General features: G+C 43.4%; 26 protein-coding genes (2 of these 26 running past the window's edge). 7 read left to right on the forward strand and 19 right to left on the reverse strand.

What is annotated here, in order from left to right; all coding sequences use genetic code 11:
- On the forward strand, positions 1-291 hold the end of the coding sequence (locus E2P86_RS13180) for a cation:proton antiporter (protein ID WP_134433474.1). The gene continues 1986 nt to the left of window position 1, outside the view; 291 of the gene's 2277 nt are visible here — the last part of the coding sequence; its start codon lies beyond the left edge, outside the window; the stop codon is at positions 289-291.
- Positions 292-795: 504 nt separating this feature from the next.
- Here E2P86_RS13180 and E2P86_RS13185 read toward each other — a convergent pair.
- The 8 genes from E2P86_RS13185 to E2P86_RS13220 form a co-directional block, all read right to left on the reverse strand.
- Entirely contained in the window at positions 796-1305 is a 510-nt protein-coding gene (locus tag E2P86_RS13185) for a hypothetical protein (RefSeq protein WP_134433475.1), read from the reverse strand.
- 588 nt (positions 1306-1893) lie between these two features.
- Entirely contained in the window at positions 1894-9243 is a 7350-nt protein-coding gene (locus E2P86_RS13190) for a GEVED domain-containing protein (RefSeq protein ID WP_134433476.1), read from the reverse strand.
- Between the two features lie 135 nt (positions 9244-9378).
- Complete coding sequence (locus E2P86_RS13195) at positions 9379-10965, reverse strand: T9SS type B sorting domain-containing protein (protein ID WP_134433477.1); 1587 nt, start codon at positions 10963-10965, stop codon at positions 9379-9381.
- Positions 10966-11069: 104 nt separating this feature from the next.
- Entirely contained in the window at positions 11070-13565 is a 2496-nt protein-coding gene (locus E2P86_RS13200) for a hypothetical protein (protein WP_134433478.1), read from the reverse strand.
- Positions 13566-14033: 468 nt separating this feature from the next.
- Positions 14034-16442 (reverse strand): hypothetical protein, encoded by a 2409-nt coding sequence (locus tag E2P86_RS13205; protein WP_134433479.1) that lies wholly within the window; start codon positions 16440-16442, stop codon positions 14034-14036.
- 163 nt (positions 16443-16605) lie between these two features.
- Positions 16606-18162 carry a T9SS type B sorting domain-containing protein gene (locus tag E2P86_RS13210; protein ID WP_134433480.1) on the reverse strand — a complete coding sequence of 519 codons (1557 nt, stop codon included), beginning with the start codon at positions 18160-18162 and terminating at the stop codon, positions 16606-16608.
- A gap of 89 nt (positions 18163-18251) precedes the next feature.
- Positions 18252-20648, reverse strand: a complete 2397-nt coding sequence (locus E2P86_RS13215; protein ID WP_134433481.1) for a hypothetical protein — start codon at positions 20646-20648, stop codon at positions 18252-18254.
- A gap of 40 nt (positions 20649-20688) precedes the next feature.
- Positions 20689-27213, reverse strand: coding sequence for a beta strand repeat-containing protein (locus tag E2P86_RS13220; RefSeq protein WP_134433482.1), 6525 nt, complete (start codon positions 27211-27213; stop codon positions 20689-20691).
- A gap of 1011 nt (positions 27214-28224) precedes the next feature.
- Between E2P86_RS13220 and E2P86_RS13225 the strand changes: the two genes are divergently transcribed.
- The 4 genes from E2P86_RS13225 to odhB all read left to right on the forward strand — a co-directional run bounded on the left by E2P86_RS13225 (position 28225) and on the right by odhB (position 34426).
- Positions 28225-28575, forward strand: coding sequence for a DUF2200 domain-containing protein (locus tag E2P86_RS13225; protein WP_085471199.1), 351 nt, complete (start codon positions 28225-28227; stop codon positions 28573-28575).
- A gap of 374 nt (positions 28576-28949) precedes the next feature.
- The gene (locus E2P86_RS13230) at positions 28950-30194 is read left to right on the forward strand and encodes a deoxyribodipyrimidine photo-lyase (RefSeq protein WP_134433483.1); all 1245 of its coding nucleotides are present in this window, start codon (positions 28950-28952) and stop codon (positions 30192-30194) included.
- 172 nt (positions 30195-30366) lie between these two features.
- Positions 30367-33093, forward strand: a complete 2727-nt coding sequence (locus tag E2P86_RS13235; RefSeq protein WP_134433484.1) for a 2-oxoglutarate dehydrogenase E1 component — start codon at positions 30367-30369, stop codon at positions 33091-33093.
- A gap of 94 nt (positions 33094-33187) precedes the next feature.
- Positions 33188-34426, forward strand: coding sequence for a 2-oxoglutarate dehydrogenase complex dihydrolipoyllysine-residue succinyltransferase (gene odhB / locus E2P86_RS13240; RefSeq protein ID WP_134433485.1), 1239 nt, complete (start codon positions 33188-33190; stop codon positions 34424-34426).
- Between the two features lie 69 nt (positions 34427-34495).
- Here odhB and E2P86_RS13245 read toward each other — a convergent pair whose 3' ends face one another.
- Positions 34496-35074: an HdeD family acid-resistance protein gene (locus tag E2P86_RS13245; RefSeq protein ID WP_134433486.1), complete on the reverse strand. Its 579-nt coding sequence runs from the start codon at positions 35072-35074 to the stop codon at positions 34496-34498.
- A 205-nt stretch (positions 35075-35279) separates the two neighbouring features.
- Between E2P86_RS13245 and E2P86_RS13250 the strand changes: the two genes are divergently transcribed.
- Positions 35280-36296, forward strand: coding sequence for a hypothetical protein (locus E2P86_RS13250; RefSeq protein WP_134433487.1), 1017 nt, complete (start codon positions 35280-35282; stop codon positions 36294-36296).
- 572 nt (positions 36297-36868) lie between these two features.
- Here the strand turns inward: E2P86_RS13250 and E2P86_RS13255 are convergent.
- The gene (locus tag E2P86_RS13255) at positions 36869-38800 is read right to left on the reverse strand and encodes an LTA synthase family protein (RefSeq protein ID WP_134433488.1); all 1932 of its coding nucleotides are present in this window, start codon (positions 38798-38800) and stop codon (positions 36869-36871) included.
- 2 nt (positions 38801-38802) lie between these two features.
- Positions 38803-40677, reverse strand: coding sequence for an LTA synthase family protein (locus tag E2P86_RS13260; RefSeq protein ID WP_085471191.1), 1875 nt, complete (start codon positions 40675-40677; stop codon positions 38803-38805).
- A 171-nt stretch (positions 40678-40848) separates the two neighbouring features.
- Here E2P86_RS13260 and E2P86_RS13265 point away from each other — a divergent pair, with 171 nt between their 5' ends.
- Positions 40849-43464 (forward strand): valine--tRNA ligase, encoded by a 2616-nt coding sequence (locus E2P86_RS13265; RefSeq protein ID WP_134433489.1) that lies wholly within the window; start codon positions 40849-40851, stop codon positions 43462-43464.
- Between the two features lie 1485 nt (positions 43465-44949).
- Here the strand turns inward: E2P86_RS13265 and E2P86_RS13270 are convergent.
- From E2P86_RS13270 to E2P86_RS13305, 8 genes are all read right to left on the reverse strand, one after another.
- On the reverse strand, positions 44950-47025 hold the full coding sequence (locus E2P86_RS13270) for a TonB-dependent receptor (RefSeq protein ID WP_134433490.1): 2076 nt from the start codon (positions 47023-47025) through the stop codon (positions 44950-44952).
- 41 nt (positions 47026-47066) lie between these two features.
- Complete coding sequence (locus E2P86_RS13275) at positions 47067-48353, reverse strand: BamA/TamA family outer membrane protein (protein WP_085471115.1); 1287 nt, start codon at positions 48351-48353, stop codon at positions 47067-47069.
- Positions 48354-48501: 148 nt separating this feature from the next.
- Positions 48502-49464: a DUF4377 domain-containing protein gene (locus E2P86_RS13280; RefSeq protein ID WP_085471114.1), complete on the reverse strand. Its 963-nt coding sequence runs from the start codon at positions 49462-49464 to the stop codon at positions 48502-48504.
- 62 nt (positions 49465-49526) lie between these two features.
- Complete coding sequence (locus tag E2P86_RS13285; RefSeq protein ID WP_134433491.1) at positions 49527-50996, reverse strand: TlpA disulfide reductase family protein; 1470 nt, start codon at positions 50994-50996, stop codon at positions 49527-49529.
- Positions 50997-50999: 3 nt separating this feature from the next.
- Complete coding sequence (locus tag E2P86_RS13290; RefSeq protein WP_134433492.1) at positions 51000-52505, reverse strand: PKD-like family lipoprotein; 1506 nt, start codon at positions 52503-52505, stop codon at positions 51000-51002.
- A 13-nt stretch (positions 52506-52518) separates the two neighbouring features.
- Positions 52519-53244 carry a DUF4843 domain-containing protein gene (locus E2P86_RS13295; protein WP_134433493.1) on the reverse strand — a complete coding sequence of 242 codons (726 nt, stop codon included), beginning with the start codon at positions 53242-53244 and terminating at the stop codon, positions 52519-52521.
- Between the two features lie 7 nt (positions 53245-53251).
- Entirely contained in the window at positions 53252-54751 is a 1500-nt protein-coding gene (locus tag E2P86_RS13300; RefSeq protein WP_134433494.1) for a RagB/SusD family nutrient uptake outer membrane protein, read from the reverse strand.
- Between the two features lie 10 nt (positions 54752-54761).
- Positions 54762-57671, reverse strand: partial view of a SusC/RagA family TonB-linked outer membrane protein gene (locus E2P86_RS13305; protein ID WP_166785205.1) — the 3' portion only. Its footprint extends 525 nt past the window's final position; only the last 2910 of its 3435 coding nucleotides appear in the window; the start codon falls outside the window, past its right edge — the gene reads right to left on this strand; the stop codon is at positions 54762-54764.

Here is a 57671-nt window from a genome sequence, read left to right on the forward strand (position 1 = left end):
CTGGTCAAGTATGCACAGAAGTTTATCCATAATGCACAGTCGCAAGTAATTATACTTGACCCGCACAGCTTGGTTCCAAAGAGTACCGCGACGATGGAGCTGATTCGTGCGGTGGAGCAAGTGGCACCGAACCACATTTCGAGGTATGAGAACCGTGAAATTGACAACGAACTATTGGCGTCGCAGGATTTGGTGTTGTTAAGTATGGAGAGCTGGCGTCAGCTGTTTGATGAGAAGAATATATGGCTTTCGCATATTCCGTCTACGCTCTTGATTAAGGAACGGGAGTAGGTTGGTTGGTAGTTTGTAGAGGGTAGTTGGTAGAGGGTAGTTGGTAGTTTTGGTATATAGTACCAAAAATCAACTCAAATGCGAATACAGTGTGTTCGCATTTGAAAAGCTCATTTGACTTTCGCTAGTTCGAGTCTGCCTAACGCAGGCAGGCTTGTAGTTCGGACTTATCTTGTAATAACCAGAACGGGAAACGAGCCGAAGGCTCGCGCCAGCAACGGTAGTTTGTAGAAGGTAGATGATAGTTGGTTGTAAAAAACAAAACGCGGCAATCTATCATTGGATAAAGATTGCCGCGTCGTATCTCCTCGCAAGGACGAGAAGGTTTGGACGGTGTATAGTCCGTAGATACCTCCTGTCGTCGGTATGACGATGAGGCGGGATCATGGTAAGGCGACATCATGGTGAGTCTTTTATGTAAAAGATAGTTAACCCCATGTTTCTACCCGCCTGACTACCCTAGAAAGGCTCAACTTAACAGTAAAAAAACTAACAGTCCTGAGACTATTTTGCGCCCCAGAACGTCCATACCGTGCCGTTATAAACACAAAGTAGTTTGTTTTTCGTATCGTAAACCATCATGCCAGGACTCGGATTGATGATGTTAAGGTGTGGTTCCGCTACTTTAGGCAAGACCATTGCTTTGTCGGATTCTTCGAGGACTAAGACACCATCGGTCGCTGTAGCTTCTCCAACACTCACTTTGGATCCGGCCACTTCGGTCTTTGCCGTTTGGATAGAAACATCCACCACGCCGGTATCATCCATGGTCAAATCGAACCAGCTGTTTTCTTTCAGGTACTTTACTTTCTTGTCTGTGGCATCGAAGATGATTGTTCCATTTTCGGTAATACCGCTTTTGTTTTCTACGTAAGGCAATACAAGGCCTTTGTTTTCGGTATTTCCAAAAGAAAGGGATACCGATGCATTCTCGGCTTTATCCTTACTGATCAATACCTGTGCTTTTAAGCTTACTCCTGCCGATAGCAGGACGAATAAAAGTATGTTTTTCATTATTCTATTGTTTGTATCGGCAAGCCGATATGTTTATTTTTTTCTACTAGATTGCCGCGTCATGCCTCTTCGTCGTGACGAGAAGGTGTTCTAGACAATTAAGGACACGAGCTGAAAGCTCGCGCCAGCGAAGTGACCAACAAAAGACAAAGTAAGGGCGACCACAAGGGTAGCCCCTACAGTATAGCGACTAAAGTCAGTTACAGCAGCACAAGTACACACCGTCAGTAGTCCCCCAAAAGACTCAGCCACAAAACTTAGCCGCGCTGAGCCCTTCGGGGTTTGTGGCTCTACTACTCACTACTTCACACTCTCTACTAGCAACTTCGTATACCCCCTACTAACCACCAACTACGAACCACTATCTACCAACTACTCCCTACTAGCAACTTCGTATACCCCCTACTAACCACCAACTACGAACCACTATCTACTAACTACTCCCTACTAACTACTTCGTATACCCCCTACTAACCACCAACTACGAACCACTATCTACTAACTACTCCTTACTAGCAACTTCGTATACTCCCTATTAACCACCAACTACAATCTACGAACCACCAACTACGAACCACTATCTACTAACTACTCTGGACAACCTTGTACGCCCATTTCGAACCATTTATAGGTAACCCCTGCATCTGCTGACGTATATACCTTCAAACAATTGTTTGTCGTATCATATACCATCATCCCTTCCACGAAGTGTGCTTCCGGAATGCCGATTGGATTACCATCGTCATCAAAAGGAAGACGATTCAATACAAATCCTTTCGTTTTTGATTCCAGGACCAACCATGCACCCGTACGTACCATCGGCCAATTATCGCCATCGATAGCTCCGGCACGCCCTAGTGTGGTATATCCCACATAGCTACCCAATGCCGTACCTGTTACGATCCCCGGAAGGTAACAAGGTGCGGATCCCACCACCATATCAAATGTCGATGAACATCCTTCGGCATTCGTATATGTTATCGTTATTTCACCGTACTTATGTCCCGTTACCAATCCATGATCAGAAATGGTTGCAATCGTAGGATCTGAAGAAACCCAAGGCGTTACATCGGCCGGATTGCCACTTCCTGTAAGCTGTGTCTTCCTTCCGACACCCACTTCCGCTTCACCGGTAATGGTTGGTGCATCTACAATGACCGTCACCACTTCCGAGAAGGTTGTACAATATGTATTGCTAAGCCCCAAATAATAGTAAAATGTTCCGCGCACGTTACTCGACGGTGTAAATATAAGCTGTGTTGCACCGGCAATAGCTACACCTCCTTCATTACTTTTGGTTGTATTTGCATACCACTGATAGGTCAGTTCTCCACCTGTTACCGTCGGCACCAAACTACTTACATCACCAAATAGACAAACCACTTGAGACAATGGTGTGATTTCCTGAATATCCGGTGTCGTTTTGATTACGGTGGCCGTTGTCCGCGGTGAGGTACAATTGTTTACTGTATCCAGATACTCCACCTCATATGTACCTACAGGCGCTTCAAGCGGATTAATTTCTTCACCAGTAGTCTTATCGAACCACCTGAGCACCACATTCTTTGGTAAAGTACCGGTAAAGAGTTTCGTTAAATCAGCCGTATATTTTCCACAATCGATATTAACGGTTCTTGGCGATAATGTCGGTGCACTCGTTGGTGCATCACAACGAAATATCAGCTCATTGATGCTTGAATAAGTACCTGGCACCTTACCAAAGTCGATCGATATGCCAATACCATTGTCTGTCGTTGCATCCGGATTGATATGTTTTGTAAATGTCGCGTTACTACCTAGATTCGTGCTTAAGTCAAGGTATTTGCCGGAATAATAGCCCGACCAAGGCACCCCTGATTTATAACGAAACGCTTCAAAAGCATCTGTTTTTACGACACCCATCGTATAATAGGGCGCTTTACCCTGGACAAACCCAGGGCCTGTGTCTCCGCCCGACAAATAGGTATCCCAGCCATGTGCTAACTTCACGGTCTCCCGATTTCCCTCCGGAATTTCCACTTCATAGGTAACGCCCATTAACCACTCTGGAGCCGTATAGGTATAGGTAACATTCAGGAAATAGTCCAAACCATTATGCGGAACTTTCATCCGAATGGTATTTTTTTGCGTTCCACCATCTGGTCCCATTTCATCCCGGCAGGTATTCGATAATACCAATGGGTTACCTCCGAATGTTTTACCCGATGCTACCAAGGTAGCTGTCGAATAAGTACTATTTCCAATAGAAAGGGCAAGACCATGTTGCGTACCGGGATGATTGTACAAGCCTAACGTTGCATCCAAGCTACTTGCATAGATCTGTTGTCTGTTTTCACGGTATATCTGTAAATTTCCGGCACCCGACATCTGTATCTTCAAGCCATCGGTTGCTGTTAAGCCCCCATTTTTATTAAAGACTTTTAAGCCGGTACAATTTACACTTAAACTGTAGTCTTCGATCTCTCCAATAGATGGCGCTAAACCATACGCACCTGTTGTAAGTCCGTCCGCGTAGGCTCGTTCATCGTACGTAGTGGCAGTATTGTCACTGAGCACTAGACCTGATAAACGCAAGCGTAGATACACATTGTCCGACCGATCTAAAGCACCGGTTACCGCTGCCGGCCAGGTTAGATCTATGATACCATTCACCATTCCTGTTGGTACGGCGAAGCCTTTCACCTCTCCTATATCAAAGACTCCATTTCGGTTAAAGTCTATCCAACCATATAAATTTTTTATTGCCCCTGTCGTGTTTGTCACCTTAACTGGAAGCACAAAATCTGTACTTGCTTGAATAATATGATCCGCTGGATTAATCCCATCTTCATCAATTCCATCCCCATTAAGTCCATTATTATCCGATCCTTTTATCACATTTTGTGCCGAAGGTTCATCATCTACCGATAGTCCCATACGGAGTGTCGGACTTAGCGCGTGCCGAGCCGGCAAGAAAGTTCCTCCAGGTTGATCATAACTAATCGGCGCATCACCGTAATCTAAATTATTCGTCACCGCAATAAAATGATCCTCTACCTCTCCAATAACTGTCGTACCATACAGCCCAGTGCTTAAGCCATCACCAATAGCCCGTTCGTCTACTAGTGCCCCTGTTGGCGCTGTTGTATAGTCTGCCAAGGCCGTATTGGACAAACGCAAACGTAAGGCCAACTGACTCGGTGTACCCACAATTTTAGCTTGTGCCGCAGTCCAGCTTAATGCTACCAACGTTGCATTAGCTGGAACCGAGGTCCATGCAAATTCACCTGCCTCAAACCGTCCGTTGCCATTAAAATCAATCCATGCATACAGGATTTTTGCCCCCCCCGTTTTATTAGTTACTTTTACAGACAGTGAGTATCCGGCTCCTCCACCAGCAAGAATCGGAAGGATCTCCATTCCCCCTTCATCATCTATACCTGTAATATTGTCCCCATTAGCGGTACCTTCCTCCACTTGCTTTTTACCTTCCCCATCTGGGTAAGAATCTCCAATAAATAAACCGACACTTGGTATATGTTGAGCCGGCACAGTCGCGCCATCTCGATTTATTTCATAACTATTCGCTAGATCGCCATAATCATACATCCATCCCACATTTACCCTATAGTCTTCAATCTCGCCAGGTTGAATTGCCCCATAGACACCGGTACTAAATCCATCAGCAATAGCCCGTTCATCGACTACCGCAGCATTGGCACCAGAGGTCAGATCCGTAAGCGTACCTTCCGATATACGCAAACGCATATACAGGTTTTCTGCATCAATAGGAATTGCATTAGTAGTCCCCGATCCAGCGGTCCACTTCAATGTGACCCGTTGCTGTGTATCAGCAGAAGGCACGGAAAATATAGCCACCTCAGAGGCCTCAAAACGTTTGTTATTATTAAAATCAATCCAACCATATAAGGTTCGTGCAGCGCCTGTTTTATTAAAAACATTAACATTGGCATAATAATCGCTACCGCGGTAAACAGGTACAAGCTCTTCGATTCCATCTTCATCTGCACCATCGCCCAATAGACCGTTGTTATCGGCACCATCCATTACATAGGCCTGATTCTCCTCTATATCAATTGTTTTACCAAGGCGTAATGCCGTGGAAATCGTTTGTCGCGCAGCGACCACTTCCCCATCCTTATTCCGATCAAAATTCATGGGTGCATCGCCAAAATCGTACAAATTTGTTGTCACCAAAAATTGATAGTCCTCTACTTCGCCCAACGTATTATTTCCAGCCCCATAACTTCTTGAATCAATTAATGATGGAAACAAATTATTGCTATTTGCCGGTAATGCCACATCGCTTAATCGCAAGCGGGCATATACTTTCCCTGCATCAATTACTTCAGGAGCGAGCAATGCTGTTGCTGCGGCCACCCAAGTCAGGGTAAAATCTGTCGTCGCATTCGCAACAGCCGCAGTCTGAATATAAGCAGCTTCATTTCCGTTAAAGATGCCATCACCATTAAAATCGATCCAACCATACAAATGTTTGGTTCCAGCCGTCTGTGATGTCACCGGCACTTTAAGAGAGAATTGCAGCCCACTATATACGGTTGGAATAAGCGCTAAACCATCCTCATCGACGCCGTCCCCATTTAAGCCATTATTATCGGCACCTGCATTTACCGGGGTATTGGCTAGTTCAAAATCAATCTCCTTTCCAATTGTTAACTGCGGAACAAAGGTATTGGTATGGAAAGCTGGGCTACCATATTCGTAACTGACGGGTAGATCCCCAAAATCTCGGATAACCGTCAACTGGTAATCTTCTACCTCGCCGGCAGACACCGATGTGAATACACCTGAAGGTAATCCATCGGCAATAGCCCGTTCATCGACAACCAAAGCATTGGTTCCTGTCGTTAGGTCACCAATAGCAACCTCCACATTGGGTTGCACCAAGCGCAAACGCATATACACTTTGTTGGTTGTCGCTGCTATGGCTTTAGCTTGTGCTGCGGTAAAGCTCAACGTAACTAAATCTGCATCCGTAGGCACAGAAACAGAACTGAACTCGGAAGCTTCAAATCGACCGTTATTGTTTACATCGATCCATGCGTATAAGGTTGCTGCAGCCCCCGTTGTATTTGTTACCGCAACAGAAAAATTATTAATTGCACTCGCATTTAAGAATAATTGCTCATTCTGTAGACCGTCATCGGAAATACCATCCCCATTCGGGTTATTATTATCCGCTCCCATTGCGACGGACAGTGGATTTTCTTCCACGGTAAAGCGCCTTCCCAGCTGTAACTTATCATTTGGTAAATTTCGGGCTGGTTTCAGGTTTATCACTGGATCGGTCCCATCTTTGTCCATATTGTAGCTCGCGGGTGCATCACCATAATCCAAATCGCGGATCACACTAAAGCGATAATCTTCCACTTCACCGTAATACGGCACATTGTACACCCCGGTATTTAATCCGTCACCAATTGCACGTTCGTCCACATCGTTAGTTGCAGCATTATCCGCTCCGGCCACTTGTGCCAAACGAATACGTACATACACCTGATCCATTCCGTCCGGGATCATATTCGTTTGGCTACCTCGAAACCAAAAAGTTTTGGTGGAAGAACCAGTCGCGACCGTTTGATACCCCGTAACAGCACCTGTCGCTAAGGTATAAGCGGCTTCATTCGCCTCAAACCGTCCATTACCATTAAAATCGATCCAGGCTATAACATTGGCCGCCACAGTAGTTTCTACCGGAATATCAAAACTAAACGGAGCACCTTGGATAATGATCGGAAGCTCCGTAAGTCCATCCTCGTCTGCTCCATCGCCATTATCTCCATTATTATCCATTTGGGGTTCTACGCGAAGCGGGGTCTTCTCATTATCAACCAGCTTGCCTATACGAACGCCATTATGGGCCATATGTCGAGCAGGCACGGTTACTCCGTTGCTATTCTGATCGTAAGAAACTGGCGCATCGCCGAAATCATACCATCCAATCGGTACTTGATAATCCTCTACCTCACCAAAAGCGATCGTGGGATTATTTACGGCACTTGCAGTCGAAAATGCACCATTGCCCACGCTTCTTTCATCAATTAAGTCTCCTCCACTTCCTGTTGTTATAAAATCATTTAACGCCAGATTAGACAAGCGTAACCGCAAATAAATCGTTTCTCGACCAGCCGTAATTTGTGCGGTTTGAGCCGCCGTCCAGGTTACAGTTAATGAAAGTGCACCATATCCGGTCGTACCCGCTGTCGCCACCTCTCCGACCTGGAATTTTCCATCCCCATTGAGATCCAGCCAACCGTATACATATTTTGAGTTCGTCCCCAACACTTCTGGTATATTAACCGGCACAGCGATGCTGTACGTAGCCCCTGGACTTACACTCACCAGCTTTTTTAAGGCGTCTTCATCCGCCAATCCCAAAGCATTATCCCCCTGCGTGTTGTTCTCTGCATCGGGAGACACCGACGCTGCTTTATCTTCTACATCGATCTGACTACCGAGCGTAAAACCCGTAAATGGCGCGTGAAGCGCAGGGCGGTAGTTGCCATCTTTATCTTTTTCAAAACTTTCCGGCAAATCACCGAAATCAAAGGTCTTTACCACATCAATCTGGTAATCCTCCACCTCTCCACCTGCAATAAAAGCGTTATCTATTTCAAGAGATGTTCCAAATGCGCCACTTCCTATGCTGCGCTCATCGATCAAAGCACCACCACTAGCAGCCGTTGTGAAATCGTACAAGGAACGGTCCGATAAGCGCAAGCGCATATAGAGTTTACGCGTATCGGTAGGAATCATCCCAGTTTTCGTGTTATTCCAATTCAATGTCTGTATACTAGCTCCCGTCGTCGTAAAAGAGACCTCGATATTGGCCATTTCTTCCAACTGGAATTTGCCATCGTTATTAAAATCGATCCAACCGTATAGATATTTTGTTGCGGTTGAACCGTTCCTTACGGGCACATCAAGGCTATAGGCTACCCCTTTACGTACTTTAGGAATCGCACCAGCATCCAAGGCATCTTCATCCAGACCGTCCCCTTTATCGTAATTATTGCTTGCATCAGCCAACACACTATGCGGCAAAAGCTCCAGATCTGGTTTTAAAGTACCCAGCATTAGCCCGGTAACCGGTTTATGTACCGCCGGTGCATAAACACCATCCTTCGTATAGTCATAACTTTTTGGGGCATCGCCGTAATCATAGACTGCATTCATGACGGTACTCCAGTCGTTGCTTAGATGAATATTATCGACCTCCAAAGTGGGCGCATTTCCTGCGGTCCCTTGTACCAAACACATCGCAGATAATGCACCGTCCGTCCCAGATATCGTATTATACGTTGCATCCGCTGTTACAGGTTCATCCCCTGTTGAAGGATTAACAAATAATTTAACAATGTCATTGTTTGAACCCGCTACGACCTCGTACTTTAGAACAACATGAATATTTTGATTAAACGGTCGTACGGTCGATTCATACACTGGCGTTCCCGTGTTTCCGCGAAGGACGCCAAAACTAAAGCCGGCACCATTCCGACGAATATACAATTTAGCACCAACGTTAATAAAAGGTGTCGCATTCGTACCCAACGCAAAAAAATAGTCTCCGGTTATATTTGCGGCAGACACATTAACTACCAAGGCGCTATAAAGCGATGCTGATGTCACCGGAAAAGTACGGTACAAATCTTGTCCATTGTTCGCCAGCGCTATTTTATTACCGATACCGCTTCCAATGGCCCCATTGAATTCCAAGTTTCCTTTAACCAGCGTTATCGCATTGGCACCCGCATTCATCTGTGTCCAATTGTAACCGACTAATGTCTTTCCTGACGGATAACTAAAACTTTCCGTAAGCACCGTTTGGGCCGCTGCATACCCTGGACCTAAGAACATGAATAGAAATACCGTGATCAGGTATTTCCAATTACAACTGTAGGGTTTTTCCTTTATCATTGTTTGTCGTTATTATTTGCAAGGCATCTATCAAGACAAAGAGGCGAAATGATCTCATGCCTGTGTTTTACAAAAATTGACTGTTGCACTTTTGATAACGCACTATCAAAAGCACAACAGTCTATTTAAACTCAGTTATTGGCGTTTAATCAACACGTCTCCTTTAAAGACACGTTTATTTCCACCTTTAACCGCTTCGATAATATAGAAGTAGGTTCCTTCATTCAAACCTCTTCCATCCCATCTGTTATCGTATCGATCTTGTCGATACACCTCATTCCCCCACCTGTTTACAACGATCAGTTTGATATAATCGTAGTTTTCATATCCCACAATATGGAAGTAATCGTTGTGTCCATCACCGTTTGGCGTAAACACATTTGGAATAAAGATATCACGTGGTGTCACCTCTACCCGCACCTTCGCCGTACTTGTTTTCCCGCGTAGGTCCGTAATACGGTATTCAAATGTATCTTCTCCAACAAAACCATGTTGTGGTGTATATGTGACCGTTCCATCGCTATTTACGGTCACCGTACCATATAAAGGTCTTGCCACAATTTCCACCGAAGAGGCTACAATCGGTGTTTGTTCTGCCAAATCGTTTAAGAGGATATTAAAGACGTTTTCGTTATTTGGATAGCGATCCGCATATGCCAATATAAATTGATCATCCATGGCCACAGGTCCACTAATGCTAAACTTGGTTGCCCAAATAGCTTCGGCCGTCTGAATGGCACTGACCAGCATCTTTTCACGGGTATGTACCCCTTGCGATTCCACCTGGGTAACATCGCCTATCCAGTTATCGCCGCCTGCATACTGCATAATTTCGGCACGACTATCCACAAAGGCCGTTCCATTGGTCAATGAATTATGCACCAAGGTATAGTCAGCACGCATCTCCCGATCGCCTAAAATTTTCCATATCCGATCCATGCCAACATTTGGATTTTCAATGACCAGACCAGCTGCCGCATAGTCCACGACACCCACTTGCATGTTGACGGCTTGTGTTGGTTTTAGAATCGCCGGACTATAGCTGTCTTCATTGGTTCCAACAGGGAACAAGAAGCGTTCGCCTAGTTTCATCGCCTTCACAAGCATGCTGGCTGGATTATTTCCGGTCACGACAAAGCCACGAACATATTGCCCGAGGTACTTTTCACTTCCAGCGTTAAGTAGTTGTGTTTGCTCCCCCAAGTATAGGGTCGAACCATTTAACAAGATATCGCCGCCAGCCACATTGAAATCAATATTGGATGCAACTCTTAAATCGGCATTATTGGCGGTGTTTCCTCCGATACCAAACCCTGGATCCTGGATATTTGCCAATTGAATATTGGATGGGTTATCAATAACGATATTAACAGCAATATAGTCCCCACCATTCCCGTCGATTAACGTAGCTTGTTTCCCCCATCCCTGATAATATGGATTTACACCCGGATCTTTAAAGATGATCTTTCCAGTTCCTGTTAACTTTGCGGTTGGCGCAATCCATACCTGCTTACTATACACATAAAGGTCCCCATCCATCTTCCACTCGGCATCCGGACCGATATATAGTCGTTCACTATAAATAACCTCTGAAGTCCCCGCACTAACCTTCTTGCTTCCGTTATCTAAAAATGAACTGCCACTACCATTTTGGGCATATATCTTACTTCCCCCTAATACGGAAAGTAAGATATATGCTCCTATTGTTATGTTTTTTATCATAATATTCTTTTCGTAGATGATTAGCAAGATTTCTAGCACTTCAACAGACCTGCGAACCGCAGGTCTGCCGAAGTATTTGAAACTTATGTTAGATGGCGTACATCTTAATTTTCTACGTATTCTACAATCAGGTAGTACTCTCCTGCTGGATGAACACCAACTACCGATCCCGCCGTTCCGAAAAGAAGGGTTTTTGTTGCCGCATTATAGCTCACCAAATTTGTTGATACACTATTTGTTGCCTTATTGATCAGACGAATACCAATGATGGTAATATCTGCAGGAACTGTTGCTGGCAATACATGTTCTACATTTGGCTGTGCCCAGTTGAAGGTTAATGTTATTTCTTTCACGTTTGTTCCGCTTAACCATTTACGACCTGTATTTTGAATCACTTCTTTGTAATCGATCTGTGCTAACTCCGTTAGATCAATTGGGTGAACGGTGCCGCTTGCATCTTTATACGTAAACTCAGATCCGTCAAATGTTACGTTACCGTCGTTACCTGAATTATTGATTACATTGATGATCTCATTCTTTACATCTTCGTTTGAAATGATATCCGTAAAGTTCTGGATTACGCTCGCTGGGATATCGATCTTAACACCCGTTCCTGCTACGGGCTGACCCGCTGCGTCAATCTCCACCTCGTTGTAGTACGTATAGGTACCGTCCAGGTTATCTTTAAGTACGGTAACCGTTTGGTTCTGTTTTACCAGATCGTTCAAATCAATTGGATGAACCGTACCACTTGCATCTTTATACGTAAACTCAGATCCGTCAAATGTTACGTTACCGTCGTTACCTGAATTATTGATTACATTGATGATCTCATTCTTTACATCTTCGTTTGAAATGATATCCGTAAAGTTCTGGATTACGCTCGCTGGGATATCGATCTTAACACCGGTTCCTGCTACAGGCTGACCCGCTGCGTCGATCTCCACCTCATTGTAGTACGTGTATGTACCGTCCAGGTTATCTTTAAGTACGGTAACCGTTTGGTTCTGTTTTACCAGATCGTTCAGATCAATTGGGTGAACGGTACCACTTGCATCTTTATACGTAAACTCAGACCCGTCAAATGTTACGTTACCGTCATTGGTAGAGTTATTGATTACGTTGATGATCTCATTCTTTACATCTTCGTTTGAAATGATATCCGTAAAGTTCTGGATTACGCTCGCTGGGATATCGATCTTAACACCCGTTCCTGCCACAGGCTGACCCGCTGCGTCGATCTCCACCTCGTTGTAGTACGTGTATGTACCGTCCAGGTTATCTTTAAGTACGGTAACCGTTTGGTTCTGTTTTACCAGATCGTTCAGATCAATTGGATGAACCGTACCACTTGCATCTTTATACGTAAACTCAGATCCGTCAAATGTTACGTTACCGTCATTGGTAGAGTTATTGATCACATTGATGATCTCGTTCTTTACATCTTCGTTTGAAATGATATCCGTAAAGTTCTGGATTACGCTCGCTGGGATATCGATCTTAACACCGGTTCCTGCTACAGGCTGACCCGCTGCGTCGATCTCCACCTCGTTGTAGTACGTGTATGTACCGTCCAGGTTATCTTTAAGTACGGTAACCGTTTGGTTCTGTTTTACCAGATCGTTCAAATCAATTGGATGAACCGTACCACTTGCATCTTTATACGTAAACTCAGATCCGTCAAATGTTACGTTACCGTCATTGGTAGAGTTATTGATTACGTTGATGATCTCGTTCTTTACATCTTCGTTTGAAATGATATCCGTAAAGTTCTGGATTACGCTTGCTGGGATATCGATCTTAACACCCGTTCCTGCTACAGGCTGACCCGCTGCGTCGATCTCCACCTCGTTGTAATACGTATAGGTGCCGTCCAGGTTATCTTTAAGTACGGTAACCGTTTGAACAGACTGTACCATCTCTTCGAAAGTAATCGTAACCGGACTACCATTCTTTGTATAGGTAAAGCTTGTACCATCGTAATACACCGCACCCTCAACCTCTTTCAATAAATTGGTAACACTCTGATTGTTAATAATTGTTTCGAAATTATCAATCACATCCTGCGTTACATTAATATCGACACCTTTTGACAAAATAGGCGCACCTGTCCCGTCAAAAGCCTTTTCGTTGAAATACGTGTAAAGACCATTTCCTTTTGGATCAAGGAGCGTAATCGTCTCCGTTCCTTTGATAATCTCCTGCAGGTTAATCGTTACTGGATTATTCGATTCATCCACATACGTAATAACATTTGTTACCGGATCGTAGTTGATATTTGCCGTCGCATTGGCACCACCTACAGCAACCCACTTCACGCCGTTATTATAGTAGATTCCCGGTTTTACTTTATCATTCGTTGCTGTATTATACACCATTATCCCAGCCACATGCGCCGTAAGCGGGCTCGCACTTTCCAGTGTCGAAAGCTCCACTCTGGAGAAGAGTAATCCTTTATTTTTACTCTCCAATTCCAAAATGGCATTGGCGTTTGGCATGTTACTCCCATTGGTAACTGTGCCATCAAATACTTTTTGCTGCGCGTACACTCCTCCCATAGAAAGGAAGAAGAAAAAGCTGAACAAGACCTGTTTATTCATAATAATTTAAAAATGTGTTTTTAACTAATTTCAATACAATTCCACCCCAAAAAAAGCGGCTTTCACACCGTTCTTTAGGCTACATGTTTTTATAAAAATTTGACTATTTCACGAAGTTTTTATCGTGTGAATAATTTCAAAAAAAGGTTATACTTCACATCATAAACATCTCATAACCACCTGTTGCACAGCCTTAAAAAACAGTATACAAAAGTATAGCGAACCGAAACAACGAGTGACCAAAATAAGACAGGATACAATCGTAAAAAGACCATATTTTATTGTAAAAGACTAACAAATATTGGTTGTTGCACGTAAATGACCATTAACACTTTTTAATTTGAGATTTACGGCAGTAAATATTCGAGCATTTTACCATTCTCTACTAGGTCCAGGGTTCATTATTAAAAAAGCTCCTTGCGTGATACCGCAAGGAGCCTTTCTAAATCTTGGCTAATTCGTACAACGTTAATCCGTTCCCGGAGCGACATCAATCGCTTCCAGTGTATTCTCCTGCACATATTTAACCGCCCAAGCTAACGCATTGGCATAGATGTGGCTGTTGTATGTATTCGGTGTATATGCCGTATTCACAACCGGTGCTCCGGAACTATTAATCCGAGCAGGATATGAATCGCTATCACCACGTGTTACCCCACCGACATACGCTCCACCATCACCGGATACAAAGAGACCTAAAGTCGTATGTCGTATCAACGCATATGTCCCTGCCGAGGCGTGATCTGCAAGTCCAACTAGAGAAGACGACAGGTTACCGAAAGCATAGTTATCCGAACGGTCACCACCAAATACTTTACCCCGCACATCGCCAAACGGACCATTTATAATCGGATCGTTCAGATTACTAATATTGTAATGTTTCGACCCCGGCTTCGTTAAACTCACCGATCCTCCCGCAACACCATTAATCAAGGCGGCCAATCCACTTAGATCATCTTGTTGCTGTACAATAACGACACCTTTTTTATTTACAATAAAGTCGACTAATACCGCGGCAGTAGCCGATGTAATATTAGCGCCATAGCCCGTTACAATAATATCGATATTATTGGTATTGATGTAAGTAGATAGTGCACTTGCACTCAGTGATCCTGAATTAAATACGTTAAAACCTTCCATCTTCACCGTTCCCGTTGGGCCGAAGTTCGCGGTCGTTTTCGGAATGACACTTGCTGTATAGTTGCTGGATCCTGGAATAGGCGTATAGGCTGTACCACCGTATCCTAGCAGATTCATTTTTCTATAAATAAAAGGAATCTCCACCGAACAACTGCTACTTGTCGCGCTATTCGTTGTTATATTATAGGTAAATGTGCCATCTGTAGTACCTTTTCCTGTGGCATTCAAGTACACGGTTTGTTGACCGGTAGTTGCGAAAGTTCCCGAACCACTAAAGGTAACCCCATTTTCGGTCTGTGTGGAAATCGTCCAAGCACCTGGGTACGAAACAATAACATCTAATTTAATTTGATTGGAAGGTTTCATATCCACATTTGGCGCATACGCCCCTATAGCTTGTATACTATTACAGGTGGTTGTATAATTAACAGGTTGCGCTTCCACCGGAACTGTCACCTGACAGCTGGTACTACCTCCCGTTGGTGTACCCAATACCGTTAACATGATATCGTTTGTTCCTGTTGGAGTTCCACTACCCTGCAATACCACCTTCTGCTTTCCTAAGGCACGTAATGCGAGTGGTCCTGAAGAGAATGAAATGCCTCCCGGCCCTGTAGCTTTAATATCGGTTATATCCCCTGTTTTGACTACATCGATCTCTATTTCAATGGTATTGTCCAAAGTCAATGGCACATCTTGCTTATAGGTACCTTTAACAACCGCATTAGCACAATCTATCGTGTAGGCAACTTGTTGTAAATTAATTAGCACATCACAAGTAGTTGTACCTGAAGAAGCATCTGAATTAGTTAGTACTGAAAATGTATCGGTTGTCGGATCATTACTTAACGGCACGCCACTTCCCATTAGATGAACGATTTGGGTTCCCGTACTATTAAATGTTCCTTCGCCTTTAAAGGAGTAACCGTTCACTTCCGGTGTCCACATGGACCAATCTCCTACTTGTGTTATATTGACAGCAACCGAAATGAAATTGAGTTCTGTTAACGGGATCCCTAACATGTATAATCCCTGCGCACTCGTCGACTGACAAGTTAATGTATACGCTACTTCGGCATTCTCGACAAAAAGATTTGGTTCACAGTCGGTCAGTACAACGCCTTGCATGGTAATCTTAAGCTTATCTCCATCTTCCCCCGGCTGATAGCCTCTTCGTGGTTTACCTGTCCCTGGCAGATACAAGGTATAATTCCCGGAAGCCGGAAAGGTCCCTGATACAGAAAAATAATAACCATTATCAGTCGATGCTAAAATATCATAGGTTCCGGGTTGCGACACCGAAACGGGGATCTCTAAATAATTACTGGCATCCAGGTTAACCCCCTCCTTCAACAAACCATTAATTTTTACATTGTTACAATTTGGAATGGTCATGACAGCTGGAGGAGGCGTACCACATAAACTCAACCAGTTATTTGTCACTTCTACCCAATAGTTAATACAATTGGTTGTGGTATTAAAAATAATTAGGCCGTTTATTTTACGTGCGTTCGGTATGGCATCTCTTTCCGCCGTTGTCATCCGCGGTAGTAAAAAACCTTTAGCCTTACTTTCCAACTCTAAAATTGCCCCATCAAAAGGTTCTGTGGAGGTTCCTCCAATCGTACCGTCCTTAATTTTGGTCATCTTATTTTGCGCCCAAACGACTGTTGTAAGCTGCAGCAGAAGACAACAGGCTAAGAACAGTATGCGTAATCCATTTAGAATAATCCTCATATTTGTAATTTTAAGTCAATACAGCTAATCCGCTGATTAATAAGTGATGTTAAAGAAATTAAATATACATATTTCATTATTAAAAATATTATTTCTTAAAAAGATACATCATTATCAAAAAGAAGGAAAACTAATGTTTCCCTCCTTTTAACCTACCTCATAATTAATTTCGTTTAATCAATAGATATGATTTAAACTCTCTAATCTTATTTCCCTTTATCGCCCGGATAATCGGATAATACGTCCCTTCATTCAGATTTCCTCCGCCCCACTCATCTTTATAATCTGCATTGCGATACACTTCATTACCCCAACGGTTCATAATAATAAGCTCGATACGATCATAGTTCTCTCGGCCTACGATTACAAAATTATCGTTCTTGCCGTCCCCATTTGGTGTAATGACATTCGGGATCAACAGTTCTCTCGGATCTACCACGACTGTTACATTCGCGCGATCTTTCAGGCCATTCTCATCCGTTATCTCGTACTCGCAGACATCCGTGCCAATAAACCCATCATTTGGTGTATAGGTAATACTGCCATCTGGATTCACCACCACCGTTCCATTAGCCGGTTGTTTCGTAATGATAACCGAGGTTGGGATAATCGCACTGGATCCAGGGACATCATTTTCGAGCACATTAATGGCTACATTTTCGCCGTAGGTCATGGTCTTTTCATCGTCCACGGCTGTTGGTCCTTTCTTATCACCCGAGAATTTGGTAAACCAGGTTCCCGATAAGGTATTGGACGCCTGGGTCTCGATATCCGTCCGTGTATGTATGCCTGCGGCATCCACTGTGGTCACATCGCCAATCCAGTTTCCACCATCTGCATTCTGCATGATTTTCGCATCGGCATCAACATACGCTATACCGTTGGTTTGCATATTATGCATTAAGGTATAGGTCATATTCATCTTCGTACCGGCAAAAATATTCCAGATACGATCCATACCAATCAGCTCATTAACAATATTGAGATTAATGGCGTTATATGTATTGACAGAAACATAGATTTTGGAGGCCGCTGCTGTAGGCACCAACGTGGCCGGTGTATAGTCTTCCGCTAACACACCAACCGGGAATACGAATGTACCCACCGTGCTGTAGTTCTTGATCATATGACCACTCAACTTATCATCGGTTACCACCATGCGCGAACGACTATAATTCAACAGGTTCCCGGAACTAGACAACTCCAAATCGTATCCGTTTAAGAAGACATTGGCACCATCAACACGCATATCCAGGGACTTCCCAATCTTTAACGCCGCGGCCTTATCTCCTGTTGGCATCGTACCCTTTTCGAACTCCGGAACCGACATATCGGTTAGCTTTATCCCCTTTTTATTGTTCAAGACCATATTCAGGTCGATATACGCGCCGTCATTACCATCGATTGCGGTAGCCTGCGAGGCCCAGCCTTCGTGAAGAGGGTTTGTCGCCGGGTCATGAATAAATAGGGTACCCGTACCATCAATCTTAGCCGTTGGTGCAATCCATACATTCTTACTGTAGATGTGCACTTCACCATTCACCGTCCAATGACTCGTAGGTCCCAAATAAAGACTTTCCGAATAGATAACATGATAACTGCCCACAGCGACCTGCGTTTTACCATTATCTGATTCAAAGCTCTTTTCACCATTTTTCTGTCCATAAGATAAGAAAAACAGCATATTAAATAAAAGCCATATACCTAGTTTTAACCTCATTGTATTCGCTTTAATATTGTTTTAGTTTTCCCTTTCCTCGACAGCTGTCGAGGAAAGGGAAAGTTTATTCATATCCGCCCAACTACACCCTACTCCGGTTTGTTATCCTGTACATATTTAATCGCCCAGGCAACGGCATTGGCATACACAAAACTGTTATACACCACGGTACCTCCATCATAGCCTTTCGATAGCGGAGCTCCAGAACTTGAAACCTTCGCTGGCCAGATCGTCGTCGAGGTGTTGGTCACATCCCCTGCAGTCCATCCCGAATCACCGACATACATAAAGCCAAGGGTATTGTGTTTTATAATATGAGCCCGACTCGCATTTCCCTGCTGTGTTGCCAAAATTGTCATATTGGATGGCACATTCGTGACATAGTACGAGTTATTCACATCTGAACCTGTTCCTTTAAGTCGCATATCACCAAATGGTCCGTTCAAAACCGGGTCGTTCACACCCAGAATTGGGTTGTAATAGGTTGTTCCCGTTCCTGAAACCGTCACATTTCCGCCCGATATACCATTAATAATGCTTGCCGTTGCTGATGTGCTTGTCTCCTGAGAGAAAATCAATGCACCTTTTTTGTTTACCACAAAATCTACTAAAATATCAATGGTAGCGCTGTTTGGTATGTAGTTATAGCCAATAACAATAATATCGATATTGTTATTCGTGATATTGGACTGTAATGTCGATCCGTAACCATATGCCCCATTGTGGATGTTCATCCGTTCGACCTTCACGATTCCATTCGGACCAAAGTTGGTCGAACTCGCCAAGATGGATCGTGATGACTGCGAAGTTCCTGCACTACCAGGCTGATACGTTCCTCCACCAAGACCTAGAATGTTCATTGTCCGATACACAAAGGTCAAAGATTTCACACAGGTTGTATTACCCGCAACACTGTTTGACGTTAAATTGAAGCTAAAGTCGCCCCCCGTTAGTGGCGTACCTTCAGCCACCAAGGTAACCGTTTGTGCCCCTGTTGTCGCAAAGGTTCCTGATCCTTTAAAGATGACGCCGTTTTGCGTATCCGTCGTAATACTCCAGCTGCCTACATAAGTTGGCGTCACGGTAAGCGTCATGGTATTGCTGCTTGTCATCGCGACATTCGGTCTATAGTTCCCTTGAACCGCAATACTACTACAGCTCATGGTATAGTTTACTGGTTGGGCGTCTATTGGAACTATAACCTGACAAGTACCACCTCCCTGCGTTGTTCCACCAGGTGTTCCCGTCAAAGTTAAAGTCGTCGATCCTGATTTTGTCGGTTTACCTTCCCCGTATAAAATCACATTTTGTGGTCCCACTTCCCGAATCGCTAATGGACCGGATCTGAACACAATACCATCCGTTACGGTGGTGGTAATTTCGGTATCCCCTGTCTGTGTCACGTTGATCGGCAACGTTATCGTATTCGATGTCGTCAGTGTGACATCATGCATATAGCTACCATTGACCGTTGCTCCGCCACAATCCATCGTGTAAGCAATAGCTAATAGTGGAATCTGCACGTCCGAACAATTACTTGGTGTATCCGAGTTGTCAATCAGTGTAAATACATCAACCTGTGGATCAGCATCAATTGGTGTCCCTGTCCCTAACAGCTCGATCGTTTGTACACCTGCATCTGTAAACGTACCACTACCCGAAAATGAGTATCCATTTACGGTATTGGTCCGAATACTCCAATAGCCAGTTGAGGTAACATTCACTCGCAACACGATCTTGTTGTTTGCATTCATCGGTACACCGAGCATATAGGAACCTTGCACGTCCACACCACCTGCGGTATTACAATCAATAATATAGTTTACATTCGCATTTTCAACCGGAACATAGGGTTTACATGTTGTTTCTATTCCATGGATCTTTATGGTCAACTGATCCCCGGGCTCTCCGTCATTGTATCCCCGCTGTGGCGTACCAGCTCCTGGCAGGTAGAGTGTAAAAGTACCCGCCGTTGGGAAGGAACCAGTTGTACTGAAATAGTAACCGTTATCGGTACTCGCCACCACATCGTATGTTCCCGGCTGCGTAACGACTACGGTAATCTCTAAATAGGTGCTCGCATCGATCCCTTGTCCTTGCTTCAGTGTTCCACTGAGTTTTACTTTGGCACAGTCTACTGTCATAACCGCTGGTGGCGGCGTACCACAGATACTCAACCAGGTCCCCATATTACTTTCCCAGTAATTAAAACAGCCTGTTGTGGTATTATAAATTAACAAACCAGCTGTACGGCGGGCTGCCGGGATAGCATCCCGCTGCGCGGTGGTAAGCCTCGGAGCCAGGAAACCTTTGTTATTAGTTTCCAGCTCCAGCACGGATCCTTCGAACGGCTCTGTCGATGTTCCGGAAACCGTACCGTCCTTTATTTTTGTCATTCTTTGCTGTGCGTCTACGTCTCCTGTCACCAGGAACAGGAGCATCAGCATCAGCAAAGACTTCCATTCTAATTTTATATGTATATTCATAGGGTTTTCTTCTTACATGATAGCGTGCTACCGTAAACAGTTATTTCTTCTCCAGTAACATGCGTTCCAGTTTCTCCAAACGCTCTTTTAAGCTTTCGCTCTCTTTTTTCAAATTCTGGATCTCTGTACTTTGGATCTGCATAAAGCCTTTCTGTTCTTTGATTTTATTATTTTGTTCAATAACATGCAGGTATAGCTCTTCTGTTTTTTCCAGCAGCTGAATAGAGAGTTCCGACACATTGAATGAATAGCCTTCCGCCGTTTTCTCCAATTGATCGATCGGTGTAATGCCTGGTAAATGCCGGTGTGTTTTCACAAAGCTTTCCACCTCATCCAGTGTCTTGAACTTGTAGTCTAACTTGATAGCGGATTCTCCTTCAAAATAATCTTCAAATACGTAATCGGCGTAGTAACTGTTAATCGTGGTGATTGAACCGTTTACACGTAATTTTTCATTGATTGCTGAAGTTTTTTCATCGGTTCCTATACCAACCCATCCTTGAATGTACACATCGTCAGTATTTGATGTTGCACCTGTTTTGGTCGCTACCGAGAACCATGGTTCCTGTACAATTGGCCCAAGATTAATGTTGTGTACTTGCTCATTTTCATCCATGTATACTAGGCGCTTGTTATCAATGTCAATCCGCAGTGTTGTTAATGTCTGTGCATCTCCAACGAGATCGACTAGATCAAATGGCGTTGCATTCCCTTGCTCGTCGGTGTACACAAGCTGATGCAGTGCTCCATCGTATGAAAGAGTCGTTAATGTTTCTCCAGCTTTAACAATCGTAGAGATTTCAAGATCATGTAGCTCACCGTGCTCATCCTTATATTGCAGGAAATACTCTTTCAACTTTTGCCCTGGTACCTCTGGGTCATCAATTTCTTCTTCACGCATGATTAACGTAGTCAATGTTTCGTTGTCTTTGACAATCGTAGAAATATCGACATCGACAACATTACTACCGTCTACGTATGTAAATTTCGAACCATCGAAGCTGACATTGCCTTCCACGTTCGTGATAAATTCATTTAGAATGTTTGTAACAGCTGGATTGTTAACGATCTCCTCAAAATTCTGGATCACATCTGCTGGAACATCGATCGTCGTCTGTGTACCATCCTCACTCGTATACGTGTACGTACCATCGCCATTGTTCACTAACGTGGTAACCGTCTCATTCAACTTAACCAAGTCGTTCAGGTCGATAACAACCGTATCGCTACCGTCAACATACGTAAAGTTCGATCCGTCGAAGCTGACATTGCCTTCCACATTCGTGATGTACTCATTCAGGATATTCTGAACGTCGCCGTTCTTGATGATCTCCTCAAAATTCTGGATCACATCCGCTGGAACATCGATCGTGGTCTGTGTACCATCCTCACTGGTGTAGGTATACGTACCGTCGCCATTGTTCACTAACGTGGTAACTGTCTCGTTCAACTTAACCAAGTCGTTCAGGTCGATAACAACCGTATCGCTACCGTCGATATATGTAAAGTTCGATCCGTCGAAGCTGACATTACCTTCCACGTTCGTGATATATTCGTTCAGGATATTCTGAACGTCACCGTTCTTGATGATCTCCTCAAAATTCTGGATCACATCCGCTGGAACATCGATCGTCGTCTGTGTACCATCCTCACTCGTATACGTGTATGTACCGTCACCATTGTTCACCAAGGTCGTAACCGTCTCGTTCAATTTAACCAAGTCGTTCAGGTCGATAACAACCGTATCACTACCGTCAACATATGTAAAGTTCGATCCGTCGAAGCTTACATTGCCTTCCACGTTCGTGATGTACTCGTTCAGGATATTCTGAACGTCACCGTTCTTGATGATCTCTTCAAAGTTGTTCACCACATCTGCTGGAACATCGATCGTGGTCTGTGTACCATCCTCACTGGTGTAGGTGTACGTACCGTCGCCATTGTTTACCAAGGTCGTAACCGTCTCGTTCAACTTAACCAAGTCGTTCAGGTCGATAACAACCGTATCGCTACCGTCGATATATGTAAAGTTCGATCCGTCGAAGCTGACATTGCCTTCCACGTTCGTGATAAATTCATTGAGAATGTTTGTAACAGCTGGATTGTTAACGATCTCCTCAAAATTCTGGATCACATCCGCTGGAACATCGATCGTCGTCTGTGTACCATCCTCACTCGTATACGTGTATGTACCGTCACCATTGTTCACCAAGGTCGTAACCGTCTCGTTCAACTTAACCAAGTCGTTCAGGTCGATAACAACCGTATCGCTACCGTCAACATATGTAAAGTTCGATCCGTCGAAGCTGACATTACCTTCCACGTTCGTGATATATTCGTTCAGGATATTCTGAACGTCACCGTTCTTGATGATCTCCTCAAAGTTGTTCACCACATCTGCCGGAACATCGATCGTCGTCTGTGTACCATCCTCACTGGTGTAGGTATACGTACCGTCGCCATTGCTCACTAACGTGGTAACTGTCTCGTTCAACTTAACCAAGTCGTTCAGGTCGATAACAACCGTATCGCTACCGTCGATATATGTAAAGTTCGATCCGTCGAAGCTGACATTGCCTTCCACGTTCGTGATATATTCGTTCAGGATATTCTGAACGTCGCCGTTCTTGATGATCTCCTCAAAGTTGTTCACCACATCTGCCGGAACATCGATCGTCGTCTGTGTACCATCCTCACTGGTGTAGGTGTATGTACCGTCACCATTGTTCACCAAGGTCGTAACTGTCTCGTTCAACTTAACCAAGTCGTTCAGGTCGATAACAACCGTATCGCTACCGTCGATATATGTAAAGTTCGATCCGTCGAAGCTGACATTGCCTTCCACGTTCGTGATAAATTCATTGAGAATGTTTGTAACAGCTGGATTGTTAACGATCTCCTCAAAATTCTGGATCACATCCGCTGGAACATCGATCGTCGTCTGTGTACCATCCTCACTCGTATACGTGTATGTACCGTCACCATTGTTCACCAAGGTCGTAACCGTCTCGTTCAACTTAACCAAGTCGTTCAGGTCGATAACAACCGTATCGCTACCGTCAACATATGTAAAGTTCGATCCGTCGAAGCTGACATTACCTTCCACGTTCGTGATATATTCGTTCAGGATATTCTGAACGTCACCGTTCTTGATGATCTCCTCAAAGTTGTTCACCACATCTGCCGGAACATCGATCGTCGTCTGTGTACCATCCTCACTGGTGTAGGTATACGTACCGTCGCCATTGCTCACTAACGTGGTAACTGTCTCGTTCAACTTAACCAAGTCGTTCAGGTCGATAACAACCGTATCGCTACCGTCAACATATGTAAAGTTCGATCCGTCGAAGCTGACATTGCCTTCCACGTTCGTGATATATTCGTTCAGGATATTCTGAACGTCGCCGTTCTTGATGATCTCCTCAAAGTTGTTCACCACATCTGCCGGAACATCGATCGTCGTCTGTGTACCATCCTCACTGGTGTAGGTGTATGTACCGTCACCATTGTTCACCAAGGTCGTAACTGTCTCGTTCAACTTAACCAAGTCGTTCAGGTCGATAACAACCGTATCGCTACCGTCAACATATGTAAAGTTCGATCCGTCGAAGCTGACATTGCCTTCCACGTTCGTGATATATTCGTTCAGGATATTCTGAACGTCACCGTTCTTGATGATCTCTTCAAAGTTCTGGATCACATCCGCTGGAACATCGATCGTCGTCTGTGTACCATCCTCACTGGTGTAGGTATACGTACCGTCACCATTGTTCACCAAGGTCGTAACCGTCTCGTTCAATTTAACCAAGTCGTTCAGGTCGATAACAACCGTATCGCTACCGTCAACATAGGTAAAGTTCGATCCGTCGAAGCTGACATTACCTTCCACGTTCGTGATATATTCGTTCAGGATATTCTGAACGTCACCGTTCTTGATGATCTCCTCAAAATTCTGGATCACATCCGCTGGAACATCGATCGTCGTCTGTGTACCATCCTCACTGGTGTAGGTGTACGTACCGTCGCCATTGTTCACCAAGGTCGTAACTGTCTCGTTCAACTTAACAAGGTCGTTCAGGTCGATAACAACCGTATCGCTACCGTCAACATAGGTAAAGTTCGATCCGTCGAAGCTGACATTGCCTTCCACGTTCGTGATATACTCGTTCAGGATATTCTGAACGTCACCGTTCTTGATGATCTCCTCAAAATTCTGGATCACATCCGCTGGAACATCGATCGTCGTCTGTGTACCATCCTCACTGGTGTAGGTATACGTACCGTCGCCATTGCTCACTAACGTGGTAACTGTCTCGTTCAACTTAACAAGGTCGTTCAGGTCGATAACAACCGTATCGCTACCGTCAACATAGGTAAAGTTCGATCCGTCGAAGCTGACATTACCTTCCACGTTCGTGATATACTCGTTCAGGATGTTCTGAACGTCACCGTTCTTGATGATCTCCTCAAAATTCTGGATCACATCCGCTGGAACATCGATCGTCGTCTGTGTACCATCCTCACTGGTGTAGGTGTACGTACCGTCGCCATTGTTCACCAAGGTCGTAACTGTCTCGTTCAACTTAACAAGGTCGTTCAGGTCGATAACAACCGTATCGCTACCGTCAACATAGGTAAAGTTCGATCCGTCGAAGCTGACATTGCCTTCCACGTTCGTGATATACTCGTTCAGGATGTTCTGAACGTCGCCGTTCTTGATGATCTCCTCAAAATTCTGGATCACATCCGCTGGAACATCGATCGTCGTCTGTGTACCATCCTCACTGGTGTAGGTGTACGTACCGTCGCCATTGTTCACTAACGTGGTAACTGTCTCGTTCAACTTAACAAGGTCGTTCAGGTCGATAACAACCGTATCGCTACCGTCAACATAGGTAAAGTTCGATCCGTCGAAGCTGACATTACCTTCCACGTTCGTGATATACTCGTTCAGGATGTTCTGAACGTCGCCGTTCTTGATGATCTCCTCAAAATTCTGGATCACATCCGCTGGAACATCGATCGTCGTCTGTGTACCATCCTCACTGGTGTAGGTATACGTACCGTCGCCATTGTTCACTAACGTGGTAACTGTCTCGTTCAACTTAACAAGGTCGTTCAGGTCGATAACAACCGTATCGCTACCGTCAACATAGGTAAAGTTCGATCCGTCGAAGCTGACATTGCCTTCCACGTTCGTGATATACTCGTTCAGGATGTTCTGAACGTCGCCGTTCTTGATGATCTCCTCAAAATTCTGGATCACATCCGCTGGAACATCGATCGTCGTTTGTGTACCATCCTCACTGGTGTAGGTGTATGTACCGTCACCATTGTTCACCAAGGTCGTAACTGTCTCGTTCAACTTAACAAGGTCGTTCAGGTCGATAACAACCGTATCGCTACCGTCAACATAGGTAAAGTTCGATCCGTCGAAGCTGACATTGCCTTCCACGTTCGTGATATACTCGTTCAGGATGTTCTGAACGTCGCCGTTCTTGATGATCTCTTCAAAGTTGTTCACCACATCCGCTGGAACATCAATCGTCGTCTGTGTACCATCCTCACTCGTATACGTGTACGTACCGTCACCATTGTTCACCAAGGTGGTAACAACCTGATTATCCTTAACCAGTTGTTCTAAATCAACCGTATGTTGGTTCCCATTTTTATCCATCCAGGTGAAATCTGTTCCATCAAATGAAACATTCCCCCCCAACTTATTAATGATCTCCGTCAATTCATTGAGAATTGTCGGGTTATTAAAAATCTCTTCAAAATTATTAATCACATCAGCCGGCACATCGATGACCGTAACCTTCCCACTTTCACTGGTATAAGTGTACTTCGCATTACCGTTTTCATCCAAGGTTGTTATCGTCTCAAACCCTTTGATAATTTGTTCCAGATTCAAGTTTTGTACATCCCCATTCTCATCGATCCATGTAAAGCTACTCCCATCGTATGTGATATTCCCCCCTACTTCATTGATAATCTGCGTTAATTCATTGAGCACCGTTTGGTTTTTAATAATCTCTTCGAAATTATTAATCACATCACCCGGTACATCAATAACGGTAATCGTATTATCCTCCGAAACATAAGTATATGTTCCATTCACTTCTTTTGTAAGGGTAGTAATGGTTTGACTTTTCTTGATAATCTCTTGTAAATCGATTGTAACTGGATTCCCGTTCTCATCCAAAAAAGTGATCACGTTGGTCGTTGGATCATAGGTAATACCCGATCCTTTACCCCCACCGGTCATGACCCACTTGGTTCCGTCATTATAATAAATACCGGGAACCACATCGTTTTTCTTCGAGAGGTTGTACACCATCATACCCGCTTCATGTTTGGTGAGCGGTGCTGGACTGGTCGTACTTTCTAATGATAGTCGAGGGAATAAGACCCCTCGTTGGATACTACTCAGATCCAATACTGCGTTCGGGTTTGGCGTAACCGTACTACCAGAGACGGTGCCGTCATCTACTTTAATCTGTGCATAAGAAAAGGTACACATAAGTAGCACAAACAAGCAACTTAAGGCTAATTGTTTTAACATAATCGATTAAGTTATGTGTTCATATATGTGCCGTCGAGGACAAAATATCTCGACTGACACTTAAAAAATTCGTAAATCTGTAAACAAGCGTAATTTCACATTCATTTGTTAGCAGGTTACACCCACTCTTTGCAGAGATTTCGATGTAACTAAGGATTAAACAGCAGTTTACCACAAAGGTTTTACTTTTAAGATATTTTTTTTACATATTTTAACATTTAAGAAATCATAAAAACTAAAGAATATATTTTTATTCAATAAATAAACAAACTCTAGTCCCACAAAAAATTAACCAGGTACAGATTAATTCAAGAATCGGCACAATATATCTTTATTAAACCACAAAAAAGAATATTATTTCTATTTGTTACACAATTTTAAAATAATATACCGTTTAGTGATATATATCACATTATATAGCAGACAAAGTCACTATTTTCGCCTACAGAAATAATACGTTAAAAAATGGAAAGTGATAACAAAAAAGCAAGCAACAAAATGCAAAACTGATACAGACAGGTAGAAAACACAACCATCTAGTTAATACAGAGGCATATAAATAGGAAAAGGCTACTCCATGAACGATGAAGTAGCCTTATTTATTCCCTTGTTAAAATTTACCAACACAAAAATCGATAGAACGACATAAATTATCCGCCACAATAAGCCCGAATCCACTTACAATAAGACATTGTTTAGTTCGTAGTTTGTGGTGTGTAGTTCGTAGTTGATGGTGTGTAGTTCGTAGTGTGTAGATTATAGTGTGTAGTTTGAACCGTCCACCTGTTATCGGCATATCAAAACCACTTACAAAACACTGCTTTTGATAGAAATGCTTTAATACAAACAATACTGACCATTATTAAAAGAAATCAAAAACGATTATCTAGACGCAAGATTTAGGTAGACAGATCTCTTCGGAGTTTATGATTCTACAATCGACGAACAAATAACTACGGACAAGAAGATTACCTATCTTTACAACCATAAACGGACATAAAAACACCCCAGATGAATACAGCACGAATATATCATATGCTTTTTTCAAGCGTCTATCCTTTATACATCCAGAAAGCGGAAAAGAAAGGACGTTCTAAAACAGAGGTCGATACCATCATTTGTTGGTTAACCGGTTATGACCAGGTCGGACTTCAGCACCAGATCGATCAGAAGGCAACTTTTGAAACCTTTTTTAAGGAGGCTCCGCAAATCCATCCGAACACCAACAAAATTACGGGGGTTATCTGCGGGTACCGTGTCGAAGATATCGAAGATGATCTTGTACAAAAAGTTCGTTACCTCGATAAGCTTATCGACGAACTAGCTAAGGGAAAAGCAATGGAGAAAATCCTGCGTACGTAACACGTACCTATTGTCTTTCTCGTGTCAAAAGACCGCTTTTCTTTATAATCAATCCAAATAAGCAGCCTTTTTGGCTATATTTGCCATTGGCTTTATTTGTAGCTACGTTTATTCTTGTGTTCTATTTGGAGGTTTGTTTGAATATGAAGAATAGTATGTTGGGACACGAGCTACAAGCTCGCGCCAGCAAGGACTATAAAGCAGAAAGCTACCTATGGTAAGCAGGCTCGCAACAACTAGGCAGCAACCTTGTAGAGCCACAAACCCTGAAGGGTTCAGCGTAGCTATATTTTGTGGCTACCTTGTGACTACACAAAAAAAGAATAGTCCGAACGAACAGTATAATTATTGACATCTGAGGGAAGCATATTTTTATGACGAAAAAAGTGATTTTAGTATGGTTTAGGAATGATCTACGCATTCACGATAATGAGATATTATTTGAAGCGGTAGATAAAGGCGACATTGTTATTCCTGTTTACTTCTTTGATCCCCGTTATTTTGGAAAAAACAAATTTGACTTTCTAAATACCGGCATCCTTCGTGCTAAATTCCTGATTGAATCGGTATCCCATCTGAAGCAATCCCTGCAAGAACTCGGTGCCGATCTGTTGGTTTTCCAGGGTAAACCGGAAATATTGATTGAGACGCTATGTGCCAAATATGATATCACCGAAGTTTACCACCACCGGGAGGTTTCTAACCGCGAGACGGAAGTGTCTGAACAAGTAGAGGCCGCATTGTGGAAAGCACAGATCAATCTGAAACATTTTATCGGACACACCTTATACCATAAAGAGGATCTTCCCTTTCCCATTAAAGATATTCCTGACAACTTTAATCAGTTTAAGAAAAAAGTCGAAAAAGAAAGCTTCGTTCGCCCGGTGATTCCATCCGTTGAACATATTATGACGCACCCCCACCTCGAGGAAACCGCTGTTCCTACTTTGGCTGACTTAGGATTTGAGGAGACTACCACTACACCGGATAACAACGAATGGACACAGGTGTTGCCTGGTGGTGAGCATCATGGACGAGCGCACTTGGCACGCACGCTGACTGAGACGTACGATGACATCGATGATTACAACCTGATATCGCCTTACATTGCGCACGGAGCAATCTCCCCTGCTTATTATTACCACGAGATAAAGAAAGCACAAGAATTACATAAGAAAAAACGATACGACAAACTCATCCTTCGTCTTCTGTGGCGGGACTATTTCCGCTTTATGCTAAAGAAACACCCCAATGTTTTTTTTAAAGACTATGCCGAAGGTGAAACCATCGAAAAATCTAGCGCGGCACTAAAGGAGCTTCTTACTTCCAACCCGAAGGACGAGGTGATAAGCGAATTATTGGAAACGCTCAAAAAAAGTGGTAATCTTCCTTACGAATACCGCGAAATATTGGCGGCTTACTTCCTCCAGGAGCTTCATATCAACCACCTCGCCGGCGCCTCCTTCTTTGAAGAAGCCTTCATCGATTATGCCCCTGCAACCAACTATGGTTATTGGTTGCATTATGCTGCTTTTGGCACCAGCTCAAAAGACAACTTACAGCTGGGTTGGAATGAATTGATTAAAAAAAACTACCGCGCCAAAGTGCTTGAGAAATAAGCCGCTCTAAAATATTTGGCACACTTAAATAATACATTATTCAAACTTTTGTCACATAAAGTAAAAAAGGCAAAAAATATCACTTCTTAGTGCCTTTTTGTTCGTCCAGAGGGTGGTAAAATCTTTAATAATTGCTAACTTTGAGCAAATTTTTATACGTAAGATTTCCTCTATGGACAGATTAACATATTTGAGCAACGCTGATTCGGGTTATGTAGACTCGCTTTATCAAGCTTATAAGGAAGACCCGAGCTCAGTAGATGTAAGTTGGCAGAAGTTTTTTGAAGGTTTCGATTTTGGTCAGGCAAGCGGCGGAGGTGTCGCTGTAGAATCGCCTGAGCAAGTTATCAAAGAGATTAATGTGTTGAACATGATCAACGGCTACCGTGATCGTGGTCACTTGTTTACCGAAACAAATCCGGTACGCGAGCGTCGCAAGTACTTTCCAGGCAAAGAGCTGGATACTTTCGGCCTTTCGGAAGCGGATATGGACACCGTATTCAATGCAGGTGTTGAAGTTGGCCTAGGGCCAGCGAAGTTGAAAGATATCCGTCAACTCATTGAAGATACCTACTGCCGTTCTATTGGCGCCGAGTTCCGCTACATCCGGAACCCAGAGAAAATCAAATTCTTACAAGGAAAAATGGAAGCGGAGCGCAATGCCCCTTCTTTCACCATAGACACGAAAAAACGTATTCTTAAAAAATTAAACGAAGCTGTTATTTTCGAGAGCTTCTTAGGAACGAAATTCTTAGGGCAAAAGCGTTTCTCTTTAGAGGGGGCGGAGTCCTTAATTCCGGCACTAGACTCTGTTATCCAAAAGGGTTCTTCTTTGGGTATCGAGGAATTTGTGATCGGGATGGCACACCGTGGTCGTTTGAATGTCCTTTCTAATGTAATGGGCAAACCATACAAAACCATCTTCTCTGAATTTGAAGGTAAAATGTATGAGGCTGATCCGGAAGTTCCTTTCGGTGGTGACGTAAAATACCACTTGGGATTCTCTTCGGATATCACCAGCCAGGATGGTAAAAATATTCACTTGAGTTTAGCACCAAACCCATCTCACTTGGAGACTGTAGATGGTGTAGCTGAGGGTATGGTACGCTCGAAAATTGACATGAAATATGATGGCGATGCTTCGAAGATTGCACCGATCTTAATTCATGGGGATGCCGCCGTTGCAGCACAAGGTATTGTATACGAAACGATCCAAATGTCTAAATTGGATGGCTACAAAACTGGTGGAACAATCCATATTGTCATTAACAACCAAGTTGGTTTTACAACCAACTATAAAGATGCGCGTTCATCAACATACTGTACCGATATCGCTAAAGTAACATTATCACCTGTTTTCCATGTGAATGGAGATGATGTAGAGGCTTTGGTATATGCGATCAATATGGCGGTTGAATACCGTCAAAAATATAAAACAGACGTATTTATCGACCTATTGTGCTATAGAAGATACGGACATAATGAGGCGGATGAGCCTAAGTTCACGCAGCCTTCTTTATATAAGTTGATCGAGAAACATCCAAATACCTTAGCTATTTATGTAGATAAGTTAATTAAACAGGGATCGATCGATGCCGATTATGCGAAAACAGAAGAGAAAAGCTTCCGTGGCCTTCTTCAGGAACGTTTAGATGAAGCGAAGACGGTAGAGCAGATCAGCGATGAGCGTCCGATGTTTGCCGGTGCCTGGAAAGGCTTGCGCCCAGCAAAATCAACCGATATCAACACAGCGGTAGATACCAAAGTATCCGATAAGGTATTTTTGGAACTCGCTAAGAACATGAATACCCTTCCTGCGGATAAGAAATTCTTCCGTAAGATCACCAAAGTATTTGAAGATCGTCTGAAAATGATTGATAGCGACAAATACGACTGGGCAATGGGTGAGCTTATGGCTTACGCAACATTATTGAACGAAGATTACCGCGTGCGTATTTCGGGTCAAGATGTACAGCGTGGTACATTCTCACACCGCCATGCTGTGGCAACGTTAGAAGATTCAGATGAAACATATACGCCACTAGCTAAACTAAAAGGTGGAGAAAAATTCAATATCTACAACTCTCTTTTATCGGAGTATGCTGTTTTAGCGTTCGAATATGGTTACGCTTCAGTAAACCCGAACTCCTTGACCATATGGGAAGCTCAATTTGGTGACTTTGCCAATGGTGCGCAGATTGTCTTTGACCAATATATCTCTTCGGGCGAAACAAAATGGAAACGTTCCAACGGCTTAGTGATGTTGTTACCACATGGTATGGAAGGTCAAGGTCCGGAACACTCTTCGTGCCGCATTGAGCGCTACTTAGAGCTGTCGGCGAACAACAATATGATTATCGCGAACTGTACTACGCCAGGTAACTACTTCCACTTGTTACGTCGCCAGTTGCACCGCGATTTCCGTAAACCGTTGATCGTTGCTACACCAAAAAGCTTACTTCGTCACCCGAAAGCTGTATCATCGTTAACAGATTTTACGAACAAAAACTTCCAAGAGATCATCGATGACGAAAACGTAACAGCGAAATCTGTGAAACGTGTGGTTCTTTGTTCCGGTAAAATTTACTACGAACTGTTGGAGAAACAAGAAGCAGAAAACCGTAAAGATGTAGCCTTGGTACGTGTTGAACAATTATTCCCTGTTGCATACGATCAAATCGAAGCCTTACAGAAGAAATATGCGAAAGCAGAATTTGTATGGGTACAAGAAGAGAACGAAAACATGGGTGCATGGCCGTACTATTGCCGTAAGTTCCGTGGATCAAGCCTTGACCTACAGGTTATCGCGCGTCCAGAAAGTGGATCTCCAGCAACAGGATACATGAAACAGCATGTTGCACAACAAACAGAAATCATAAACAAAGCGTTTTCACTCTAAGAGGCCTCGTAAAGACGGATAAGAGTTACGCAAATTTGAATTATAAAAACATATCCGAACGACAAAGCGTTCATGATATAAAGAAAGACAAGATATGAGCTTAGAAATTAAAGTACCAGCGGTAGGTGAATCGATTACAGAGGTTACCTTAGCACAATGGTTAAAACAAGATGGCGACTACGTTGAGATGGACGAGAACATCGCCGAATTGGAATCTGATAAAGCTACATTTGAACTACCTGCTGAGAAAGCAGGTATCCTAAGAATTATTGCACAGGAAGGCGATACCTTGGAGATTGGCGCTGTTGTTTGTACGATCGAAGAAGGTGGTGCTGCTGCAGGTAGTGCAGACAAGAAAGCGGACGCTCCTGTAGCGGCTGCTACGACAGCTGCTCCTGCTGCTACTTCAGATGATGCTGAAAACCCAGACTCATATGCTGCGGGTACGGCATCACCAGCTGCTGCAAAAATATTGAGAGAGAAAGGTATCGACCCTTCTACCATTAAAGGTACAGGTAAAGATGGTCGTATCACGAAAGAAGATGCTGAGAAAGCACAAGTTTCTGCTGCTCCAGCGGCAAAACCTGCGGCGCCAGCACCAGCTCCTGCTGCTGTGGTAGCTGCTCCAGGTGCGCGCAACGAGCGTCGTGAGAAAATGACCTCTCTTCGTAAAACAATCGCTAAGCGTTTGGTGAGCGTGAAAAATGAAACGGCCATGTTGACGACTTTCAATGAAGTTAACATGCAACCGATCATGGATCTTCGTGCGAAGTACAAAGATATGTTCAAAGAGAAGCATGGTGTAGGCCTAGGCTTTATGTCATTCTTCACAAAAGCCGTTACAACAGCTTTGAAAGAATGGCCTGCGGTGAATGCTCGCATTGAAGAAAATGAACTTGTTTACTCTGATTTCTGTGATATCTCTATCGCTGTTTCAGCGCCTAAAGGTCTTGTTGTTCCGGTTATCCGTAACGCAGAGTCGATGAGCCTGCAGCAGATCGAAAAAGAAATTATTGTATTGGCTACTAAAGCACGTGACAATAAATTAACGATCGACGAAATGACTGGTGGTACATTCACAATCACGAATGGTGGTGTATTTGGTTCGATGATGTCGACACCGATCATCAACGCTCCTCAATCGGCAATCTTAGGTATGCACAACATCGTGCAACGTCCGATTGCTGAAAACGGTCAAGTTGTTATCCGTCCGATGATGTACATTGCTTTATCCTATGACCACCGTATCATCGATGGTCGCGAGTCGGTAAGCTTCCTTGTACGTGTGAAACAATTGCTAGAAGATCCAGCAAGATTATTACTAGAAGTATAATCCATACCTTGGTATAACATAAAAAAGGAGCTCTTGAGAGCTCCTTTTTTATGTTATACACTTTCTTCTCTAAGACATAAAGTCGCGTACTTTCGTGCGTACTTTTTTCAGATGAAAGGCCATACTGATACTCGTAACACCGGAAAAAATAAGCGCTGCACTCAGCATAAAGACAATATACAAACTGGAGAATACTGGATTAAAAATTAGAATCAACGAAAAAATCAAACCCAGGATGGCCCAGAAAAGCATCCAGCCCCACCCTTTCAGTTTTATCTGCTGAAATTCAATCGCGGTGGCGATCCCGAAAATAGCTTGAATAAACGTAAAGAAAGCAATCACAAACGGTAAGGTTACCATCGTTATCGCTGGATTGATGACAATGTATAAGCCTAACAGGGTGTAAATAATACCTGCCGCCAACTGCCAGCCCCAACCATCAATATCATTCCGATTGCTCACCGCAAAAACAATCTGCAAAATTCCAGTAAAAAGGAAAGCAACACTAATAAACATACTAATGGCTACATAAGTTGCTAAAGGAGTCATAATAGAAATAATCCCTAAAAGGATGAGTAGAATACCAATAATCAAAGGTACATACCAATGTTTCAAGGTGCTTTTAAACTTGTCGATTGTCGATGTCATAATAGTTTTTTTTATTGTAAGGTGTTCATTCCAATTGTTTACCAATAATAAAACCTTCCTGCAAAGCTATTGTTTGAAAAAAAACAATATACTTCATGAATGTAACCAATATCACATATAATCAGAATGTAAATAATACTCTACAATAGGCTTATTTCTCGATTAGGTTGCTATTTTTGTTATACGTAAAAGTTAACCTTGGCATATGCGAATAAACCTTTTTTTTTACCGTCTACTAAGTACTATACTTCTTATTCTAAGTGGGTTCACTGTTACCGCGCAGCAAGCTGGCATGGAGATCGACTTTTTTGGTTATATCGATAATCGGGAATATAAAGCGCCCTACACAACAGATAAAACCATCCTGGGAACCATGGTTTCTCCCAAGTTCTTTTTTGCCATTGATAGCAACCACCGTATTGTTGGAGGTATACATTACAATCAAGACTTTGGTAAGCACCGTGAAAATAAAGATTGGGTAAAGCCTATTGTTTACTATAATTATCGGAACAAAAATTTCGACTTCGCAATCGGCCATCTGCCGCGCTATGAGCGATTAAAAGATGTACCTAGGATGGCCCTCGCTGATACTTTTATGTATGACCGCCCGAACATTGAAGGGATGTACCTCGCTTACCAAAAGGGGGACTTTAAGCAAAGTTTTTATATCGACTGGTTGAGTGAACAGAGTAAAAACCAACGGGAACGCTTTGTGGTCGGAACTTCAGGCATGTACAAACGAGGACGATTCTTTTTCGCCAATGATGTATTGCTTTACCATAATGCACTAACTAGTAACGATACTGTCGATCAACATATCCAGGACAATGGGTTGGTGTTGCTGCGATTGGGAGCCGATTGGAGTGGAAAGACTTTCTTGGATTCACTCACAGTGGATGCGGGCTTTGCCTTTGGGTTTGACCGTGTACGCGCCACGTATGGCATGCAATATGCCACGGGCTTCTTATCGAATATATACCTTGGCTATAAACGGTTTTCACTGGCCAATACCCTATACCTCGGGGAAGCCCAAAACCTGCCGCTGGGCGACTCCTTCTATCACCGCAAACGGTATGATCGCATTGACTTGGCTTGGACGCCTTTTAGAAAGGGAAATCTGGAAGCTAAACTGGTCTTATCGGCTCATCTCACCCCGGATGGTACCAGCAACCAACAGGCTTTTACCTTGCGGTATCGATTTGGTAAGACGTTCTGGAGGTAGGTGGTTGTGCCTCTATGCCGGCAGGGCATCTTACTACTCCTCAAGCCGGAGAGGCTCTTCTTTTTTTCCTTAAAAAAGACGCAAAACCGAACGCAGTGAGCTCATCAACTTGTTGATAAAATTCGTCGCTACGAATATTTGCAGGGAATGGGCTGTGCAGAAGGCAAGTATTTATGCCTCCATGCCGGCAGGGCGTCTTCCTTTTGAAGCCAAAAGGAAGCAAAACCTTGTCGCTAGGAATTTTTGCATGGGATGGGCTGTGCAGAAGGCAATTTTGTACAGACTGCAAATATTCCTCAGGCGACATAAGCCGGTTAAAGATAGGCAGAAGTAGTAAGGTAAAAGCTTTTAAAACGATGAACACCAGACTAAACTTGTACCAGTATGAAATCGAAGCTTTTAAAACGGCCTAGCGTTCCGACTGCGTCGGCGAATGCTGGACAAAGCGTTAAAAATCATCCTTGTTTGAACGAAGTGAGTTGCGGATGATTTAGCTTTGAACGGCAAGAGGTAGCATAAGGAATGTAGTCTTGATTTTTTGATTACTTTTTTATCAAGAAAAAAGTAAAAAACTACTCCGCCACCAATTTATTATGGATCATCCGGTAATTATACTGCTGGATGAATGCTTTTAATTTTCCATCCAGGCTATCTGCGATAGCTTTATCGGACTTTAACAGGTCTTTTTTCTGTAACCTGTCCTCACGTAAGTTATACAGAGAGAGCGGTTTTACACCGTCATGCACCATGTAGTAATCGCCTTGATAAAAGTTAAAGGCATCCCCAATATTATTCACGACAAAATTGTCTTTTCGCGGTGAAAAGGCATCGAAGCCAAAAGAGAAATAGGGTTTGTCGTAGCCTAAATAATTCAAGACAGTAGGCATAATATCCATCTGCTGTACCAACTTATCGTCCTTACCTTTCAGGTTTTTTCCTGGGGCATAAAAGACAATTGGAATGGCGAAAGCATTTGCAGATGTACTATACTCCGGAAAGAAACTTGTTGTCGAATGATCGGCACACAGCACAAAGAGTGTATTATCATACCAAGGCATTTTAGAAGCGGTGGCAAAAAACTCACGCAAGGCATGATCTGAATAACCAATAGGTTCATGAACCGGTAATGGGCCTTTCGGAAAAACACCTGTATACTTTTCTGGCACTTTAAACGGATGATGCGAAGACAAGGAAAAGAAACCTGCAAAAAAAGGCTGCGGCATCGTATTCAACTTGCTGGCCATAAACTGCATAAACGGCTCGTCCCATATGCCCCAGATACCATCAAAGTCGGCATCATTGTTATATTCATCTTTCCCGTAATAATGCTTAACACCCGCCAATTGCATATAAGCAGAGAATCCCATACTTCCATTTGGAGCACCGTGGAAAAAAGCCGTTTCATAACCTTCATTTCCTAAAAGCTTGGCAATACTGGTCGTTTTATTTCCGGAATAAATAGATAGCACAAAAGGCTCACCCACCGAAGGCACTCCCGTAATTACTGAAGGCAGTGCATCAATAGACTTACGGCCGTTGGCATAGGTCTGGGTAAACGTGTAAGATTGACCAATAAGTGAATCCAAGAACGGTGTATATCCTTTATATTTCCCTCCGTCCAAATCCTTATTTAAACTTCCCACGTATTCCTTGGCAAAGCTCTCCATAATTAAGAAAACGACATTCATTTTCTTGAAAGGAACCGAATCTTGTGGTTGATGGATAACGGGATAAATGCGTTGCAGGTCGGCATCGCTATAATAATCAACCTCCTTGAGGTGCACCGCTTTCAATGTTTTGAGCATACTGAATGGTGTATTCAGCACGATATTCATCTCTTCCGGATTTTTGACATAGTCACCGGCATTGCTCAACGTAATCGGTCGTGTACTATGCGCCCAACCACCCCGAACACCACCAATAAAGAAAAACACCACCACCAAAAGTAATGCAAACTGTACCACATAGTGTTTCCATCCAAAATGGGTCGGTCGAATCGCTTTTACCATATCATACAGCTTCGCCACGAGACCTATTAACAGGATAAACAAGATCAACAAATACCAATAGTCGATCAAGAAATCAAAAAACAAACTAAGCAGATTAGACTCATTGGAAAACTGACCAAACACCGTTCCCGTTGTTCGTTTCAGCGTAAAAGGGTAATATGCATAGTCGACTAGGTTCAATGCAATCCCAACGCTATTGGTCACCACGAAAACCCACTTAGCGACCTGCTGATAAATTCTATTATACTTAAAAGGAACCGGAATTGAAAGGAGCAATACATACAGGATATTGAGGTAAAGTAGCGCCACAATATCAAAACGAACGCCCCCTATCAACATGGGCAGCAGCTCTTCCACACCTACCGTGGGAAACAACCCCTTATTGAAAAGGAAGAAACCTATACGCAAGAGCATATAGAGAATCAACAGGCCTAAGAAACGTAGGGCAAGTTCAAAAAATGTATTAAAATATCCGGTAAGCTTGAATTGCTTCATGTTTAATAACTGAGAAAATCTTTAAATACCATTTGATAATAGGCCTTTCCAATTTGCATAATGCTATCTCGTTTTGCCGAATGTTCAGGCGGTTGACTGTAGGCAATCTTACGTCCTTGCAGATCGTAGCCAACAGCCAAGTCGTTGGTAACAACCCCAAATGTGCTATTCGAATTATAAAAAGCAATGTGCTTGCGTGTCCTGTCAAACAGGTTGGTCGAATATTTAAACGTATTGGAATGATCCCCAATAAATCCAACCAATGTCGCAGCCACATCCAGTTGGCTAACCACGTCATCTACCTTCAGCCCTCGGTATTCCGGCTTAATGGCACCACCAAAGAAGAACAATGGTAAGTGAAAACGTTCAGGGCGATCCAGGCCGTATTTCTCCGTTGGATACATGTGGCCGTGATCCGAGACAACGACAAACACCGTGTTCTCATACCACGACTGCTTCTTCGCCTTTTCTACAAAATTGTACAGCATGGTATCTGTGTAAAACGACGTACTGCGGTAAGCATCCGCTTTTGTTTTATCGCCAAACTTATACTCCGTATCAAGGTGGAACGGTTCATGGTTAACCAGGGTATAGAACACGCTGAAGAAGGGTTTCTTGGACTTAGACAAATCACTTAACATGCGATCTGCAATGACATTATCATAGACCCCCCAAGAATTGCGGCGCACCCCTAATGGAAAATCATTATTGTCGACCACCCGATCAATACCGTGGGTAAACATGTAAGATTTGAAATTATAAAACTCACTCTGTCCTCCATGATAAAAGGAAGTCGCATATCCCTTTGCATCGAACACCTGCCCTATTCCCGGCAATTTCTCGTGCTTAGGGATATATTTTATGATGCTCTCAGGTCCCTGCGCTGGAAAACCGCTAAGTACGGCGATCATCCCTTTATCAGAACGATCGGCTGCCGCATATGCCCGACGAAAGGAGATCCCCTCGTCCATTAGTTTTTTCATATGTGGTGTCACCTCCTTTTCTCCCCCCAAATCCTCAAACACTTGTGCCACCATACCTTCCAAAATAACCAACACGACATTCGGTCGGTCGGTATGCAATACGGCTGTTATACTATCCGATGGGGTAGCCAAAACATCTTTTGCGATCAATGCCTGCGCATCCTTATCCTCCATAAACTGATACGGATTCTTCTTGGAGCTCTTGGTCATATCCTTCAAAAAAGCCCAGTACGTATTCACGGCAACGTGATTAGACGCGTTATTATCGGAGAAATAAACCGAACTGGCATTTAGTGTCGCGCGACCATATCCACCTCGCATAAACGAGAATACCACGAAAGCTGCAATAAAGAAACTAATAATAACGGCAGTATATGACTCTTTACGAAATACAGCTCGCTTGACAACAACCAGGTGGTAGAAGAAATGAGCACAGGTGAAATAGATCACCAATACAAAGGCCGCTTGTGCCAACATGCCGATGTCTATGGAGTTGGAAACCCCGCCTACCGTATCCATGCCTAAGGTAATTGCTCTCCGGCTTATCTTTTCGCCCCAAGCTTCATAGAGCGGAAGATTGCTCACTGTTATAGCGGCGAATAACACCGTTGGAAAGAAACAGTATAACCGCAACCACCAGCGCGAAATTGGAAACCGCAACAGCGCAAACTGGAGCAAGAAAAACAGTACGGGTATGACCATAAGGTATGCGGCTAACGAAAAGTCCATCTTCAAGCCATATAAAAAGGCATAGAACACATCACTTCCTTCATCGATCTTATGGAAAATACTGGAGAAAAACACCGCCCTATCGATCAGCGACAAGAGTAGCCAATACGAGAAAAGGGCAATAAAGAAGAATATATTAGAGCGCCATACGGGCCTTGCTTTCATAGGTTATACTAAAATACTTTTTACAACATTAAAATAATTGGCAAAAGTACACAATATTAAAGAAGAACTACAGCTGCGATTGTAACAATAGTCGATTTTATTGTCAGCAAAATGCCTTAAAATCTATACAATTGCGTATTTTTGCAGCTTGATTTCCCATTATTTTTAACAATGAGTATAGCAAAAACTTACAATCCGAAAGAAGCAGAAGAGAAATGGTATGCGTACTGGATGGAGAACGGCTTTTTCCGTTCGACACCTGATGAACGCGAGCCTTACACCATCGTTATGCCTCCGCCGAACGTCACCGGTGTCCTGCATATGGGACACATGTTGAACAACACGATTCAAGATGTCTTGATTCGTCGTGCGCGAATGTTAGGAAAGAATGCATGCTGGGTACCGGGTACCGATCACGCATCCATAGCTACGGAAGCAAAAGTCGTCGCTATGCTTAAAGAACAGGGAATTGATAAAAAATCGCTCTCTCGGGAGGATTTCTTGAAACATGCCTGGGAATGGAAAGAGAAATATGGTGGTATCATCCTCAAACAGTTGGAAAAGCTCGGTGCTTCTTGCGACTGGGAACGGACTAAATTCACGATGGATCCCGATTTATCGGAATCGGTTTTGGATACCTTCATCCGTTTCTACAATGCTGGATATATCTACCGTGGAGTACGTATGGTCAACTGGGATCCGCAAGGAAAGACGGCACTTTCTGATGAGGAAGTAATTCGTCGCGAGGTGAACCAGAAATTGTACTACGTACGTTATAAAATCAAAGATAGCGATGAGTATATCGTTATTGCGACCACACGTCCGGAAACCATTATGGCGGATACCGCTATCTGTATCAACCCGAACGATGAGCGTTATACCCACCTAAAAGGTAAGAAGGTTCTTGTGCCTTTGATTAACCGCGAGATTCCGGTAATCGAGGACGAATATGTAGAGATGGAATTCGGTACAGGTTGTTTAAAAGTGACACCTGCGCACGATTTAAATGACTACGAGCTCGGCCAGAAACATAACCTGGAGGTTATCGACTTGTTGAACGACGACGGTACGTTAAATGAAAACGCACAGATCTTAGTAGGCGAAGACCGTTTTATCGCCCGTAAAAAGGTAGCTAAAATGTTGGAAGAAGTTGGTCAGATCGAAAAAATAGAGGATTACAAATCGCAAGTAGGCTTCTCCGAGCGTACCGATGCCGCCATCGAACCGAAATTATCGATGCAGTGGTGGTTGAAGATGGATGAGCTGGCAAAACCAGCGTTGGAGTATGTGGAGAACGGCACGATTAAGCTTATTCCCGAGAAATTCTTTGCTTCGTATAAGCACTGGATGGAGAATGTTAAAGACTGGTGTATTTCACGTCAGCTGTGGTGGGGACAGCGTATCCCGGCTTGGTACAACGAAAAAAACGAGTGGGTAATTGCCAAAACAGAGGCAGATGCTATCGCGGTTTTCGCGGAGCAAGGTAAAACAAGTGAAGGCCTGCGTCAGGAAGACGATGTACTGGATACATGGTTCTCCTCTGGCCTGTGGCCGATGTCTGTTTTCGATGGCGTACGAAACCCTGATAATGCAGACTTCCAATATTATTACCCTACGAATGATCTGGTAACGGCACCTGAAATTTTATTCTTCTGGGTGGCTCGTATGATTATCATGGGGCATGACTATACACAAAAGCCACCATTCAAGAATGTATACCTTACCGGTATCGTTCGTGATAAATTGGGCCGTAAGATGTCTAAATCTTTAGGCAACTCACCGGATCCAATCGAGCTTATGGGGCAGTACGGAACTGATGGTGTTCGTGTCGGCATGTTACTTTCTTCGCCGGCAGGAAATGACTTGATGTTTGATGTTTCCTACTGTGAGCAAGGGCGTAACTTCGCGAATAAGATATGGAATGCTTTCCGCCTGGTAAAAGGATGGGAAACGATCGATTCACCGGCTACGGATGCGCAAAAAACCGCAGCAACATGGTTTGAAAGCCGCTTTAACCAAGCGATCGCTGAAATTGATGAGCACTTTGCCAACTACCGTTTGTCGGATGCCTTGATGGCGACCTACAAACTGATCTGGGACGATTTCTGTGCGTGGTACTTGGAGTTGGTGAAACCGGCTTATCAAGCACCTATCGAACGCGAAACCTTAGAAACGGTAAAACGCTTGTTCCAGCAGGTATTAAAGCTGGCACATCCATTTATGCCTTTCCTAACGGAAGAGTTGTGGCACGATGAGATCTTTGGTACACGTGATGCGAAGGATTGTATTATCGTAGCATCCTACCCTACTGCACAAAGCTTCGATACACAGATCGTCAAAGACTTTGAAATTGTACAGCAGATTATTTCTGAAGTCCGCAGTATCCGTAACAGCAAAGGTATTTCCCCTAAAATAGAATTACCGTTGGCGATCAATGCGACGAACATCGACTTTTCAACCTACCAGGAGAGTATTGTTAAGCTGGCGAATATCTCAGACTTAACCTTCGTACAAGACAAAGTTCAAGGTGCGGTGTCTTTCCTTGCTGGTAAAAACGAATGTTTTGTGTTGCTTGAAAACAATATCGATGTGGATGCCGAGCGCGAGCGTATCACGAAAGAGATTGAGTACCTAAAAGGCTTCTTGGTTTCTGTCGACAAGAAATTATCAAACGAACGTTTTGTACAGAATGCGAAGCCAGAAGTGGTAGAAAATGAGCAAAACAAAAAAGCGGATGCCGAAGACAAGATTAAGATCTTGGAAGAAAGCTTAGCTAGTTTGAGTTAAGGGGCTTGCTTTTACTTTTTTCTTGATAAAAAAGTAAGCAAAAAATCAAGGCTGCATTCCTTATGCTACTTCATGCCGGACAAAGCTAAATCATCCAGAACTCACTTGGTTCAGACAAGGATGATTTTTAACGCTTTGTCCGGCATTCTCTTACCCAGTCGGAACGCGAGGCCGTTTTAAAAGCTTCGATTTCATGCTGGTTCAAATTTGGACTGTTGTTGACTTCATGCTGGCGCGAGAGAAAGATTTATACTTGCTCTTTTAGGATACGAGCCGAAGTAGTTTTTTACTTTTTTCTTGATAAAAAAGTAAGCAAAAAATCAAGACTGCATTCCTTATGCTGCCTCTTGCCGTTCAAAGCTAAATCATCCAGAACTCACTTGGTTCAGACAAGGATGATTTTTGACGCTTTGTCCAGCATTCGCCGACGCAGTCGGAACGCTAGGCCGTTTTAAAAGCTTCGATTTCATGCTGGTACAAGTTTAGTCTGGTGTTGACCCGAGAGAAAGATTTATACTTGCTATTTTAGGATACGAGCCGAAGTAGTTTTTTACTTTTTTCTTGATAAAAAAGTAAGCAAAAAATCAAGACTGCATTCCTTATGCTGCCTCTTGCCGTTCAAAGCTAAATCATCCAGAACTCACTTCGTTCAGACAAGGATGATTTTTGACGCTTTGTCCAGCATTCGCCGACGCAGTCGGAACGCTAGGCCGTTTTAAAAGCTTCGATTTCATGCTGGTACAAGTTTAGTCTGGTGTTGACCCGAGAGAAAGATTTATACTTGCTATTTTAGGATACGAGCCGAAGTAGTTTTTTACTTTTTTCTTGATAAAAAAGTAAGCAAAAAATCAAGACTGCATTCCTTATGCTGCCTCTTGCCGTTCAAAGCTAAATCATCCAGAACTCACTTCGTTCAGACAAGGATGATTTTTGACGCTTTCTCCAGCATTCGCCGACGCAGTCGGAACGCTAGGCCGTTTTAAAAGCTTCGATTTCATGTTGATATAAGTTTAGTCTGGTGTTGACCCGAGAGAAAGATTTATACTTGCTATTTTAGGATACGAGCCGAAGTAGTTTTTTACTTTTTTCTTGATAAAAAAGTAAGCAAAAAATCAAGGCTGCATTCCTTATGCTGCCTCTTGCCGTTCAAAGCTAAATCATCCAGAACTCACTTCGTTCAGACAAGGATGATTTTTGACGCTTTGTCCAACATTCGCCGACGCAGTCGGAACGCTAGGCCGTTTTAAAAGCTTCGATTTCATGTTGATACAAGTTTAGCCTGGTGTTCATTGTTTTAAAAAACCATTACCTTACTGCTTCTAGCTTTCCTTAACCGACCTGTGTCGCCTGAGGAATATTTGCAGTCTGTACAAACTTGCCTTTGCACTACCCATCCCATGCAAAAATTCCTAGCGACAAGCTTTTGCTTCCTTTTGGCTTCAAAAGGAAGATGCCCTGCCGGCATAGAGGCATATCTCTTTGACATTACAACATCAACTTCACGCCGCCATAGAAATTGCGTGTAGGTGATGGATTGAAAAACCGATTACCGAACGCATTGATATCATTGCCTAAGCTATATTTCTCATTCAGAAGATTGTCTGCTCCAACAAACAATTGAATCCCTAACTTCCCTTGAAGCGGTAAAGTAACGCCTGCTTTTGCCTGCAACAGGTCATATTTCTTTGCTTCCACCGTATTGGCATCATTCAATGGCATGCTCGATACATGGTTATGCAAAAGATGTATAAAAATACCTTGTGCAAAGGAAGCACTCAATGTATTGGCTACCGTCCAATCGGGCACAGCTGTCACTTTATTTCCACTGTAGTCCTTTCCGGCGAGCTCATAACGTTCAAATTTGTAAAACTGTCGTGCTACAGCCCCTTGATATGTTAGATCCCGCATCCATCCGTGCGTCTGCGGCTTTAAAATATGCACATTAACAGAAGCTTCTATCCCCTTTTGATCCATTTTCCCTGCATTGACATAGAAGTCAGCCCCATTTGCATCCAGCTGTCGAATAATACCATTATCCATCTGGTAGCTGTAGAATGCCAAGTCCGCCATAAAGCGGCGGTTACGACTCTCCCACCGTATCCCCGTTTCATAGTTCGTTCCTGTCTCTGCGTCCAGCGCCGTATTTACTTGCTTATCGGACGAACGCACTTCCGCAATAGTCGGTGTCGAATAACCTTTCGATATGGAAGCACGTAACGCCAAGTTATTCGTCAGCAGGAAGGAAGACGCCAGACGTGGCATCCATATGGCATCAAATTCTATATCTCCCGTTCCATTAGCCACGGTAGGAAAAAGCTGTTCATAGGCAATACTTGCCTTATTCAACCCCAACGATCCCTCTACTGTCCAGCGGTTGTAAAACTTAGCCATCGCACGGTAGAAAAAGCTGTATTGGTTATTATCCAGCTTATCCTTCGCCTGCTCTGCGCCCTGCACCCCTTTATTGTTATCGTAGTTATTGATCTTGTTCCATCCCTTCTGCCCCTCAAACCCCAGCTGCATCTCCCATTGCACGGAGCCCTGATCACGGCCGACATACGATACGAACGTACGCATCCCTAGATTCCGCTCATCCCGCACCTCGTAGTTGGTCATAAACGCATTTTCAAAGTCCGTTGTAGAACCAAATACACTCACATGATGTGTCAACTTATCGGAAAGCTGCCACTGGTGTGCAACTCCTCCATAGAAAGTTTTATTATAAATCCCAGCCTGCTGCTCGCGTGCCCCAGGCGTCGCACCTGCCGCCGGTCGTGCTTGTCGTGGATTTTCCGCCATCTGTGCCGCAGTTAATCCACCGGGTGTACGGTACCCCAGATCACTGTATAATGCAAAGACACGTAACTCCGCTTGCGGACTATAGCGCCATTGATGCGCTGTTTGGAATGCTTTTTTATTAAGGGACGAATTTTCGCGGTACCCATCCGAGCGTACAAATGCCTGATCAAATGAAAAATTATAGCGTTCACTCGCTTTATGCTGTATGGATAACTGCTCTTGAAAAAGACCATACGCTCCCGCGGTTACGTTCAATTGTATTTGATTTTCTTGCACATCAAACCCTTTGGGTTGTAAGCGTACCACGCCGCCTGAATTAGCACCGTACAACGATCCATCCGGACCTTTTAAGATATGAATAGAAGCAACGCCTAATGGATCAATCAGATTGAGGTAGGTATTTCCCCCCGCATCGGTTAGTGGGAATTCGTCCATATAGATCTTCACATTGCGCACCCCAAAAGGAGAGCGTATCATACTCCCACGGAGTGCCAAACGATAGCTTCCCGGCGACCGTTCTTCCATACGCAAACCCGCTACTGTATTTAAAGCCGGAAGCAATGTTGTTGTTTGCTGTCGCTCGACCTGCTCACCCGAGATTGCACTGGCCGACGAAGTCAAACCCAACAACGGTTGTTTGCTGAAGTAAGCCTGAACTTCCACACTTTTAATCCGGGTGGTATCCCCTTGCGCTTGTGCACAAACAAAAGGTATAGAAGAAACGGTTGTTAGAAGAAGCGCGAAGCGTAAGGTACGATGCATAATATATGGTAATGGATATGCTTCGAAGATAGTAAAATATCTTAAAAAGCCTCGTTCAGGCCTAAGAAAAGTCCACGTTGACCAAACTTTCCGAAAGCATAGTCGATACAAAGATTTGTTCGCGTAGCTTTATTGAACAACAAGCGTAACCCTGTCCCTCCAGCTGGCTGCCAATACCGAAAAAGTTTGGTTCCCATCTGGTCGTCTGCCGTCTGTACATTCGCGAAGACCACACCACTTAAAAACTGGTTGCGTAAAATCGGAAAGCGATACTCGACTTCGGAATAGAAAAATGAATTTCCCTTAAAGTATCCATTGGTATATCCCCGACCGCTCCGTGCGTACACATCTTTACCGGTTCCCGGCAGGTCGAGGTAAGCTAGATTGCCATGTATATTATATGAACCCCAATGCCAGAAAGCTAGGACATGGTTGGGTCGTGTATCTGACAGCGACCAATATTTACGAAAATCTGTTTGTAGTTGATACGTGTTACGTGGGCTCCCCATCCACGACTGGCCCATGCGTAGAACCACATCGGTGTAAATCCCTTTGTACGCACTGTTGGGATTGTCGCGCGTCATGTATTGCAGGTTAAACATCAGTCCGTTATTGTTGTAATTCCCGGCGCTGTATTTATTCCAATTGCTGTAGATCTCCAATGGCGTCATCTCGTGATCACCTAAGGTCTTTATGTTTCGCTTTAGCTCGACGAATACACCTGCTCCCACAAACATCCCGGGAAGCAACTGTTTATATATACGTTCATTTAATCCATATATAGTATATTCATTCACATAACGCATGCGGTCGGCGTTGTTAAGAACCTGCTCCTCCGCATTGGGATCGTGCAGCACATTACCAATCCCAAGGCCGTAATCCAGTCCCACCATTTTTGCCACATGGATCCCCCCTTTGAGGTTCCATTTATTTTCTCGCGTATAGATATCATGCGCGAGGTATCCGACCAGAATTCCCCGTGTAGTATAGTTAAATGCTGTCGCAAAGATGGACATTGTGGTATTTTCTCGGGGGCCAAGCTGAATACCGCCTACCACTTTTGCACCGATCTGAAAACCAATACTTGGATTATAGTTGATGTTGGGAAGAATGGAAATACCGGAACGTTTTTTACTTATTTTCCGGGATGTATCGCGACGAATGAAGCGACCTATATCCTTAAAGCCGTCTCCAATATCATAGAGGTGATCAAAGGTATACACCGTGTCTTTATGATGGGCTGTAACCGTATCTTTCAATAGCACATTTTGTCCCTTAATGGTACATAATGGAAGACAGCATAAAAGAGCGATTACATATTTTATCATACTAGGCTTCGTTCGTATTATTTTTTAGCTATACGTTATTTTTATTTCATCGCTAAGATAGGGGTTTGTTAGTTAACATGGTGAGCTGTGCCATAAAAAAATCCCCAACTGTTGATTGGGGATTTTTCTATATTGTTACAGGGAAAAACTATCCTTCCTTCGGTGCCATACCGAACATGGCTACCAATTTATTGTCTTTATACAGGTTGAATGTTTGTTCTGCAATATCGTAGCGCAAACCTGGCGTATTCAATATAGCATGCAATTCACTCTCCATATTCAAGTCTGGACAAGCCATCTCTGTACTGGCAATCTGAGAAAAAGTAACTTTATCTGCCGACATCTTATAAGCACCTCCAAATCCGTTGCACCCTCCATTGCCGTGTACTCGATTCATTTTCGTATCAAATTCGATATAGGCACGACTATTATTTACGGTCTTACCATTAAGCTGAATCAGCTTCCAGCGGTGTTTACCCAAAAATGTTTGTGCACTGTTTACCGGTACTTTTTCTTTCTTCAAAATTTTGATGAGCTGATACTCATATTTTGAAGCATCGGCCGGTACATGGGTGCGTTCAATACGTTTAACTTTCAGGGTGTAACGATAGCCTTCCTCGTGCTTAAAATTCGTGATACCACTATAGAAGTATTGCCAGTCGTCGCTTTCCTTGTATTTTACTTGCAAACATTTCATCGGCCCCACACCGGTACAGTCGACTTTATCTTCCTTCACCACCATAGTTATCACCTCTACATTTCCTTTCCCCTTTCTGTCCGCAATGCGGTTCATAGGTTTTTGGTTTAGTATACGTACAACCTCGTACTTATAACTCGGTGCATCGGCAGGTACATTTTCCAGTTTGGTCCGTTTCACCAATACACGGTAACGTGTCCCTTCCTGATAGTCGAAATTTGCAATCGGGGCATAAAAAAACTCCCAATCTTTACTATTGTGATACTTGACCAAATAGCAAGACATCTTTCCGACACCCGTGCATTCCCCCTTATTCTCTTTGATCTGCATCTTAAACACATTACTCTGCGCAGATAGTGAAGCTGTTAGCAGCACCATGCAAAAAACCATAATGGTTTGAATAGTCTTTTTCATATATATTATTTTATGAATAGACAATTAACGCAGAAATAAGTTTAATAAATGCATAAAAAAAATTAGCCTTTATGCGGCTTTTTTGCAGCCTCGATCAACTCTTTCATCTCTAACTTAATGTAATCGACGTTAGATGAGGATCCTGTAAGGGCGTAGCGAATTTGTCCGTCTTTATCGATAATGAACTTTGCCGGGATACCTTTTACACCAAATTTAGCAGCCAATACCTCGCCCGTAACCGCATCTTTTTGATCATCGTATAACACTTCAAAAGGGTAGTTATTTTTAGCGATAAAAGCCATTACATTGTTTTTATAGTCTTTATCGCGTTCCCATGTATTGATAAATAAGAACTGTACATCATCATCGTTTTCATAGAGTGTTTGAGCGGCCTGCATTCCCGGGAAGGAACGTACACAAGGCTGACACCACGTAGCCCAGAAATCAAGAACAACGACCTTTCCTTTTAGACTAGCTAACGATACCTTCTCTCCTTTGAGATTTAATAATTCAAAGGCTGGTGCCGCTTTATAAGTTTCCATCTCCTTGATATGATCGCGCACCGTTTTAACCAACTCTTCTTTAAGGCCCGCATTAAATCGTTCATAACCGGCCATTGTACCGTTCAAATCCTGGTATAATTTCTTAAGATCACCTTCGACATTAAATTGACCTTTAGCATACAGTTTCGTCAAGATATTGTAGGCTTCCAATTTACGCCCTGTTCCCATCAAAGATTTGTAGTATACCGAAGAAAGAGCATCGGCTTGCTCCGGAGCAACGGCTAAAGCTTTCTCGATATAATCCAATGCTTCGGTATATTTACCGCGGTTCACCAATATCCCTACATAGCTGGACATAGACGAGGCATACCCCATTGCTGCAAAACGGGCCTTATTGTCTTTTTGTTCTTCCGGTAACGAAATATAGTAATAGGCATCATCCATCGCTGTCTTTAGCAAGGGAGCTGCAGCTGTGGTATCACCTGCGGCCAATAGCGCTTGTGCGGTGGGCAGGTATCCATTGCCACGCCAAAAGCGCTCCTGCATCTGCCCCAGGTAATCTGTTGCTTTTTTTGCATCGCCGGCTTTTGCAAAGCTCTGCGCCAAACTACCTAAAGCGTAATCGTAAGTCAGCTCTTCTCCTTTAAATTTTTCGACAGGCCATCTTTTAACCAATTCTTTGTAGCTTTTCTCTTTATCGGCAGCTGTCTCCGCTTTGTAATATACTTCCGTTATAAAGGCATCCCGCGTTAAGCTTCCTTTTGGAAATTTTTTCTTTGCGATCGTCTCTAAAGCTGCTTTTTTATCTTCATGCCCCAAGGCATACATCAGATTAATCGTCGTTCTATATTCAGGCTCTGTTTGGTATGTTTTAGCCTCCGACATTAGCACCGCTGCTAGTGAATCTTTCTGTGCCAAAGTTCCCTTTTCCCATATCGGACGATACTGTTGGAATTTATCCACGCCATTACGCTGTGCATAACCGAAAGTTGCCAGGCATAACAGGCCTACTGTTAGTTTTAATCTCATCGTTTAATATTTAAATGCTAAATCTATAATTTTACCAAATCCATCATATACTTTATCCAAGCTATCTACTGTTCCCGTTTGGGTAATCTTGAAGTAATATACTTTACCTTGTGTACCGTCCCAAGTGGTTACAATTAGGCGAGGTTGCGCTGCGCCATATCCATGCTTTTGAAACTTAATTTTCGTAACGGTTTCATTGGCTCCGAAAGCATACTCTTCAGAGTACGTGTTGGAGGTCACCTCATACCGATACAGTTTTCCATTTGCGCCATAAAACAAGTGCGGCGACAATGTGGAACAAGTGACATCTGCCGCCTGTGCAATGCCTGGTGAATTAATTTCTTGCTTTCCAACAGTTATGGTCGGTTGTTCACCTGTACGATGCATTCTAAATTGAAGTAAATATGCTTTACCCTGACTGTCCTTCATAACGGCATTCCGAATCTCCACTCTATTGGAAGAATCCAGTTTAATAAGATCTAAACCGACATTGTTCATATCAAAGATCGCTGTATTTTGTGCCGCATTATCAAAGCGACGAAGACCATCATTCACCACATCATAAAAGCGCTTATTGATTTCATCGTACATAATAATGCTGTATGTATCACCGTAGGCATTACCGGAGATAAACTGCGGTGCCAACCGATAGTTGTACGCATTATTTGGCGATGGCAATTGGGATCCATACTTCTTTGCACCCGGAAATCCACCCACAAAGTTGGTATGCAAGTTTCCGTTGTTGATCAATAATCCCAATGTGGTACCACTCGTACCTCCCCAATCGATCAGCGTCGGCTTTTTCGTTGCTGGCGCGGAGAAAAAGAGATAATCGTACTCAAACCTCTTCTTCATGGTGGTTCCGTCTAACTCAATCGCATCGTTTTCGCCAACGAGATAATACTTCTTCCCATCGGGACCGACGGCATCTGAAATAGACCAAGCTGATATCTTAAATGCTTTTGGATTCTTAATAGGATGGTCGCTGTTTCGGAAGCTGTAGATATCACGGTATACTGTCCCGTCTTTTAAGATCATTGCGAGATCAGCATTGCCACTTTTATCTTCCAAAAAGAGCCAACCTGTGGTAAACACATCAGAAACCGTGAGCTGATAAAAATAGAAATAGGACAAGCCCGTCTTGTTGTTTGTTACTTTATAGGTCAGCTTGTAATCTTCGCCTAGGTCAAAAACATCTGGCGAAACGGTATAGTTGAGGTTTCTCGTCGTACTGATCAGCGTGCTATCCTGCACGTACTCCGCACTAAAAGAATTGAGGTATACAAACCATTGAAAGCTGAGATCATCATCATTCCCATTTAAGCTAATCTCAGGCGCCAGCTTCAAGGCTTCACCCTGGCGGACGAAGATCTTACCGACATTACTCGGGTCTTTAAATGTTATTTTGTTGATCGTGTTGTAATCGTAGTTTCCCGTATCCTTTGCACAGGACACGAAAAAGATACCGATCACGACAAGATATATAATGGAAGTTATATTACGTTTCATATCGAATCAATTGTTAAGGAATAATAACACGGTTGCCATTTTCGTCCAGCATCGGACCATGTTCCTGTTCATAATTATACAGTCCAAAGCGCGCCTCTTGGATCATCTGATTGGATACCTGTGGAAACAGTCCACCGACATTCCAGCTGGTAAAGTTCAACAGTTGCGTCAAAAACAAGATCTTTCTCGCCGAATAATCGCCAAAGCGGCTCTGCCAGTACGTATCCCAGATGCTCGGCTTGGTGAGCTTATCCGTCAAGGTAAATTTGTAGGTCAACCGGTCGTATTTTGCGCCCCAATTATCATTATAACCGGGTTTAAAAAACTCATTTTCGACCACATGAAAAACAGCGCTTACAATACTGTCTTTAAGTCCCGCCCGTCGATAAAAGATCAACTTAGCTTCGCCATCGGAACTGTTTGCTGGAATTAGTAAGCTCTCCCATTTGTAGTGATATCCTTCCTTCGCAGTCGTTCCTTCCTCTTGCTTCATGGTGATGCGTCGATCCACATTGGATGGGAAGCCCATAATCCGGAAAGGTATGGTGACCGTATCTGTGCGAACGGCTTGCTCCGCAAAAGCGAAACTATAGTTTACGCTATCCGTACCATTCGAAGCGCCATATTTATAAATGTATACCCGGGGATCCTCTTCGTACATCAGTTTCTCATCTTCCTTGCAACTTTGAAAGGCAAGCAAAACAGCGAACAGGATATTTATATATTTTAATAATTTCATAATTCTCTTAGTTTAGGCCAAACTCTATTTCATTGTTAGGCTTCGGTAATACATACTTGGCGTTATTCATCGTTCCCCCTACCGTATTTTGCAGGGTTGTAAAATTCTTGCGCTTATAGTAGTACCACAATTGACCTTCCGCATAAAACTCTTTGCGATATTCCTTAAACAGCTCATTGTTGAGCAGCGTTGTTGTGTTAATTGCTGTTGCTGTAAGTGCCGGAATAAGACGTGCTGTACGCACCTGATTCAGGTATCCCAACGCCTCCGCTATAGTCTCACTGGATTCGGCAGCGATGTAATACATTTCCGCCAGTTTGATCATAGGCACGAGCTTTTGGTTGACATTGGTGACATTCGCACCCACATAATATTTGGTGCTATACACTGTCGATGCATTAAACTGGCTCCATCGGGTGGCCGAAGCTTGAGGACCACGAATATCAATCGCATGATTCGCTACAGTGACCTCATAGTAACTGTTTAAGTTGGCAAGTGTCGTAAATAAATCCTGTGCCTCAGCGGTGCTGCTTTCTGTTTTGAAATAATTATCAGAAACAATTTTTAGATCGGATTTATAAAGCGAGAACACATGTTCGGTACTAAAGATTGTATTGGACTCCTTTATTGTCGGGTTCGTGATATTGGTATTGCCATTAATAAAAAAGAACCCCTTGCTATCGATGACTTCTTTCGCGTATCGCAATGCTTCCGGCTTATTGTTAACATACTGATAAACTTTAGCCAAAAGTGCTTTCACCGCCCAATAATTCAAACGATTCTGACGGAACATCGTAAAGAGCTCCAAGGATTTATTATCGGCATTATCTCTGATTTGATCGATGACAGGATACACGGCTAACAGCTCCTCTGCCGCTTTTAAATCTGCGATAATGGCATCGGTCACTTCGGTGGTCGACAAAGACTTTCCGGGATTTACCGTAAAATCGGTCATATATGGAATCGTGGCTGTACTCGCATCGGCTCCGCTCGCTGGCGCGGGTCCAAAGAGGCGTAAGAGATCAAAATGAACCATGGCACGGATCGCCAAGGCTTCGCCTTTCACCAGGTTAAAATTCGACCCTGAGAATAGGTTCTTTTTGCCATCGATTCCCTGAAGTATATAATTTGTTTGAGCAATTACGCTATACTGTGTAGACCAGATATTTGCAATCACTTTAATGACCTCAGCATCCAAATAATTATAGCGTGCCAACTGTCCGTACGAATCGGTCGTTTGATTGGCTTTATTTTGATAGAGCTGCGCAAGGACATCCAATGTTCCATAACTCACATCCTTGCCGTAGCTTTTTGAATCGGCCATCTTTTGATAGGTACCGACCAAGGCATCGACATACCCCTGCTCTGTTGAAAACTGTTTCTCCTCGGTGGTCTGTGTGCTTGGCTGTACATCTAACCATTTGCTACAACTGGTCGCGAGTAAGCAAAATGACAGCAATAAACAGCCCATGTATTTTTGAGTGTATCGTATATGTTGTTTCATCATTTCTCTTCTTTTAAAAACTTGTGGATAGTTGTAATGTAAATGACCTAGCAAATGGATAATCTAAACCGCGTTCCCTACGAATGCTGGACAATCGGAAAACATCATTCGAGTAGGCTGTGATTTTCGTATTCGATAAGCCCCATTTGCGGATCGTCGTATCTTTAAATCGATAAAAGACCGATAAACTTTCCAGGCTTAGCAAATTATCATTTTGAACAAATCGGGATGTCGCATAGGTAGGTGTTGTAATAGCGAAACCATCGGCATCGATTAAGCCTTTATAGAAACTATGATCGCCCTGCTGTAACCAACGTTCGTCTGCCACACGCTGATCGACATTATACAAACGAACATTTACATTTTCAACGCGATCCACTAAGGTCTGATTGTAGGCTTGTCCGCCTACACGGAAACGGAAGAATGCGTTCATTCCAATGCCATTGACTTCAAAACTTGTTCCGAAGGTTCCCTCCAGGTCGCTTCTGCTATCGCCGATAATAATTTGATCGAGTGGATTGTATGTATTGGAACATTTTCCATCTCGCGTGAGGAATATCTCATAACCCGAGGCAGGATCGATCCCTAAGGAAGGAACGGCCCATATCGCTGTCGTGGATTGCCCTTCGGCATAGCGCGTAATAGGCAAAGATGACAGCTGCTCGTTGGCTGATTTATTAAGCGCAGCTATGGTATTCGATACTTTTGTAATCTTATTCTTTACCGAAAAGAGATTCAAAAAGATCGACCAGTTATTCCGGTTTGTGCGGCTAGCAATAATATTGTAGCGTGAATAGAGCTCCCATCCTTTCGTTTCGAGGTCACCCATATTTTCTTTATAATCTGCAAAACCGGTAGACGGCGCCGTCGAGATACTGGCAATGGAACCCTCCGTTTTCTCGATGTAGTAGTTGGCCGATAGGTCTAATCTATTGAACAAGGTGATATCGACTCCAAAGTTATTTTTTTGCGTCTTTTGCCACGCCAATGCGTCGTTCCCAAAGCCCAACAAATATGTACCGATAAGCCCGCGATATTCTGTTGCGTTGAAATACCGCGAGGTGGTCAATCCGTAAAAAGAGTCAAAGTTTTGCGACCCGGTATAGCCGAATGAGTATCTTAGTTTAAGGCGATTAAGGTATTCTATATTTTTGAAGAGTTCCTCTTTGTGCACATTCCACCCCGCTCCTGCCGACCAAAATGGTGCGAATCTGTTCTTACTACCAAACTGCGAAGACCCATCTAAACGGAATGAAAAATCAAGGAGGTAGCGGTTATCATAGGCATAACTGGCATTCGAAAATAAACCGGCCAGGCGTTTGATATTTTCTGTTCCCTCCGGGCGTGTTCCCTCCTGAAACTTCAACCCTTGCGTAAGGTTATCCATGGTCGCATTAGGGAATCCCACAACCCTAAAGCCTTCGGTATAGTTGTCTTCTTGGCTGAAGTTTGTTCCTAACGTCGCAAAAACCAAGCTCTTACCAAACGTTTTGTTCAGATTTGCAGAGAATATCCCCTCGTAGCGTTGACTTTTTCCATAGGTTTTATCATACGATCCCTTTTCGAAGGTTGTCGTATTGGTAAACGAGGAGTGCTGCGCAGGCAGGAACCGATCGGCCTCATCGGCCTGATACATATACGCAAAGGTTCCTTTGACACGCAACCACGAAGCCGCTTGCCACTCCAATGCAAAATTATTAATGATGTTATTGTATTTGGTTTTATCTACAATATTCAACGAAGCATCGTATAGTGGGTTCGTTGCCCGGCCTTTATAACCGGTTAAATTATCGTAGGTATCAAAATTCGTTAATCTCGCTCCCGTATCTTCGTTAAAGATTTCCTCGAGGTAAATTTTGTAGGATCCATCCGCATTAAAAGGTGTCCAATACGGATTTAATTGCGTGTATTGACGAAACGAACCATAAGGTGAATTATTTCCCTTATTGGTCGTTAATGTAAGATCATTTTTAAAGATCAAATTCTTGTAACGGTACGACAGGAACGTATTTCCGGTCATTGTTTGTCTATTTGATCCCTTCATCGCACCGGCATTATTGTAATAATTTACACTAATACCATATTGCATTTCCTCTTGTCCCCCTTCCAGGTACACATTATGCTTTTGTCCGATACCGGTGCGCACAGGTTGCGCGAGCCAATCCGTATTTACGCCCGACAAGATCTGCCCTCGGCGTGCGTTGTATATCGTTTTTAACTGCTGATCGACGGCGTTCCATGTATTATCATATACACCGATCTTGCGCTCAATTTCCAATTTATCAGCCGCATTCAACACATTATATCCCGAAAGATCAGCCGCTTCGATGGACATATTTCCGGTATAGGTAACGTTGAGTTTTCCGGCCTTGGGGCGTATCGTCTCGATAACCACAACACCATTTGCCGCTCTGGAACCATAGATGGATGTTGCTGTTGCATCTTTCAGCAGGTCAATGCTCTTGATTCGCGTAAGATCCAGATCATTGATACGCGTCAGGGATACCTCAAACCCATCGAGAATAAACAGGGGCGTATTCGGATTATTAGCGTAATTGAACGGTCCCGAGGTGCTCGTATTCGGGTCAATCAAACTATTCCCACCACGCAATGTAACATCCGGCAGTGCATTGGGATTGGAACCTAAATTTAGATTTTCAGGCATTTGAAACGAAGGATCCAATGATTTTAGTGCGGTCAACACATTATCACTGGACACATTTTGGAGTTCCGCTTGCGTAAAAGAGCGCGCTGCTCCGGTATACATCTCTTTTGGTCGTTCAAATAACCCCGTGACAACCACGTCTTCGATTTGTTGTGCCTGGTCTGGTTTCAGGGTCACCAAAAGACGGGTTCGTTTCCCAATTACGATTTCCTGCTTTTGATAGCCAATAAATGAAAATACAAACACCGTGGTATCGCT

It is taken from the genome of Sphingobacterium psychroaquaticum (assembly GCF_004421025.1).
Lineage (GTDB): Bacteria > Bacteroidota > Bacteroidia > Sphingobacteriales > Sphingobacteriaceae > Sphingobacterium > Sphingobacterium psychroaquaticum.

Bases quoted from the DNA above. Each gene is read 5' to 3' on its own strand.
- E2P86_RS13220 (WP_134433482.1), bottom strand. From the start codon at position 27,213: ATGTTAAAACAATTAGCCTTAAGTTGCTTGTTTGTGCTACTTATGTGT.
- E2P86_RS13245 (WP_134433486.1), bottom strand. From the start codon at position 35,074: ATGACATCGACAATCGACAAGTTTAAAAGCACCTTGAAACATTGGTAT.
- E2P86_RS13215 (WP_134433481.1), bottom strand. From the start codon at position 20,648: ATGAATATACATATAAAATTAGAATGGAAGTCTTTGCTGATGCTGATG.
- E2P86_RS13265 (WP_134433489.1), top strand. From the start codon at position 40,849: ATGAGTATAGCAAAAACTTACAATCCGAAAGAAGCAGAAGAGAAATGG.
- E2P86_RS13275 (WP_085471115.1), bottom strand. From the start codon at position 48,353: ATGATAAAATATGTAATCGCTCTTTTATGCTGTCTTCCATTATGTACC.
- E2P86_RS13225 (WP_085471199.1), top strand. From the start codon at position 28,225: ATGAATACAGCACGAATATATCATATGCTTTTTTCAAGCGTCTATCCT.
- E2P86_RS13250 (WP_134433487.1), top strand. From the start codon at position 35,280: ATGCGAATAAACCTTTTTTTTTACCGTCTACTAAGTACTATACTTCTT.
- E2P86_RS13190 (WP_134433476.1), bottom strand. From the start codon at position 9,243: ATGATAAAGGAAAAACCCTACAGTTGTAATTGGAAATACCTGATCACG.
- E2P86_RS13290 (WP_134433492.1), bottom strand. From the start codon at position 52,505: ATGAAACGTAATATAACTTCCATTATATATCTTGTCGTGATCGGTATC.
- E2P86_RS13195 (WP_134433477.1), bottom strand. From the start codon at position 10,965: ATGATAAAAAACATAACAATAGGAGCATATATCTTACTTTCCGTATTA.
- E2P86_RS13270 (WP_134433490.1), bottom strand. From the start codon at position 47,025: ATGCATCGTACCTTACGCTTCGCGCTTCTTCTAACAACCGTTTCTTCT.
- E2P86_RS13185 (WP_134433475.1), bottom strand. From the start codon at position 1,305: ATGAAAAACATACTTTTATTCGTCCTGCTATCGGCAGGAGTAAGCTTA.
- E2P86_RS13230 (WP_134433483.1), top strand. From the start codon at position 28,950: ATGACGAAAAAAGTGATTTTAGTATGGTTTAGGAATGATCTACGCATT.
- E2P86_RS13205 (WP_134433479.1), bottom strand. From the start codon at position 16,442: ATGAGGATTATTCTAAATGGATTACGCATACTGTTCTTAGCCTGTTGT.
- E2P86_RS13295 (WP_134433493.1), bottom strand. From the start codon at position 53,244: ATGAAATTATTAAAATATATAAATATCCTGTTCGCTGTTTTGCTTGCC.
- E2P86_RS13210 (WP_134433480.1), bottom strand. From the start codon at position 18,162: ATGAGGTTAAAACTAGGTATATGGCTTTTATTTAATATGCTGTTTTTC.
- E2P86_RS13200 (WP_134433478.1), bottom strand. From the start codon at position 13,565: ATGAATAAACAGGTCTTGTTCAGCTTTTTCTTCTTCCTTTCTATGGGA.
- E2P86_RS13255 (WP_134433488.1), bottom strand. From the start codon at position 38,800: ATGAAGCAATTCAAGCTTACCGGATATTTTAATACATTTTTTGAACTT.
- E2P86_RS13280 (WP_085471114.1), bottom strand. From the start codon at position 49,464: ATGAAAAAGACTATTCAAACCATTATGGTTTTTTGCATGGTGCTGCTA.
- odhB (WP_134433485.1), top strand. From the start codon at position 33,188: ATGAGCTTAGAAATTAAAGTACCAGCGGTAGGTGAATCGATTACAGAG.
- E2P86_RS13300 (WP_134433494.1), bottom strand. From the start codon at position 54,751: ATGATGAAACAACATATACGATACACTCAAAAATACATGGGCTGTTTA.
- E2P86_RS13235 (WP_134433484.1), top strand. From the start codon at position 30,367: ATGGACAGATTAACATATTTGAGCAACGCTGATTCGGGTTATGTAGAC.
- E2P86_RS13285 (WP_134433491.1), bottom strand. From the start codon at position 50,996: ATGAGATTAAAACTAACAGTAGGCCTGTTATGCCTGGCAACTTTCGGT.
- E2P86_RS13260 (WP_085471191.1), bottom strand. From the start codon at position 40,677: ATGAAAGCAAGGCCCGTATGGCGCTCTAATATATTCTTCTTTATTGCC.